The organism is Hymenobacter psychrotolerans DSM 18569, from assembly GCF_900142395.1.
Lineage (GTDB): Bacteria > Bacteroidota > Bacteroidia > Cytophagales > Hymenobacteraceae > Hymenobacter > Hymenobacter psychrotolerans.
In genome coordinates this window covers 57,672-107,958 of sequence record NZ_FRAS01000017.1, presented here as the reverse complement: position 1 = coordinate 107,958, position 50,287 = coordinate 57,672, and the positions used below count along the sequence as shown (strand labels likewise).

At 61.4% G+C, this 50,287-nt stretch carries 40 protein-coding genes, 1 tRNA gene and 1 pseudogene (1 of these 42 running past the window's edge); 28 read left to right on the top strand and 14 right to left on the bottom strand.

Translation table 11 applies throughout. The features are described 5' to 3' along the window. The 8 genes and pseudogenes from BUE15_RS15285 to BUE15_RS15250 form a co-directional block, all read left to right on the top strand. Nucleotides 1-681, top strand: a pseudogene (locus tag BUE15_RS15285) (IS5 family transposase); the annotation flags it as partial. A gap of 65 nt (nt 682-746) precedes the next feature. Next, nucleotides 747-2,177 carry an aldehyde dehydrogenase family protein gene (locus tag BUE15_RS15280; protein WP_073286938.1) on the top strand — a complete coding sequence of 477 codons (1,431 nt, stop codon included), beginning with the start codon at nt 747-749 and terminating at the stop codon, nt 2,175-2,177. A gap of 175 nt (nt 2,178-2,352) precedes the next feature. Continuing rightward, nucleotides 2,353-4,398, top strand: a complete 2,046-nt coding sequence (locus BUE15_RS15275; RefSeq protein ID WP_073286935.1) for an FAD-dependent oxidoreductase — start codon at nt 2,353-2,355, stop codon at nt 4,396-4,398. Nucleotides 4,399-4,468: 70 nt separating this feature from the next. Further along, a complete protein-coding gene (locus tag BUE15_RS15270; RefSeq protein WP_073286932.1) occupies nt 4,469-4,876 on the top strand; it encodes a hypothetical protein in 408 nt (135 codons plus the stop codon). Between the two features lie 177 nt (nt 4,877-5,053). Then, complete coding sequence (locus tag BUE15_RS15265) at nt 5,054-5,548, top strand: hypothetical protein (RefSeq protein ID WP_139252328.1); 495 nt, start codon at nt 5,054-5,056, stop codon at nt 5,546-5,548. Nucleotides 5,549-5,611: 63 nt separating this feature from the next. Further along, entirely contained in the window at nt 5,612-6,718 is a 1,107-nt protein-coding gene (locus BUE15_RS15260; protein WP_073286926.1) for a DUF3616 domain-containing protein, read from the top strand. 103 nt (nt 6,719-6,821) lie between these two features. After that, entirely contained in the window at nt 6,822-7,328 is a 507-nt protein-coding gene (locus tag BUE15_RS15255; RefSeq protein ID WP_073286923.1) for an acyl-CoA thioesterase, read from the top strand. Between the two features lie 132 nt (nt 7,329-7,460). Next, nucleotides 7,461-8,033 (top strand): type 1 glutamine amidotransferase domain-containing protein, encoded by a 573-nt coding sequence (locus BUE15_RS15250; protein WP_073286920.1) that lies wholly within the window; start codon nt 7,461-7,463, stop codon nt 8,031-8,033. A gap of 72 nt (nt 8,034-8,105) precedes the next feature. Here the strand turns inward: BUE15_RS15250 and BUE15_RS15245 are convergent, their stop codons facing one another. Then, nucleotides 8,106-8,627, bottom strand: a complete 522-nt coding sequence (locus BUE15_RS15245; RefSeq protein ID WP_073286917.1) for a DUF6992 family protein — start codon at nt 8,625-8,627, stop codon at nt 8,106-8,108. A 71-nt stretch (nt 8,628-8,698) separates the two neighbouring features. Next, nucleotides 8,699-9,388 carry a porin family protein gene (locus BUE15_RS15240; RefSeq protein ID WP_073286914.1) on the bottom strand — a complete coding sequence of 230 codons (690 nt, stop codon included), beginning with the start codon at nt 9,386-9,388 and terminating at the stop codon, nt 8,699-8,701. Between the two features lie 198 nt (nt 9,389-9,586). Between BUE15_RS15240 and BUE15_RS15235 the strand changes: the two genes are divergently transcribed. Next, nucleotides 9,587-9,661: transfer RNA gene (locus BUE15_RS15235), tRNA-Val, on the top strand. A gap of 77 nt (nt 9,662-9,738) precedes the next feature. Continuing rightward, nucleotides 9,739-10,647, top strand: a complete 909-nt coding sequence (locus BUE15_RS15230) for a histone deacetylase family protein (protein ID WP_073286910.1) — start codon at nt 9,739-9,741, stop codon at nt 10,645-10,647. A 182-nt stretch (nt 10,648-10,829) separates the two neighbouring features. Here the strand turns inward: BUE15_RS15230 and BUE15_RS15225 are convergent, their stop codons facing one another. From BUE15_RS15225 to BUE15_RS15215, 3 genes are all read right to left on the bottom strand, one after another. Beyond that, complete coding sequence (locus tag BUE15_RS15225; protein ID WP_073286907.1) at nt 10,830-11,534, bottom strand: methyltransferase domain-containing protein; 705 nt, start codon at nt 11,532-11,534, stop codon at nt 10,830-10,832. A gap of 158 nt (nt 11,535-11,692) precedes the next feature. After that, nucleotides 11,693-12,808 (bottom strand): type III polyketide synthase, encoded by a 1,116-nt coding sequence (locus tag BUE15_RS15220; protein ID WP_073286904.1) that lies wholly within the window; start codon nt 12,806-12,808, stop codon nt 11,693-11,695. Between the two features lie 114 nt (nt 12,809-12,922). Beyond that, nucleotides 12,923-14,038, bottom strand: coding sequence for an NAD(P)/FAD-dependent oxidoreductase (locus BUE15_RS15215; RefSeq protein WP_073286901.1), 1,116 nt, complete (start codon nt 14,036-14,038; stop codon nt 12,923-12,925). 188 nt (nt 14,039-14,226) lie between these two features. Here BUE15_RS15215 and BUE15_RS15210 point away from each other — a divergent pair, with 188 nt between their 5' ends. Beyond that, on the top strand, nt 14,227-14,604 hold the full coding sequence (locus BUE15_RS15210; protein ID WP_073286898.1) for a T9SS type A sorting domain-containing protein: 378 nt from the start codon (nt 14,227-14,229) through the stop codon (nt 14,602-14,604). Between the two features lie 327 nt (nt 14,605-14,931). Here the strand turns inward: BUE15_RS15210 and BUE15_RS15205 are convergent, their stop codons facing one another. The 3 genes from BUE15_RS15205 to BUE15_RS15195 form a co-directional block, all read right to left on the bottom strand. Further along, the gene (locus BUE15_RS15205) at nt 14,932-15,990 is read right to left on the bottom strand and encodes a flavin-containing monooxygenase (protein ID WP_073286895.1); all 1,059 of its coding nucleotides are present in this window, start codon (nt 15,988-15,990) and stop codon (nt 14,932-14,934) included. Between the two features lie 42 nt (nt 15,991-16,032). After that, a complete protein-coding gene (locus BUE15_RS15200) occupies nt 16,033-19,590 on the bottom strand; it encodes a PAS domain S-box protein (protein ID WP_073286892.1) in 3,558 nt (1,185 codons plus the stop codon). Nucleotides 19,591-19,664: 74 nt separating this feature from the next. Further along, nucleotides 19,665-21,029 (bottom strand): sigma-54-dependent transcriptional regulator, encoded by a 1,365-nt coding sequence (locus tag BUE15_RS15195; RefSeq protein WP_073286889.1) that lies wholly within the window; start codon nt 21,027-21,029, stop codon nt 19,665-19,667. Nucleotides 21,030-21,675: 646 nt separating this feature from the next. On the opposite strand from BUE15_RS15195, the gene BUE15_RS15190 reads away from it, so the two are divergent. Next, nucleotides 21,676-23,505 carry a T9SS type A sorting domain-containing protein gene (locus BUE15_RS15190; protein ID WP_170865277.1) on the top strand — a complete coding sequence of 610 codons (1,830 nt, stop codon included), beginning with the start codon at nt 21,676-21,678 and terminating at the stop codon, nt 23,503-23,505. Nucleotides 23,506-24,123: 618 nt separating this feature from the next. Here BUE15_RS15190 and BUE15_RS15185 read toward each other — a convergent pair. After that, nucleotides 24,124-24,672 (bottom strand): DUF4468 domain-containing protein, encoded by a 549-nt coding sequence (locus tag BUE15_RS15185; RefSeq protein ID WP_073286883.1) that lies wholly within the window; start codon nt 24,670-24,672, stop codon nt 24,124-24,126. Between the two features lie 698 nt (nt 24,673-25,370). On the opposite strand from BUE15_RS15185, the gene BUE15_RS15180 reads away from it, so the two are divergent. The 13 genes from BUE15_RS15180 to BUE15_RS15120 all read left to right on the top strand — a co-directional run bounded on the left by BUE15_RS15180 (nt 25,371) and on the right by BUE15_RS15120 (nt 40,308). Continuing rightward, nucleotides 25,371-26,405 (top strand): amino acid--tRNA ligase-related protein, encoded by a 1,035-nt coding sequence (locus BUE15_RS15180; RefSeq protein ID WP_073286880.1) that lies wholly within the window; start codon nt 25,371-25,373, stop codon nt 26,403-26,405. Nucleotides 26,406-26,694: 289 nt separating this feature from the next. Further along, the gene (locus BUE15_RS15175) at nt 26,695-27,552 is read left to right on the top strand and encodes a dihydroorotate dehydrogenase (RefSeq protein WP_073286877.1); all 858 of its coding nucleotides are present in this window, start codon (nt 26,695-26,697) and stop codon (nt 27,550-27,552) included. A gap of 77 nt (nt 27,553-27,629) precedes the next feature. After that, nucleotides 27,630-28,391, top strand: coding sequence for an orotidine-5'-phosphate decarboxylase (gene pyrF, locus BUE15_RS15170; protein ID WP_073286874.1), 762 nt, complete (start codon nt 27,630-27,632; stop codon nt 28,389-28,391). Between the two features lie 165 nt (nt 28,392-28,556). Continuing rightward, a complete protein-coding gene (pyrE, locus tag BUE15_RS15165; RefSeq protein ID WP_084549092.1) occupies nt 28,557-29,171 on the top strand; it encodes an orotate phosphoribosyltransferase in 615 nt (204 codons plus the stop codon). Nucleotides 29,172-29,299: 128 nt separating this feature from the next. Further along, the gene (locus BUE15_RS15160; protein ID WP_073286872.1) at nt 29,300-32,329 is read left to right on the top strand and encodes a phosphoribosylformylglycinamidine synthase subunit PurL; all 3,030 of its coding nucleotides are present in this window, start codon (nt 29,300-29,302) and stop codon (nt 32,327-32,329) included. A gap of 2 nt (nt 32,330-32,331) precedes the next feature. After that, nucleotides 32,332-33,375 carry a phosphoribosylformylglycinamidine synthase subunit PurQ gene (locus BUE15_RS15155; RefSeq protein WP_084549091.1) on the top strand — a complete coding sequence of 348 codons (1,044 nt, stop codon included), beginning with the start codon at nt 32,332-32,334 and terminating at the stop codon, nt 33,373-33,375. A gap of 45 nt (nt 33,376-33,420) precedes the next feature. Then, nucleotides 33,421-34,821 (top strand): phosphoribosylaminoimidazolesuccinocarboxamide synthase, encoded by a 1,401-nt coding sequence (locus tag BUE15_RS15150; RefSeq protein WP_073286869.1) that lies wholly within the window; start codon nt 33,421-33,423, stop codon nt 34,819-34,821. Nucleotides 34,822-34,832: 11 nt separating this feature from the next. Then, a complete protein-coding gene (locus BUE15_RS15145) occupies nt 34,833-35,219 on the top strand; it encodes a nuclear transport factor 2 family protein (RefSeq protein WP_073286866.1) in 387 nt (128 codons plus the stop codon). 24 nt (nt 35,220-35,243) lie between these two features. Further along, nucleotides 35,244-36,527 (top strand): phosphoribosylamine--glycine ligase, encoded by a 1,284-nt coding sequence (gene purD, locus BUE15_RS15140; protein WP_262987465.1) that lies wholly within the window; start codon nt 35,244-35,246, stop codon nt 36,525-36,527. Beyond that, entirely contained in the window at nt 36,511-37,158 is a 648-nt protein-coding gene (purN, locus tag BUE15_RS15135) for a phosphoribosylglycinamide formyltransferase (RefSeq protein ID WP_244535959.1), read from the top strand. The genes purD and purN overlap by 17 nt, the downstream gene beginning before the upstream one ends. Nucleotides 37,159-37,240: 82 nt before the next feature. Next, complete coding sequence (gene purF / locus BUE15_RS15130) at nt 37,241-38,749, top strand: amidophosphoribosyltransferase (protein ID WP_073286861.1); 1,509 nt, start codon at nt 37,241-37,243, stop codon at nt 38,747-38,749. Between the two features lie 5 nt (nt 38,750-38,754). Then, a complete protein-coding gene (locus BUE15_RS15125; protein WP_073286858.1) occupies nt 38,755-39,117 on the top strand; it encodes a hypothetical protein in 363 nt (120 codons plus the stop codon). An 87-nt stretch (nt 39,118-39,204) separates the two neighbouring features. After that, nucleotides 39,205-40,308: an AIR synthase-related protein gene (locus BUE15_RS15120; protein ID WP_073286856.1), complete on the top strand. Its 1,104-nt coding sequence runs from the start codon at nt 39,205-39,207 to the stop codon at nt 40,306-40,308. Nucleotides 40,309-40,700: 392 nt separating this feature from the next. On the opposite strand, the gene BUE15_RS15115 is transcribed toward BUE15_RS15120, so the two are convergent. Continuing rightward, nucleotides 40,701-40,910, bottom strand: a complete 210-nt coding sequence (locus BUE15_RS15115) for a heavy-metal-associated domain-containing protein (RefSeq protein ID WP_073286853.1) — start codon at nt 40,908-40,910, stop codon at nt 40,701-40,703. Nucleotides 40,911-41,092: 182 nt separating this feature from the next. Between BUE15_RS15115 and BUE15_RS15110 the strand changes: the two genes are divergently transcribed. Beyond that, a complete protein-coding gene (locus tag BUE15_RS15110; RefSeq protein WP_073286849.1) occupies nt 41,093-41,626 on the top strand; it encodes a DUF4240 domain-containing protein in 534 nt (177 codons plus the stop codon). 162 nt (nt 41,627-41,788) lie between these two features. On the opposite strand, the gene BUE15_RS22380 is transcribed toward BUE15_RS15110, so the two are convergent. The 4 genes from BUE15_RS22380 to BUE15_RS15090 form a co-directional block, all read right to left on the bottom strand. Next, nucleotides 41,789-43,948, bottom strand: coding sequence for an ATP-binding protein (locus BUE15_RS22380; RefSeq protein WP_084549089.1), 2,160 nt, complete (start codon nt 43,946-43,948; stop codon nt 41,789-41,791). A 66-nt stretch (nt 43,949-44,014) separates the two neighbouring features. After that, nucleotides 44,015-44,551 carry a hypothetical protein gene (locus BUE15_RS15100; RefSeq protein WP_073286844.1) on the bottom strand — a complete coding sequence of 179 codons (537 nt, stop codon included), beginning with the start codon at nt 44,549-44,551 and terminating at the stop codon, nt 44,015-44,017. A 39-nt stretch (nt 44,552-44,590) separates the two neighbouring features. Beyond that, the gene (locus BUE15_RS15095; RefSeq protein WP_073286841.1) at nt 44,591-45,157 is read right to left on the bottom strand and encodes a hypothetical protein; all 567 of its coding nucleotides are present in this window, start codon (nt 45,155-45,157) and stop codon (nt 44,591-44,593) included. Between the two features lie 57 nt (nt 45,158-45,214). Continuing rightward, complete coding sequence (locus BUE15_RS15090) at nt 45,215-45,775, bottom strand: hypothetical protein (protein WP_073286838.1); 561 nt, start codon at nt 45,773-45,775, stop codon at nt 45,215-45,217. Nucleotides 45,776-46,346: 571 nt separating this feature from the next. Here BUE15_RS15090 and BUE15_RS15085 point away from each other — a divergent pair. Further along, nucleotides 46,347-47,321, top strand: coding sequence for a YitT family protein (locus tag BUE15_RS15085; protein WP_084549088.1), 975 nt, complete (start codon nt 46,347-46,349; stop codon nt 47,319-47,321). Nucleotides 47,322-47,453: 132 nt separating this feature from the next. Further along, nucleotides 47,454-50,287, top strand: partial view of a cyclic nucleotide-binding domain-containing protein gene (locus BUE15_RS15080; RefSeq protein WP_139252326.1) — the 5' portion only. The gene runs 298 nt beyond the window's last position; 2,834 of the gene's 3,132 nt are visible here — the first part of the coding sequence; the start codon lies at nt 47,454-47,456; its stop codon lies beyond the right edge, outside the window.

The window sequence follows — 50,287 nt, the reverse complement described above, 5'->3', positions numbered from 1 at the left end:
TCTGTTCGTGTTGCGCAGCGGTATTCCGTGGGAGATGCTGCCGGCGGAAATGGGCTGTGGCTCGGGCATGACGTGCTGGCGGCGCTTGCGCGACTGGCACGAGGCCGGCGTGTGGCAGCGCCTGCACCAGGTGTTGCTCGACCGGCTGGGCCAAGCCGGGCAACTCGACTGGTCCCGTGCCAGCCTGGACGCGCAGAGCATCCCGGCCGCAAAAGGGGGGCGCAGACCGGTCCTAACCCGACGGATCGGGGCAAACCGGGCACCAAGCGCCACCTGCTGGTAGACCGGCGCGGCACGCCGCTGGCCGTGCAGCTGAGCGGGGCCAACGCGCACGATTCGACCGTGTTTGCCGAATTGCTCGATGCTGTGCCGGCTGTGCGTCAGCCCCGCGGCCGCCCCGGCAAGCGCCCCGGCAAGCTCCACGCCGACAAGGGCTACGACTACCGCAAGTGCCGGGTGGCCCTGCGCAGGCGCGGCATCCAGTGTCGAATCGCCCGCCGCGGCATCGACTCCACCCAGCGGCTGGGGCGCCACCGCTGGGTGGTGGAGCGTACCTTCGCCTGGCTCAACCGCTTCCGCCGCGTGCGCGTGCGTTACGAACGCCGCGACGACATCCACCTGGCCTTCACTTGGTTCGCCTGCGCACTCATCACCTGGAGAGCCGTTAAACGGTTTTGTTAGACAATCTAAAGCGCCCCAACTTACGTACCTGCATCACGCCGCTCCTTCTCCATCCGTTTGTGCCTATGGAAGCCGTTTCCGTTTCTTCTGCTCTTGCGCTGCCCCAGCTGTTTGCCCGGCAGCTAGCCCGTTCCGAAGCGCTGCGCCGCGAAGAGGCTGCCCCCCGGCTGGCCCGGCTGCGCAAGCTGGCCCGCTGGATTGCCGACAACCGCGCCGCCATTCAGCAGGCCCTGTACGCCGATTTTCGCAAGCCCGCCACCGAAACCGACGTCACGGAAATCTGGCCTTCCCAGACGGAAATCAAGCACACCATCCGGCACCTGAAGCAGTGGATGGCGCCGCACCGCGTAGAAACGCCGCTGGCCCTGATGGGGGCCCGCGGCTGGGTGCAGTACGAGCCTAAGGGCGTCTGCCTCATCATTGCGCCCTGGAACTACCCGTTCTACCTGGCCATCGACCCGCTGATTTCGGCGCTGGCGGCCGGCAACTGCGCCATCATCAAGCCCTCGGAGATGACGCCCACCGTGGCCGCGCTGCTTAGCCGCATGGCCCGCGAAATCTTTGACCCCGAAGAAGTAACGGTGGTGGAAGGCGACAAAGACGTGGCCACGGAACTGCTGCAGCTGCCATTTCACCACATCTTCTTCACGGGTAGCCCGCAGGTGGGCAAGGTGGTGATGCGTGCCGCCGCCGAGCACCTGAGCAGCGTGACGCTGGAGCTGGGCGGCAAGAGCCCGGCCATTGTGGACGAAACCGCCAATCTGCGCGACGCGGCCGAGAAAATCGTGTGGGGCAAGGGCATCAATGCCGGCCAGACCTGCGTGGCGCCCGACTACCTGCTGGTGCACGAAGCCGTACAGGGCCCGTTGCTGGAGGAAATCGGGAAGGTGGTGCGCCGCCTCTACGATGCCGAAGGGCAGGGCGTGGGCGCTTCCGAATCGTATGCGCGCATCGTCAATCAGCACCATTTCGAGCGGGTGGCCGGGCTGCTGGAAGACGCGCAGAAGCACGGCGCCAGCGTGGCGCTGGGTGGCCACGTAGATGAGCGGCAGCGCTTCATCGAGCCCACCGTGCTGCTCAATGCACCTCCCGGCAGCCGCGTGATGCAGGAGGAAATATTCGGGCCGCTGCTGCCGGTGCGCACCTTCCGCACGCTCATGGAAGCCACCGACGAGGTGAACTCCCGGCCCCGGCCGCTGGCGCTGTATGTGTTCACGCAGAGCCGCGAAAACCAGCGCTACCTGCTGCGCAACATTCCGGCCGGTGGGGCAGCCGTCAACGAAACCATTCTGCACCTGGCCCATCCCGACCTGCCTTTCGGCGGCGCCGGCAACAGCGGCCTCGGGCGGGCCCACGGCCACGCCGGCTTTCTGGCTTTCAGCAACGAAAAATCGGTGCTGCGCCAACGCGTGGGCCTCACCGGAATCAAGAGCTTTTACCCGCCTTACACGCCCAAAGTGCAGAGAATGGTGAATCTGCTGCTGCGCTGGTTTTAGAGGCAGCTTATCGTTCGTCGGCCCGGCTTACCGCAAAGCCCCGTAGCAGCCGTTGCGGGGCTTTAACGTTAAATTTAAGTATGCAAGCCGAGTAATTCTGCGGGAAAAGTCCGATATTTTCAGAACCCGCCGGCCGGAGGAAGCCGGCTGATTCCCGCCTTGCTTTCTGAATCCGATGACCTTCACCGATGCCCAGCGCGAAACGCTCCGCGCCCTCGCCGATACCTTTATTCCGCCGTTGCATGGTCCGGCCGAGCAGGCCGCTTTCTGGCAGCGCCGCGGTTCCGAGGGCGTGAATCTGGAGCAGCTGGGCGAAGTGCTGGAGGAGCAGCCGGCTGCGGCCCGCGCCGAGTTTGTGCTGCTGCTCCGGCTGCTGAACACGCCAACCCTGGGCCTGACGTGGTTTGGGCCGCTGCGGCCGTTTGCGCGGCTGCAGCCCGCCCAGCGCGAAAAGCTGCTGCAAAGCTGGGCCCAGAGCAACCTGCCGCAGCTGCGCAAAGGGTTTCAGGCGCTGCGCAAGCTGTTCACGTTTCTCTACTACGGCGGCTCCACGGCCGAAACCGGCAACCCGGTCTGGGCCGGCATGGGCTACCCCGGCCCGCAGCCCGATGCCGTGGTAGACACGCCCCGCCCAATCCGGACGCTGCAGCCCACGCAGGACATCACCTACGAGTGCGAGGTGCTGGTGATTGGCAGCGGCGCGGGCGGTGGGGTGGTGGCGGGCGAGCTGGCTGCCGCTGGCCACGACGTGCTGGTGCTGGAAAAAGGCCCCTATTGCCACGGTTGCGACTTCACGCAACGCGAAGTAGACATGATGGGCCGCCTCTACGACGCCAAGGGCACCCTGAGCACCCAGGACGGCGGCATCGGAATCCTGGCCGGCTCCTGCCTGGGCGGCGGCACCACCGTCAACTGGGCCGGCGCGTTCCGCACTCCCGACTATGTGCTGGAAGAATGGGCCCGCGAGCATCAGGCGCCGCATTTCACCTCGCCGGAATTCAAGGCCAGTCTGGAAGCAGTGAGCCGCGCGCTGAGCGTGAACACCGACTACACGCGCCACAACGGCCAGAACCAGGCGCTGTGGGATGGGTCGCGCCGGCTGGGCCAGGAAGTGAAGCTGATTCCGCGCAACGAAAAGGGGCTTGATGACACGGAGGAGCATTTCCGGGGCCTTGGGTTCAGCACCATGGGCGACGCCTATGGCATCAAGCAGGGCACCCTGAACACCTATCTGCTGCAGGCTTTCGAGCACGGGGCCCGCCTGCTCGCCGACACGCGGGTGGAGCGGATTATTATCGAAAACGGCCGCGCCGTTGGGGCCGAAGCCGTGCACACTACCGCCGACGGCCGCTCCGTGCGCGTAACGGTGCGGGCCAGGCGCGTGGTGGTAGCGGGCGGCGCTATTCAGACGCCGGCGCTGCTGCTGCGCAGCGGCCTGAAGCACCCGCACATCGGGCGCCACCTCAACCTGCACCCCACGGTGGTGGTTTCGGGGCTGTATGCGCAGGAAATGCACCCGTGGTATGGGCCCAGCATGTCGGTGGTGAACGACAGTTTCACGCGGATTGGAGGCACCAACTACGGCGCCAAGCTGGAGACACCGCCCGCCCACGCCGGCCTGATGAGCATGGTGCTGCCCTGGCTGTCGGGGGAGCAGCACAAGCGGCTGATGCAGCAGGCGGCGCACCTGGGCTCGTTCATTGTGCTGACCCGCGACCGGGACGGGGGCCGCGTCAGCATCGACCGGCACGGCCAGGCTTTGGTCGACTACACCCTCAGCGACTACGACCGGGCCCACATGCTGGCCGGCGTGCGGGCCGCGGCCGAAATTCATGCTGCCGCCGGCGCCCACACCGTGCTGCTGCCTCACGGCACGCAACCTACGCTGCGCGTGCAGGATGGCCGGATTCAGAACCCTGAGGTGCTGGAGCGGCTGCCGCACCTGGGCTGGAAGGCCAACCAGTTCGGGCTCTACAGCGCCCACCAGATGAGTACCTGCCGTATGGGCGGCAACCCGGCCACGCACCCCACCAGCCTCACCGGCGAGCTGTACGAAGTACACAACCTATTCGTGGCTGATGCCTCGGCGTTTCCGGCGTGCAGCGGCGTGAATCCCATGCTCACGATTATGGCGCTGGCGCACTACACGGCCCAACAGCTGAAAACCAGCCTTTCAGCCAGCCAGAATGTGGCCGCTGCTACTGTAGCCAACACGATATAGCCGCTGCGGAATAGACAACATCCGGCGTTTCTGCGTATGCGAGGCACACGCCTGTTTTCGTTCCTGCCGTATGCATCTCTCCCGTCTCTTCCTCGCCCTGGCACTACTGGCCACACTGGCTGCTGGCTGTGCTCGTCGCAACAAGAATATTCCCGAAGCCAAATCGGTGTCAACGGCGCCTACCGTGACGGCCACGGCCGCCCGCGACCTGACCGATGTGATGACTGACGAACTAAAGCTGCGCCCCGATCAGCAGCAGAAAGTACGCGCCATCCTCACCACCACTGCCGAGCAGGTGAACACGGCCCGGCAACAGAATGCCAACAACCGTCCGGCCCTGATGGCTGAGCTCAAGCGCATCAATATCTCTTCCGATAAACAGATGCAGCAGGTGCTGACTTCTACCCAGTACCAGCAGATGAAAGCCAAGCAGCGCCAAATGCAGGCCGAAATGCAGAACCGTAAAACCGACCAGTAGCCTGCTGGTTAGGCTCAGGCTAAAACGCCCCGGTCCGCCATCTTACTGGCTGGCTGGGGCGTTTGCGTTTGTGTAGTAGCGCAGTATACAGGCAACTGTTGTGAGTGGAGTTGCATCTGCCTCTGCAGCCGGAAGTTCCGGCTCGCACAGCACCACCACGCTTCTCAGCCGGCAGCCATGAAACGACACGTACCACTCCTCGGAATATTGCTCCTATCAGGCAGCGCTGCTACCGCCCAAACTGTTGCGGCAGCCGAAAAACAAGCCCTTGCCAAGCAACTCAATCAGCTGCTGCACGACCCCGCCAAGCCGAAGCAGGAGGTGAAGCTGGCGCTGGATGGCTGCCATGTGCAGCAAATCATCCGCGACAATGACGCTGATGTGCAGATGTCGCAGCCTGTAAACGTGAGCGTAAGCAAAGGCAGCTCCGACTGGGCCGTGAACGTAGGCACTGGCCGGTTTGAGATGAAAATGGGCTTCGACTGGAGCGAGGTAACGGAGCTGAGCTACGAGCCGCAAACCGAAGACGGCCAGCACACCTACGAGCTCAAAGTGAAGCGCCGCAACAAAACCAGCACCGTTTCAACGGAAATGACGCTGTTTACCACCGATGAAGCCGTAGTAAAAGACTTGGTGCGGCGGTTGGAAAGAGTGCGCCAGAGCTGCCGCTAACTGCCCGCAACCTTCCGCGGCTGGTTTCGTTCGCACGGTGCTGTTCCCTTCCACACCCTACGTATGCGCCGCCAGCCTTATCTGCTTCACTTCAACCCGAAACTCAGCCTGACTGCCGATGGCAAGCACGTGCGCGACGGCCTCTCCACGGTATTGCGTACCGGCGACAACATCTGGGTGAGCTGCGACGAGCGCACCAGCATTGAGCGGCTGCGCCTGACTGGTCCGCATGAGTTCGGGCAGCATTGCCGTTATCAGCTGGCCGATCTGCTGGACCTCACCAACGAGGCGGAAGACGTGGAAATAGATATTGAGGGGTTGGGCGAGTGTGGGCACTATTTGTGGATCATCGGCTCGCACAGCCTCAAGCGCAAGCAGCCCAAGCCTCAGGACGAGGACGTAGCCAAGCAGATTGCGAAGCTGGCCAAAGTGGAGGAGGAGCCCAGCCGCTACCTGCTGGCCCGCGTGCCGCTGCTGCGCAACCCCAACACAGGCGACTACGAACTGTTCAAGGAAGCACCGCACCCCACTGACTCCGCACAGACGCTCCGCGCTGCCCAACTCCGGGCCAACCACACCACCAACGACCTGCTCGACCTGCTGGCCAAAGACCCACACTTGAAACCGTTTCTGCAGATTCCCGGCAAGGACAATGGGTTCGATATCGAAGGATTGGCCGCTGCGCCCGATGGCCGGTTGTTTGTAGGCCTGCGTGGGCCAGTGCTGCGCGGCTGGGCCATTGTGCTGGAGCTGTTGCCGCGTGAGGACAAGCACGGCCGCCTGCGCCTTGATGCGGTGCCCGGCGCCACCGAGAAGTACTACAAAAAGCACTTCCTCGACCTGGGTGGAATGGGCGTGCGGGAGCTGCGCCAGCGCGGCCAGGATATGCTGCTGCTGGCCGGCCCGACCATGGACCTCGACGGTACTATTGCGGTATACTGCTGGCCCGGCGCGCTGCAGAAAGCGGAGGACAGCCTGACGCCAGCCGCCAAGCTGCAACGCCTGTTTGATGTGCCACACGGCTCAGGCCCCACCGCCGGCCAGGACAAAGCCGAAGGCATGGCCCTGCTCGACGACGAGCACGTGCTCATCGTGTTTGATAGCCCCACCGATGCCCGCAAACCTCAGCCCCACAGCGTGGTGGCCGACGCCTACCGGGTAGGCAAATAGAAGTGTCGGGCTTCAGTTAAAACAAAACCGGTACTTGCGGCTTGTCAGGCGCAACGTCCGGCGTGCCGCGCCGGGCTTCCATCTTACCCCATATGCCACCCCCATGGTTCGCACTCCCGAAACCACGCACCGCATTCATTTTCAGGATTGCGACATGCTGGGCCACCTCAACAACGCTCGGTTTCTCGACTATTTTCTCAACGCCCGCGAAGAGCACACCATCCAGCATTATTCCCTGAATCTGGGCAAGCTGGCCCGGGAGCAGGACGGAGCCTGGGTTATTACCAAGCACCACATCAGCTACCTGCGCCCCGCCACCCACGGCGAGCTGGTGCGCATCCGGACCCAGCTCATCCACTTCGACAACTCCAGCCTGGTGGTGGAAATGCAGATGCTCAGCGAGGACGGGCAGCGCCTGAAAGCGTTGCTGTGGTCGGAAATGGTGTTTGTGGCCGTGAAGTCGGGGACCCGCTCCGAGCACTCCGATGAGCTGATGGACATGCTGGAAAAGCTCGACGTAGACGATGTCAACTACGACCCCGACGGCTTCGACGAGCGGGTGAAAACCGTACGCAAGCAGTTCAAGCAGCTCCGCCGCGACGACAGCTAGCCAGCCTGCGGCGGCGCTCCACCCCAAATTTTTGCACTAACCTCGGCCGCAAGGCTGCGTTATTACCAGAGCCGGTACGCCTGAGTCGTGCCGGCTTCTGTGTTTTTTCACCACGCTACAACAAGTACTGATATGTCGATTTTTGGAAGTGATAAACTGAAAGGCAAGAAAGTGGCCATCGTGGCTACTGATGGATTTGAGCAGGTAGAACTGACTGAGCCCAAGAAATACCTGGAAGATGAAGGCGCCCAGGTAGATGTGATTTCGCTGAAGAGCGGCTCCATCAAGGGCTGGGACAAAACCGACTGGGGCGACAAAGTGAGCGTCGATAAAGTAATCGGCGACGCGAAAGTGGCCGACTACGACGCTCTGGTGCTGCCCGGCGGCCAGATAAACCCCGATAAGCTGCGCATGGAGCAGTCGGTGGTAGATTTTGTGGGCGAGTTTATGCGCTCCGGCAAGGTGGTAGCTGCCATCTGCCACGGCCCCTGGACGCTGATTGAAACCGGCCTGGTGCGCGGCAAGAAAATGACCAGCTACCCCAGCATCAAAACCGACCTCAAAAACGCCGGCGCACACTGGGAAGACTCAGAAGTGGTAGTAGACAAAGGCCTCATCACCAGCCGCAACCCCGGCGACATTCCGGCTTTCAACAAGAAGATTGTAGAAGAAATGCTGGAAGGTGCGCACGCCCCGCGCAGCTAAGCAGCAACCCGTTTCGTCAAAAAAAGCCCTGCCAATCCGTTGGCGGGGCTTTTTCGTGCCTTTTGGCCCAGGCTATGGCACCAGTTGCAGCAGCAGGCCAGCGTAGCGGTGATATACGAGGTACAAGCCCACATCAAACAAGAGCAAAAAGCTGCCCTGCACCCACAGCGAGCGGCCGAAACCACGCAGGCGTTCCGGCTTGAGGGTGGTGCTGGCCGCCCGCGCCCGCAGCCAGCTGCCGGTGCATACATACGCCACATCCAGCCCCGCGTTCAGGAGCAGGATCTTCTCGAAGTTGAACTGGGCCGTGAGGCTCTCGGTGAGGGTGAGGCCGGCCACCTGATTGGGGTGCGCCTGCAGAAGCCCCCATACCGCTAGCAGCACATTCACCAGGCCCCAGCCTATATTCATCTGGTGGAAGTAGTGCGGTTCCGAGCGGGTGTCGGTGTGCGTGACGTAGTAGCCGCTGACGAGTAGGTTCAGCAAGGCCCATGCGCCGAGCAAACCCATGCCCCGCTCGGCCAGCAGCTCGCGGGCCATATTCAGGGTAGGAAGAGTACCGGGCGCAGAAGCAGTGAGGAAGTCGGTGGGCATAGCGGGCGGAAAAGTCAGGGCACAAAAAAAGGAAGCCGGAGCTTCCTTTTCTGTAAGCGGAAAGGTGCGGATTAGTTTGTGAAGCCTACGCCCACATACACCTGAAACACGCCATTTTTCACATTGTCGTAGGCAGCGGCGCCGGCATCTTTCGGGTCGTTGTAGATATCAGACAGGCCCAGGTCGTAGCGCGCCCCGATGCGGGCCGGGCCCACGCGGCCTTCAATACCACCAACTACGCCATACTCCAGGCTGTTGAGCCCCACGCTGGAAATCTGGCGCTCCTCGCCGGCATACTTGGCATTCACGAGCAGCGAAGCCTGCGGGCCCACGTGCAGGCTCACGTTATCGAACACGTTATACACAAGCAGCAGCGGCACCTGAATGTAGTCGAGGCGGGTTTCGCGCTTTTCGCCGGTCGTCTGGCCGGGCGTCGTCGACTGCACCGTAAATTGCTGCGCATCAAAGCCTTTGCGGGTGAACAGAACTTCGGGCTGGAACGAAAATTTATCGTTGAGGCCGAACTGTGCATAAACGCCGGCGTGGTAGCTCTTGAGGCTTTCGAGGTCCTTATAGGCGTCTTTGTCGCCGCCGCGCAGGTCGGAGAGGTTGAAGCCGGCTTTTATGCCGAACCCGTTGTTGCGCGAGTCGCTGGTGCTGGGGGCGTAGTCGGTAGAAGAGCGGACGCCAACCGGGCCTTCCTGAGCATTGGCAGCAAATGAAGCACCGAACAGGCAGAGAAGAAGGAAGATCTTTTTCATATGGTAAGACAAGTGAACGGGAGAGAAGAAAGGCGGCGCATCAGGGAAGACGCCGATTTTACAGCGCTATACTTGCCCGGCTTCGGAAGTGTTGCACCCTGGCCCGAATCAAGAGCATAATTTTTTGCCGGCCCAATGCTGATGCATCGCCGGCAGCTACTATCTTTGGCGCTTTCCGGCCGCAGCCAGAAGGTTCGCGGGGCGTTAGCTCAGTTGGTTCAGAGCACTACCTCGACAAGGTAGGGGTCACTGGTTCGAGCCCAGTACGCCCCACATATTCCGCTTTTTACGCTTGAAATAACCGCCCTGCCCGGGCGGTTATTTTCGTGTAGTAGCCATCCTGCTCCGCTATGCTTTCTATTGCCTGGGCTCCGCTCTACGCGCATCCGCTGCCTGCCGCCCACCGCTTCCCGATGCTGAAATATGAGCTGCTGCCGGAGCAGCTGCTGCGGGAAGGCGTAGTGCCGGAAAGCGCCTTCTTTACGCCGGTGCCGCCGCCAACTGAGGATATTGTGCGCACCCACTGCCCCGACTACTACCAGCGGCTGTGCGCCGGCCAGCTCACGCGCCACGAAGAGCGCGCCACCGGCTTTCCGTGGAGCCCGGCCCTGATTGAGCGTGAGGTCACGATTCTGGGCGGCACGCTGGAGTGTGCCCGCCGGGCGCTGCAGGGCGGCGTAGCCCTGAACATTGCGGGTGGCACGCACCACGCGTTTCGGGACCGGGGCGAAGGGTTCTGTTTGCTCAACGACCAGGCCGCCGCCGCCGACTACCTGCTGGCTCACCCGGAGCTGGGAGTTCATAAAGTGCTTATCGTGGACTTGGATGTGCACCAGGGCAACGGCACGGCCCGCATTTTCCAGCACGAGCCGCGCGTGTTCACCTTCAGCATGCACGGCGCCCGCAACTACCCCGGCCGCAAAGAGCAGTCGGACCTGGACCTGCCTTTGCCCGATGGCACCGACGATGCCGCGTATTTGGGGCTGCTGCAGGACACGTTGCCGCGCCTGCTGGCAGAGCACCAGCCCGATTTCGTGTTTTACCTCAGCGGCGTTGATGTGCTGGCCACCGACAAGCTGGGCTACCTGGCGCTAAGCCCCGCCGGCTGCCGCCAGCGCGACGAATTTGTGCTCGGCCTCTGCCACCGCCACCGGCTGCCGGTAGTGGTGTGCATGGGCGGCGGCTATTCCCCGCGCATCGCCGACATCGTGGATGCGCACGCCAACACCTTCCGCGTAGCCGCTGACCTGTGGAACTGAACTGGGGCGGTGGATTGGTGGGCTTGCGGAGTGGCGGATGGGTGGATTTTCGTCTGTCATCCTGAGCGGAGCGAAGGACCTGATTAAAGCATAGCGACGCCGGTAGCATTAGTTTGGCTACGCTATCCGCCACCATAACGGACGAAAAATCCACTACTCCACCAACCCACCACCCCGTCACTTCACCGGATGATGACTTGCCAACGAAATGCCCAACGCCAGCGCAGCGTGTACTGCCGGATGCCGGCCTGCTGCAACAGCTGCTGCCAGTTGAGGCGGGTGAAGGCGCGGGCCACTGATAACGGCGCGTCATTCTGAACGAGGTAGGAACCCCGAAAAAGCCGCGTGAGCCAGCGGATGCTGTAGTAGGCCAGCGGGTGCCGGTGCAGGTCGTTGATGATGACGGCCACGCCGGCCTGCTGCTGCCACTTCGGGAGCAGCTCCACCAGGGCCGCATCCGAGAAATGGTGGCAAAACAGGCTGCAGGTCAGAATGTCGAAGGGCTGATCCTGGAACTCAGGGCTGAAAATATCCTGCTGCCGGAAGCTGATTTCGGGGTACTGCCGGACCTTGCTGGCTGCGTACTCCAGCATAAACGGGTTAGCGTCGATGCCGGTCAGCTCTACCGGAATGGCGTGGCGGCGGGCCCAGCGCGCAATCTGGCGCAGGGTGTCGCCGCCGCCGCTGCCCAGGTCGGCGAGGCGTAGCGGGCGGCCCGCCGGAAAATGGGGGCGGAGCCGGTCCAGCGCATCCAGCACCGGCGCGTAGCCTCCCAGCCAGGTGTTGATGGTTTCCAGCTCATCGAGGTTGCGGCGCAACGCGTCGGAAGCCAGCGAGAGGTCGTCCATCAATTCCTCTTCCGTAGCGCGGCGCGACAAGTCAGGCATGGGGCAGTTAATTGCTGATTGTGTAATGGCTGATTGTTAATTGTCGGTGATAAAGCATGGAACAAATCCACCACAGCGCGTAGCTTCACTACTCACTACTCACTACTCACTACTCACTACTCACTACTCACTACTCACTACTCACTACTCACTACTCACTACTCACTACTCACTACGCGCAGCAGCATGGCTTCCAAAGTCAGGCCGGGACCAAAGGCGAAACTGAGCACCGGTGCGCCGCTGTCCGCCGCTCGGAAACCCGCCAGCAGTTCGCGCAGCACATACAGCACCGTCGCCGACGACATATTGCCGTATTCGCGCAGCACGTGGTAGGCCGGCTGGTTGTCCTGCGGGCTGAGGCCCAGCTCCTGCTCAATGGTTTCCAGAATACGCCGCCCGCCCGGATGGATGGCGAAGTGCCGGATGTCGGAGAGCTGCACCGGCAGGTTGCGCAGCAAATCATCCGTGAGGCGCCGGATACCGCGCTGAATCAGCTTCGGCACGTACGACGACAAGGTCATCTCAAACCCAAAATCGTTGACGTGCCAGGCCATATCGGCGTGACCATCGGGCTCCAGGCCGCAGTGGAATGCTTCCAGCGCCAGATGTGGCCGGTTTCCGGAGGGCCGCCCCAGCACCAAGGCCGCCGCCGCCCCGTCGCCGAACAGTGCGTTGGAAATCAGATGGTCTTCTTCGTGGTGCTTCTGGAAGTGAATGGTGCACAGCTCGGTACATACCACCAGCACGCGGGCATCGGCATCGGCCCGGCAGATGGCATCGGCGAGCTTCAGCGCGTTGAAGGCGGCATAGCACCCCATAAAGTTCACGCAGGTACGCTGCACATCGGGCCGCAGCCCCAGCCGGCTCACCAGCTCAATATCAAGGCCCGGCGCATACATACCGGTGCAGCTCACCGAAATCAGGTGCGTGAGCGTGTTAGCCGGCACGTCGGGGGCCTGCTGCAGACAGTTTTCGGCTGCCGCCGCCGCCAGCGGCAGCGCCTCCTGCCGGTACACCCGCATCCGGGCCCCCACCGACGGAAATGGCTCCAGGTCGGGAGTATTCGGAAAGAAGGTGAACTCACCGTTGGGCCGGCCGTAGTCGGGCAGCACGGTGTAGCGGTGCCCGATGCCCGACATGCGGTAGAGGGCCCGCAGCTTGCGCGTCTGGTCGGTATCGAACTGCAGAGCGTGGGCCATAAAATCCCCGATCTGGGCTTGTGGAAGACGGTGGGGCGGGTTGGCAGTGCCAATGGCACTCAGATAGCTAATCATTCGGTGCAGTATACGCAATTAGGCGTCGGCCAGAACAGGAGGATAAGGAGAATGCCAAAAACTATACGCCGCTGCCGGCTGGCCTCCACTTGCCGGCTGGGATGCAGTACGGCTTCAGAAAGTAGCTCCGCGCGTGCGGCGCATCAGGGCGCGCACGCCGCCGGGCCAGTAGCGGAGCCCTGCCACCACGGCCTCGCTCAGCAGCGGGCGCCCAAACAGGCCCTGCACCAGCCGGCCCACCCGCAGCCGCTGCCCAAACTGCGCGTGCCAGCTGTGGCGGTAGCGCGCCTCCAGCGTTGCGCGCGTGGTGCGGCCCTGCAGAAAGTCGTGGAGGTGGGTGCTGGCCAGGTGCGCTCCGTGAATGGCCATGGCCATGCCGTTGCCGCAGAGTGGCGTAATCAGGCCGGCCGCGTCGCCGCACATCAGCATGTGGTCTTCGATGCAGGACTTGGGCGCGAACGAAATTTCGTTGATGACTTCCGGCTGCGGATACAGAAACTCGGCGGTTTCCAGAATGCGGCGCAGCTGCGGATTGCGGGCCAGCACGTTCTGCTCCAGCCCTGCAATGGTGCCGTGCTGCTTTAGGTTGTGGCGCGTGGTGAGGTAGCAGAAGCAGTAACGCCCGTCTTCCACCGCCGAAATGCCGGCGTAGCCATCCTCGAAATTGTGCAGCGCAATCAGGTCGGTGGGGTAGTCGAGGCGCAGGTGGTGCTTGACGCCGAGGTAGGGGGAGCGTTGCTGAAAAAACGGCCGCTGCAGCTGCCGGTCCAGGGCGCTGCGCTTGCCAAAGGCCCCCAGCACCGCCCGCGCCGCCAGCTGCTGCCCATCGGCCAGCAGAACGGTGTGGCTGTCGGTGCCTGGCTGATAAGTTACGGCCGCCACGGTAGCGCCCTGCAGCACCGTAATGCCGCGGGCTTCGGCCAGCTGGGCCAGGTGCTGGTCGAGGGTGAAGCGGCTGATACCGAAGCCACCCATGTCCAGCGGCACCGAGAGCAGGCGCCCACCCGGCGACGAAAGCTGAAACCGGCTCAGCAGGGCCGGGCGCAGCACCGCCGGGTCGGCACCGAGCCGCCGCAGATACGGCAGCACTTCATTGGAAATATACTCGCCGCATACCCGATGAAACGGATACCGCTGGCGCTCCACCAGCGTCACGGTGTAGCCGTGGCTGCGCAGGTCAAGAGCCGCCGTCAGGCCGCCTAAGCCGCCACCGATAATGAGAACGTCCAACTTGTTTCGTCTGGTAAGAGGTTGGGTCAGAAGATGAAATCAGGCAACTGGTCGAAGATGAGTTATATTTTGCTTATCTAATGAAGAATACCGGGTATCTTTGCAAACCTAAACGGCTGCCTGACGTTTTATCAGGTATCCTATCCGCCGCGCCTTTTTTACGCTCACCCCCACGCTTACGGCCCGCTATGATGCAACGCCTACTCTACTTCTTCTTTCTGGTGCTTCTCGCCATCGGTCCGGTGCGCAGCAGCATGTCTACCGCCACGGCCAAGCCGGTTGGCGTCGCCAAACGTCCTGCCCGCCCCGCTGATGAGCGCACGATTCTCGTGTACCCCAACCCCAGCACCGGCATTGTACACGTTGCCATCAACGGCTTCGAAGGCCGCAAGCTCGAACTGCGGGTGCTCAACGTCATCGGTTCGGTTATCTACCGCGAAACCATCACGGAGCTCAACGACCGGTACACCAAAACTCTTGATCTGAGCAAGTTTGCCAGTGGCCTCTACTACGTGAAGCTCGAAGGCGACAACGCCAGCGAGATGCGCAAGCTCGTCATCCGCTAGTTTCGCGCACTGCTTTCCAGAAATTGCTATTCAACAAAAAGCCCCGTCTGCTACAGACGGGGCTTTTTGTTGATCGAACCAGTGGACTAGCGGCGGTTTTTGGCGCGCACCGGTACTGGTTTCAGAGAGGCTTTTACCTGGCTGATGGTATTGAGCGCAAAGAAAGTGGTGGCCAGGGCCACGCCTACAAAAATCAGAAAAGACATGTTCGGGAAGGTTAGAAGAGCGAAAGAAATGCATCAACGGTAGCATCCGAAAGGATAGTATGCCCGGCTGAGTGCGTATATGGTCTACAACCGCAAAAGGGCCTGAGTAGTTGCAGCATAATTATGGGATGGCCGTAAGTTGCTCTACCACGCGGCGGGCGTCGGGGCCGGCCCCGCCCATCAGGGCCGAGCTACGGCTGTTCAGCCACGGCAACCCGAGAAAGGCAATGCCGAGCGCCTCCGTCAGGCCGTTGTGGTGGCGGGGCGTACCATCGGCCTCGAATACAGGCAGCTGTATCCAGCGAAAATCGGGACCGAAACCGGTGGCCCAGACCACGGCTTGCAAGGGCGGCGTGGTACTGCGCCGGCCTTGCAAGCCACCCGCCGCAGTGCCGCCGGTAGCCCGCCCGATAAACTGCACGTTGGAGAAACTACGCAGCCGCTGCAGGTCGGCGCGTACCACTGGTTCGGGCTGCTGCATGGCGTAGCGGCCCAGCGGGTTGTGGCGCGACACCTGCAGCAGCCCCGTGCCTTTCAGGAGCAGCCAGGTAGCCTGGTTGTTGGGGAAGGCCGGGGTTTTGTCGTCAAAGGCCGCGTAAACCGGCCGGCCGGTGGTGGCCAGGTCGGCGGCAATCTGCAGGGCCGAATTGCCGCTGCCCACTATGGCTACGGCTCCTGTGCCCGCAATTTGGGCCGGGCGCCGGTAGTTGCTGCTGTGCATCTGTTGCACCTCAGCCGGCAACTGCGCCCCAAAACCCGGAATCCGGGGAGCGGAATAAGCGCCGGTGCACACCAGCACGCGGCGGGCACGATACGTGCGGCCAGCAGCTGTGTGCACTACGTAGCCTGCGCCTGCCGCATCAGCCGCCAGCGAAACAGCCCGTTGGCCCAGGTGCACCGGAAACCGGAAGTGGGCGGCATAGTCCTGCAGGTAGGCGGCGGCTTCGTCTTTGGTAGGGTAGTTCAGGGCACTGCCGGGCCAGGGCCGCCCGGGGAGTCCGCTGGCCCAGCGGGGCGAAAACAGGCGCAGCGCATCAAAGCGCGTAGCCCAGACTTCGCCTACTGCCGCGCGCTCATCCAGCAGCGCGAAGGGCAGCCCGCGCCGCTGCACGTAGTACGCGGCCGCCAGCCCGGCCTGCCCGGCGCCAATGATGAGAGTGTCGAAAACAAATTCAGTCATGCAGGGCTAAAAGTACGGAGCCCGGGCCGACTACTCTGCGCCTTACAAACCCGGAAAATCCTGCCGGAGTCCGGCCATTACTTGTGTTGTCACGTTGCGTACCAGGTCCACCAGCTGCTGGGCCTCCTGTGGGGAAGCGGGAGTATCGCGGCAGGCTTCCAGGCGCCGGATAGGAGCGTGCAGCTGCCGGATGTGGAGCCCGTCCAGGGAGCTTTTGAGGTGATGGGCAGCCGCTGCCAGTTTCTCGCAGTTGCCGGCCGCGGCGTGGAGTTCCAGTTCCCGCACGGCGGGCGGCGTAGTCTGAATAAACAAGTGGGCCAGGCGCCGCACAAACTCTTCGTTGCCGTGTGCCAGGCGCCGGATGCCGCTCAGGCTGTAGAGTGGTGAGCTGGGGGCTTCCTCCCGGAAATGGGGCTCGGTCGGGGCGGCTATGGCCGGGCGCTGCCCCAGGGCCGAAGCAATGGTGCGGAACAGCTCTTCCTCGCGAAAAGGCTTGGACAGGTACCCCGAGAAGCCCGCTGCCGCGTAGCGTTCCGCCTCGCCGCGCAGGGCGTGCGCCGTGAGGGCAAGCACCGGCGTAGCGGCGCGCCGGGGCTCGGGATGCTGGCGCAGGCACTTCGTGGCGGTCACGCCATCCATGCCCGGCATCTGAATGTCCATCAACACGATGTCGTAGCTGTGCTGGTCGAAGAGGGCCAGCGCGTCGGTGCCGGTGCCGGCAGTGTCCACGGTCCAGCCCCAGCCCCGCAGCAACGACTCCACCAGGAACTGATTAATGGCATTGTCTTCGGCGAGCAGCACGCGGCGGGCGCCCAGGCTCCGGTAGTTGATGGAGGCCCGGGCCGGTGCCTGCACGGACGTAGGATCGGCGGAGCGGAAGGCGAGCGAGAAGCCGAACGTGCTGCCTTCGTGCAGGCGGCTTTCGGCCGTAAGCGTGCCACCCATCAGGTCTACCAGACCGCGCGAAATACTCAGGCCCAGGCCGGAACCGCCGTATTCGCGTGCCGTGCTGGCCGACGCCTGCGTAAACGGCTCGAACATTTCCTGCAGCTGGTGCGCCGGAATGCCGGGGCCGGTATCCAGCACCTGAAACTGAAACTGCGGCTCCTCGCCGGGCTGGCTGAGGCGGCGGCACGTGAGCAGTACTTGGCCGCGCTCCGTAAATTTTACGGCATTGCTGAGCAGGTTCAGCAGCACTTGGCGCAGGCGGTATGGGTCGCCGAGCACGGTGGTGGGTACGCTGGCCGGCGGCAGCTCCAGCTCCAGCACGATGCCTTTTTCCTGCGCCCGCGGCAACAACGACTCCTGGCTGGTGCGCAACACTTCCCGCAAGTCAAACGGAATGGTTTCGGGGCGGATTTTGCCGGCCCCGAGCTGCGCCATAGCCAGCACGTCGTTGATGACAACCAGCAGGTGGTCGGCGGAGTGGCGAATGTGGCCCAGAAACTGGCTTTGCTGATCGTCGAGCGGGGTTTTGGCCAGCAGCCCGGCCATGCCCAGGATACCGTTCAGCGGCGTCCGGATTTCGTGGCTCATGTTGGCCAGAAAGTTCTGCTTGGCCTGCGCGTTCTGCTCGGCGGCTTCTTTGGCCGCGCGCAAATCCAGCTGGGTGCGTTTCAGCTCCGTGATATTGATGTCTACGCCCAGCACCTGGCGGCTGCCGTCAGTCAGGGCGAACGGGCGCTTGATGCTGTAGAACCACAGCGTTTCGCCGTCGGGTTTGGTAAACGTTTCTTCCTGAATGACTTCCTGATTGGTGCGTAGCACCTGCTCGTCCTGCTGCTGGTAGCGGCGGCTGTCGGCCAGAGCCGCCGGCAGCTGCTCGGGGCGGGCGCCCACAATCTGCTCGGGCGTCATACCATACAGCTCGGCGGTAGCCTGGTTGGCCAGCAGATAGTTGCCCAGGCTGTCTTTGAGGTAGATGAGGTGTGGGGTGGTATCAATCACCTGCCGGAACAAGCGGTTCTGCTCGGCCAGGCGCCGGTTGGCTGTGCGGCGCTGCTCATCGGCCACTTTCCAGTCCGTTATATCTTCTCCCACTCCCACAATCTGCAGCACGTTGCCGTGCGCGTCCCGTTCGAAAGGCGTGTGCGTAGAGCGGAGCCAGCGCGCGGCTCCGTTGCGGTGGTAGAGGCAGTATTCCAGCGACAGGGAGTCGCCATCGGCCAGCCGGCTGACGTTCTGAAAGTGCTCCAGCAGCCGCTGCACCTCGGTCGGCTTCATAAGCTGCGTAAGCATATCGCCCCCCATTGCCCGCAGCTCCGCCTCCGAAAATCCCAGCATCGATTCGATGTGCCGGTTGCAGTAGACGTTGCGGCTGTTGGTCAGGTCGTAGATATAAATAAGGTTGGGAGCTGTGTAGGTCACCCGCTCTACCAGCAGCTGGCTCTGGCGCAACGCCTCTTCCGTGGCTTTGCGGTGCGTTATGTCTTCGGCGCTGCACAGCACCTGCCGTACCTGACCGGTTTTCTCGTCGTGCGTGAAGGGCGTGCTCCGGATCAGGAGCACGCGCCAGTTTCCATCCTGATGCTTTACGCGGTATTCGCCGGTGCTGTGTTCTCCTTCGGGCAGGGCCTGCAGATAATCGGTCTTGTTTAACAGCAGCTGCAGATCATCGGGATGAACAATGTGGGTCAGAAGCTTCCGTTGGTTCTGAATGGACTGCTCTTTGTAGCCCAGCACCCGCTCTACCTGCCGGTTGATGTAGGTGAAGTGATGGTCGTGCAGGTCGTAGAGGAAAACAATGGCCGGAATGGTGTCATTGATGCGCTCCATGAGCCGCTGGCTGTGGCGTAGCTGGGTTTCGGCCTGGCGGCGGGCCGTAATATCCGTCAGGTACACATTGGCAGCCGCTTCGTGCGGCAGCGGCACAATGGTCCAGTGGTAGAAGCCGCCATCCAGCTGGCGCTCCACAACGCGGCTGCGGTTTTCGTGCAGGGCCGCCGCTACCTGCTGCTGCAGAAACTCCAGATCTGCCCGGCCCTCGGGCCGGGCCAGCTCCCGCAGCACCCACTCGGCGGCCGGGTTGGTGTAGCGCGCCTGCCCGTTTTGCCCGAAGCAGATGATAGGGGAGGGGCTTTGCTCGGCCAGCTGGCTGAGCTCGTGCACGCGGGCCTGCACCTGCTGCTGGCGCGTTACGTCTTCGTAGCTCCACAGATGCAGCACCGTGCGTCCGTCCTGCACCACCGGCAGATACTCGCGCTGCAGAATCCGGCCGTTGTTCAGGTGCAGTAGCTCGGCCTGGCGCAGCTGGGCCTGCATGGCGGCTTCGGCCTGCTGAAGCACCTCATCGGGCTGGCGAAACGCCCGCGACTCGCGCAACACCAGGTGGCAGTCTTTCCCGGCATACGCTGCCGGAGGCTCGGGCAGATTCAGCAGCTCGCAGAGCCGCTGGTTGATGAGCGTGATGCGGCAGTGCTCATCCTGCGCCAGCAGCCCGGTGTTTATGGTTTGCAGCAGGGCCGTTAGCTGTGCGGCAGCCACCTCACTCTGCTGCTGCAGCTGCTGCCGTAGCTGTTGCAGCTCTTGCCGGGCGGCCAGGTTGGATTGCTGAGCCTGCTGCAGGCGGCGCTGCAGCTGGCGTTGTATAATAGAGCTCATCGCACACATACATATAGGCAAAGACAGCGGAACGACTCCAGCAAACCGCTACAGCCGCCCAACAAGAGGCCACGCTAGCGCAGCCGCACCTCGTTGTTCTGAGCCATACGATAAATAGTGGACTTCCCGATTTGCAGCTTGGCCGCTACCTGCAGAATATTTCCCTGATAAGCATCCAGATAGCGCTGCACAATGGCGGCTACCTGCGCCCGCAACGACTCCTGTCCCGGCAGCGGCTCGGTGCTATTGCCGTTCTGCATCCGCAACGACAAATCCTGGGGCTTGATGGTGTCGTGCTCGGCCAGCACGGCGGCCAGCTCTACCACGGCCTTCAGCTCGCGCACGTTTCCCGGAAACGGGTAGCGCAACAGCATGCTGCGGGCCTCATCGGAAAAGCGGCAGGGCGTCGTCTTGTTCTGCGCGCAGAAGTCGCTCAGGAACGACTCCGCGAGCAGCAGCACATCCTGGCCCCGCTCCCGCAGCGGCGGCAGCAGAATAGGCAGGCCCAGTAAACGGTAATACAGGTCTTCGCGGAAGCGGCCTTGCTTTACCTCTTCTGCCAGGTCGCGGTGCGTGGCCACCATCAGGCGGGAGTCGAACGGGATGGGCTGGCCGCCTCCCACGCGGGCTACTTCGCGCTCCTGCAGCACCCGTAGCAGCTTGGCCTGCAGATCCAGCGGCAACTCCGCAATTTCATCGAGAAACAAAGTGCCCCGGTGCGCCTCCTCAAACCGACCGATCCGGCGGCTGATGGCTCCCGTGAAAGCGCCCTTTTCGTGCCCAAATAGCTCACTTTCCAGCAGCTCGCGCGGAATGGCGGCTACGTTCACGGCCACAAACGCCTGGTCGCGGCGCGGCGACAGGTAGTGGATGGCCTTGGCCACCAACTCCTTGCCGGTGCCGGTTTCGCCACTCAATGATACCGTGATGTTGGTGCGGGCAGCCTTCTCAATCAGACTGCTGAGCTGCTGCATCTGTGGGCTGCTGCCCAGAATAGCGCGGCCCGGCTCGTATTTCATCCCTATCTGCTCGCGCAGACGCTCGTTTTCGCGGCGCAGCTGCAGCTGCTTCCGAACGTTGTTGGCTGCGTTCCAGAGTCGGTCGGCGGTTTCCTCATCCTTTACCAGGTAGTCGTAGGCACCCTGGCGGAGCAGGCCGATAGCCGTGCGCACATCTTCCTGCCCCGATATAATAATAACCGCTACTTCGGGCAGGCGCTCCTTGATGCGCTGCAAGACTTGGTCGCCCTTGCCGTCCGGCAGGGAATAGTCGAGCGTAATCAGGTCGGGCTTTTCGCCGAGATGATCGAGGCAGGCCTGCGCAGTAGTGAAGCGCTGAATATGATAGTCGGGGTTCTGGGTAAGCTTGTATTCGAGCAGTTCACCGTACCAGGCGTTGTCCTCGACGATGAATATATGCACAGGGGCAGAAACAGACATAAGTTAAGAAGGTGTTAGCCAGCCATGGCGTCTGCACCCGCAACCCGCAACACCAGACGAAGGCATCGACGAATCGGCTTGGTTCTGGGTTTGGGCCATGTGCGCAGTTTTCAATAGCTCAGAAAGGGGGTTGGGTAGAGGCGGAGTGCGAGTATAGCGGTAAAAACGGGGTTTACCATGTTTTCTTTATTTGGGATGGCAAGTCCAATACCAGGATTATATATTATTTTATTAATAATTGTAACTGCTTGATTTACAAGCGTCATAATGATAAAATATAAAATGGCAGTCGGATTGTACAAGTGAAAATAGCCCTGCACGGACGCGCCGTGGGGAGTATTCCCGCTTCGATATGAGACACACATCCTACTTCCGACTTCCCCTGCTAGCGGCTATATGGCTGCTAGCCACCTCCTTCAGTATGGGCGCCCGGCAACCCATTTACGGCACTGGCACTGCCGAAAGCATCACTGACTGCAATCTGGTCTTATTATGCACTTCTGTTTTCAGGGCAGATAGAGCTTCTAATCAGAATCTGGATGACTTTGCCACGCTTACACTTCCTTTGTTGTCGGTTGGGTATCTGCCGGCAGGGGTAAAGGTGCAGATGGCACAACGAGTACCGAAAAACTCCCGCGCAGGTTTCGTGGTCGGGTCCAGTAGCGTTCTGTCGGCAGTAGGTACTGTTACCATCACCACGTTTGATGGAGCCACGCCCAAGGAAACGCTCAATGTAACTAATCTGGCTACTACCGTTTTAGGGTCGGGTGCACCCGGCCGGTTGGAGTTCGTGGCCAAGCAGGAGTTTACGCATATCCAGATAGTGGCTACCTCCCTGCTGAATGTCGGCTACAGCATTCGGGTGTACTACGCTTATGGCATAGACGCCAACGTGGTGGAAACGGCCAAAGGCGTGGTGTCGCGCTTCGGGACGCCGGTAGAAGGCCAGAACTACAGCACAGAGGTTGTGGATAACGGCGTAAGCGTCTGCGTCAACTCCGGAGTGCAGAACCCGGCCAACGCAGTCAGCTCCAGTCTGAATGACTACGCTACCTTCAACTCCGTAGTGGGAGTGAGCTGCCCCAACTCGCTGAAAGTGAAGCTGGAAGGTGCCGTCCCCGGGGGGTATTATGCTGGCTTCGTGGTCGGCAAGCAAGGCTTGGCCGATATTTCCTTGCTCGGAGGGCTGCGCATTACCACGTATCTGAACGGGGAGCCGCGGGAAAGTGTCACCAGCATCGACGCCCTGAATGTGACGCTGTTGCCCAACGGCCAGTATCAGATCAGCTTCCCGACGGAGCGGGCTTTTGATGAAGTGCAGATCACGCGCAGCGGCCTGCTGAGCGCGCTCGACGGGCTGGAGATATACTACGGGTTTGGCCTGGAGCCCAGCGCGTTCGAAGACCAAACGCCGATCCGCTCAGATTTCAGCAGCGGTGCCGGCCAGGTTACTACTTCCGGCAACGGCACGGTACTGAACCCGCAGAACGCGGCCAACTCCAACCTGACTGACTACGCTGAAATCCGCACGGCGGCTGTGGGCGTCCTGACGACCACGGCAGTAAACATCAACCTGAACGGCAGCGGGCAGGCCGGCGACGCTGCCGGGGTGGTGCTGAATGCCAATGCAGGGTTGCTCAACACGCAGCTGCTCAATGCTATTGCTATCCGTACCTACGACAGCAACAACAATCTGCTAGAAACTGCCAGTGGTGGGTCTTTGCTCTCGCAGGGCTTACTGGGTAACGGCAGTACGGAGGTGTATTTCAACACCACGCGGGATTTCCAGCGGGTAGAAGTAGAAATCAGCTCCACTCTTTCCCTCTTCGACCGAACCCAGATTTTGTATGCATTTGCCGAAACACGTCCTACGGGCTTCCCGCTAACTATTACTAATCCAGGGCCTCTGCCAGTAGAACTGGCCGCATTCGGGGCCAAGGCGGCCGGACAGGCTGTAGAAGTGGCGTGGCGCACGGCATCTGAAACCAACAACAGCCACTTTATTGTGGAGCGCGCTACTCAGGTGAAAAGCGAATTCAAAGCGGTAGGGCGCGTGGAAGGCAGTGGTAACAGCCAGGGACGCAGCTATACCTTCCGCGACGAAACGGCAGCCTCAACCGGAGTAGCAACGCTTTACTATCGTCTGCAGCAGGTGGATACGAACGGGAAAACGTCGTATTCGCCCATTGCTGTAGTTACTCTGAACCCAATGAAAGCGGAGGTGCTGGCCGTGTACCCCAATCCTGCAGCTAGCTCTACCAGCATCACCGTAGAGTTGGCGCCGATAATGGACAGCGCTGCCGGGGTGCTCCGCATTTATGATGTTCAAGGCATGCTGCTACGCCAGCTGCCTGTTACTCAGCCAACAATGCGTCTGCAGGGTGAGCCGCTGCCAGCCGGCCTCTACAACGTGATACTGACCGGCAAACAAGGGCAAAAGCTAGGTAGCCAGCGCCTCGTCGTAACCGGCCGCTAGCCCGACCCGGTAGTCAGCGGAAAAAAGCCCGATACGATAAAAGTATCGGGCTTTTTACCATAATGGGATAGATGATAACAGCGAGAAACAAGCTTTGGGGTAATAGTTGCCGCGGATAGGGAGACAGAGGTCAGGCGGCATGGGATGCTTCTGATACTCGTCTTGGGAAAGCCTAGTAGCCGCTGGCTGCGGCTCCTTAAGGGCGTTTTCTCGGAGGAGTATCGGAGGCGGGAAGTGCAGTTCTGGAACTGCATACAGCCGGGCAGCACCTTTCGGATTTGCACCCGCTGGGCCTAACATGCAGCGGGTTGTCGAGTGAGTCTTGTTCTGGTGCTCACAATGTTAGATAATATATTAACTTTTCGTTATTCTGTCGGAAGTATAAACTTCGCCCGTTTACATCCCGTACCTTTGTAGTGAGTGAAGTAGATGGGAAATGTGAAGAGGATGGAGAGCCGCGCTGCAACGCGGCTCTCTGCATTTTCACTGAGCTGGCCATCCGCTTTCCAGGCATCAGGCTACTTGTCTGGTGCTGGTTTGTACCATCTTAAAGACCAGAAAAAGCCCCTGGCCGCTACAACTCTGTAGCAGCCAGGGGCTTTTTATTAGGCCAAACTTCTACTCGATGGCCCCAGCGGCGGGCCGGCTGTTCATATACGAGCGGAAGGATATCGAGATTTCGCTGACCAGCGACGTGGCCTGTGCCGTTATGCGCCGGTCGTTGCGCGTGCGGGTATTGGTGCGGTCGGCGGCAAGCTGGGCTACGTAGGCATCAAAGGGTACGCTTTCTTCGGGCTTTTTCCCATCGGGTACTACCCGCAATTGCCCAACGCTATAGTCGTAGCCCGAGGCCAGCGTATGGAATATAAACTCAAAGCGAACCGGCTGCTCCTGTTGCTTGCCGGAGGTGCTGGTGAGCTTCACCTGCACGGTTCCTTCGGCCCGCAGCTCGCCTTTGGCGGCATCAGAGCTTATCACTTTTTTGGGAGCGTAGGTGAAGTGGTTTTCCACCCAGTCGGCGGCGCGCCGGAACAGAACTTCCTGCTCAGAATCTTCTTCGGGCACCCGTTCGGTGTAGCTCACAGGGGTGCCCGTATCCTGCGCCTGCGCAGGAATTGCCACGCTCAGGCCAGCGCCAATCAAAAAACCGAGTACTACTTTTTTCATGAGACGACGATAGGTGGTGGCAGAAGGCCAGCGGGCACTTTGCCAGTTGAAGGGAAGCTTGAGCCGCGTAAAGAAAGATAGTATTTTGTTGGGAAAACGAATTTGGAGCCGCCAAGTTATGAGGGAAAGGAAATTGTACTCCGTCTCGGCACCACAGGAGCGCTCTGTATATAGTGAAGGCCATACCAATGAATAGGATTATTCCATCTAGCTGGATGCCGCTCGGGTACGGGCCTTGCGCAGACTTGCCTGCTGCGCCCACAAAGGTAAGCAGGAATAACGGCATACAAACTCACAAACCGATGCAATAAATAGTGTTGATTTACAACTTGATAGCATGCTATATTATAATAAGTAAGCGAAAGGCAAGCAGAGGGGAAAAGTGGGGTGGCGGAAAATTTTCTTGATAAAAAATTCGGCTATGCATTTGGAGGCAATGCAACCGAGTAGTACTTTTGGGTCGTGCTTCAACTGAATCAACACCACTTGATGAAGCGCGGGACCGAGCGAAACGCCGTCCTGCGAGATGACCGGAAGGTCGTTTCCCCCGTTGATTCTTTCGTTTTTCTGGTTTTTGCTTTTTTCACCGCTTCGGTTTTCGAAGCGGTTTTTTTGTGTCCTGTCGGTCCGGCCGGCCCAGCGCAAACCAGTTCTCCACCCCGCCTTTTCTAACCCTTCAACCCATACTGGTACCCCCCATGAACGACAACACCACCCTCGCCCAGCAGATGGTAGCCGCCGCTCCTGCCGCCACCCGCAACGTGAACCTGAGCACGGACCCCAAGCGGATGGCCATCATCAAAGTATGGGACGCCATGTTCCGCGGTGCCCGCAAATACGTGGAGTCGGAGGGCTTCGTAGCCATCCACAACATGCCGCACATTGTGGGTGTAACCGGCGCCTGCGAAAACACCGACACGCTGTTCACCGTGGATTGGTACGACGGCAAGAAGATGTTCCTGCCTCAGTCCAACCAGCTTTACATCGAAATGCTGACCCAGGCCATCGAAGGTGGCCGCGTGTACGGCGAAATCCAGAGCTTCCGCAAGGAAATGAAGGCTGATGGCCGCCGTCTGGCGCAGTTCAGCCTGTTCGAAATCGAGCACATCGGCGACCTGGACGAGCTGCTGGGCCACCTCTCGGGCATCGTGGCCTCGGCTTCGCGCCAGGTTGCGCAGGACTGCGCCAAGGAGCTGGAGCTGTTCGGCCGCAACGCCGCCGACCTGACCAACGTGACCTTCAAGCGCATGACCTACGCCGACGCCGTAGACCTGCTGAAAACCGAAGGCTTCCCCGAGCTGCAGTTCGGCGACGACCTGGTGGCCGAGCATGAAGGCCGCCTGACCGAGCTGATGGGCCCGATGTTCGTGACGCACTACCCCGAGGAAATCAAGTTCTTCAACATGAAGAACAACGACGAAGACTCCCGCGTGGTAAACTCTTCCGACCTGCTGCTGCCGCTGGCCGGCGAGTCGGCTGGTTCGGCAGAGCGTGAGTTCGACGCCGACAAGCTGCGCGAGAAACTGATGAAGTCGTCGATGCTGGAAGGCCTGCTGCGCCAGGGCATGAAGCTGGAAGACTTCAACTGGTACCTCGACTTCCACAAAGAGCACGACGTGAAGCTGCACTCGGGTGCCGGCGTAGGCATGGCCCGCGTCGCCCAGTTCATCCTCGGCCAGAAAGACATCCGCGACTGTGTGCCTTTCCTCATCAACCGCGACAACGTAATCTAGTCGCCTTCAACCAAAGCGCCCGGCCAACACCGGGCGCTTTGCTTTTGGGGCAGTAGCAACCGGCAAAGAGCCGGGAATGCTGCCCAAGGCAAACCCGGTAAAACCTGGCTCCGGAGGCTGGGGAGGGGTGGCCCGACCAACGGAGTGGCGGAAGATCAGAGGGGATTCTGGCGTTAGCCAGTCCGTGGTTGGCCACCCCGTTTCGGGTTGTGTGTTTTGTTTGACTGTAGTCCTGACGAGCAGCAGGGAGCTTCCCTCGCCAACCGACGGATTTTTCCATTTCTGACCTATGCAACTCGGCAAACTCACGCTTCAGAACCCCGTGTGCCTCGCGGCCGCACCCTGGCAGCTAGATGGAACGGGCTACGAGCGGCTGGGCGCGATTTTCACCCGCACCGTAACGATGGAGCCCAAGCCCGGGCTCTACGAGGAAGGCATTTGGCAGGTCGCCGACCAGACCTTGCTCAACGCCACCAACATGCGCACGGAAAGCGCCGAAATCCTGGTGCAGGAACACTTGCCCAACCTGCGCCGCTACGGCGTGCCCGTGTTTGTCAGCATTACAGCTCCCGGCATTCCTGGTTTCCGCAAGATTGCGCGCTTCCTGGCCCGCGAAGCCGGCGACCTGATTGCGGGCGTGGAAGTCTACATTGCCCAGCCCGATACGGGAAAGGGCGAAGAGTTGAGCGCTAAGTTTGTGCGCGAAGCTACCCAGGCCGTACGCAATGAGCTGGGGCCCGAGGCCTCCGTAATTGTGAAGCTGCCGCCGTGGCCGGAGCACATCCGGGGCCTGGCCCTCGGGGCGCAAGCTGGCGGAGCCGATGCGCTGGCCGCCACCAACCTGCTCAAAGCCTTGCACCTCCCCGATGATGCTACGGCTGAGCCCGTGGCCGGCGGGTTATCGGGTGAGGCCTTGCGGCCGGTGGCGCTGCGCTGCGTGTGGGAACTGGCACACGATGAAAACATCACGCTGCCCATTTTCGGGACGGGCGGCGTGTTTACGGCCAGCCATGTCACGGATTACCTGCGGTGCGGGGCCAGCGCCGTGCAGGTGGCGAGCGGCGAGTGGCTGGAACCTGGCCTGGCCGCCCGCCTGTCGGCTGAGTGCGAGCACCTGGTTCCCGAGCCCTCACAAGCCCGATCGTAAGCCAGACGAGGCTTAACGCTACCTAAGAACCCTTTTCTCCAACCGTGAGCCGCGAGGTTTGCGCTACTTCCCACCCCATGGAAAAGCTACTTCAACGCGTTCAGTACGCCAACACCTTGCTCTGCGTGGGCCTGGATCCTGTAGGCGATGATGCGCAGGTGGCGCGCCGCCTGGCCGAGGTCATCGACCAAACCAGTGAGTACGCCGCTGCCTTCAAGCCTAATCTAGCGTTTTTCCTAAGCCGGGAAGATGGCGTGAAACTGCTGCGCGAGACGGTGCAGCGCATTCCCGAAAGCATTCCGGTTATTCTGGATGGTAAGTTCGGTGACATTGCCAACACCGCTGACCACTACGCCAAGTTTGCCTACGACGTAATTGGTGCTGATGGCGTGACGGTAAACCCGTATATGGGCGACGACGCCATTGTGCCCTTCGCCCGCCCCGGCAAGCTCGTCTTCGTGCTGGCTAAAACCAGCAATAAGCCCACTCATTCCTTACAAGATGTAGCCCTCACCCGCGGCGGTTCCCTCTCAGATTGCGCCGCCAGCGTGGCCCGCAAGCTCGATGAGCAGCACGGCGGCATAGGCCTGGTAGTAGGCGCCACCAACGCCGAAGCCGTAGCCCGCATGCGCAGCCTCACGCCCCAGCAGTGGTTCCTGGTACCCGGCGTAGGCGCCCAGGGCGGCGACCTGCAAGCGACCTTGAAAGCTGGCCTCCGTCCAGACGGCTCCGGCCTCCTTATTAATACCTCGCGGGCTTTGTGGCAGGCAGCTGATGCTGGCCTAGCCGCGCGGGAGCTGGTAGAGCAGATCAACCAGTTTCGGCCGGTAGCGGTGTAGAGACCTACGCGCAACAACTAGCACGTCATTCCGAGCGCAGCCGAGGAATCTCGCGTGCTGATGTTGTGATAGTAGTACAACGATTCGAGCGAGATTCCTCGGCTGCGCTCGGAATGACGTTTCAAGTGAGCCGCATTTCCACCCCTTATATAATAGAGTACACTCTTGGCTTCCACCCCAACCACCCTCACCTCCGAAACCCTGGAGCAGCAATTGCTGCAAGAAGACGCATTGTTGCGCGGGCACTTCCGCCTGTCGTCGGGCCTGCACTCTGACACCTATGTGCAGTGCGCCCGGTTCCTGCGCCGGCCCGACCTGGCGGCACCAGCTGCGGCAGAGCTGGCGCGGCAGATTCAGGAAGCGGGTTTGCAGCCTGATGTGGTGGTGGGCCCGGCTATGGGCGGCGTGGTGATTGGGTATGAGCTGGCCCGGCAACTGGGCGTGCCGGGCATCTTTACTGAGCGGGATGATTCGGGGAAGATGACCCTGCGGCGGGGCTTTACCATCGAGCCAGGCCAAAAAGTTGTTATTGCCGAAGACGTAGTAACTACCGGCAAGAGCACCAATGAGGTAGCGCGGCTGTTAGAGGGGCTGGGCGCAAAAGTTTTGGCTGTAGCGAGCTTAATTGACCGCACGGGTGGGAAAGCTGAGCTAAGTTTTCCGAACTTTGCCCTGCTGCCGGTAACGGCGGCCACCTACGCACCCGATGATTGCCCGCTTTGCCGGGCAGGTATTCCGGTGGTGAAACCCGGCAGTCGGCCGGAAAAAGCGTTTTCTTAAACCTACTCAGTCAGCAAACGGCTGCTGGGCAAGGCATTTTCGGCGTACCTCCGCGTGGGGTGTGCTTCCTCACGGCGGTGCTTCAGCATCGGGCGTGGGAAACCGAAAAATAGATAACCACCCTCCTTTTGGACTCTACCCAAAGAACCATACAGCTTCTGCTCAAGCCCGGCCAACATGATGGCGAGGGCCAACGTGTAGCCGAAGCTGCCCAACGCCACCTAGGCCTCTCTACCGGCCGGGTGCAAAGCGCCGCCCTCTACACGGTGCGCTACCCCCTCTCGGGCGAGCAACTGCGCGACTTCGCTACCCACTGCCTCCAGGACCCGGTGCTGCACGACGTGGCCCTCGACGAGTTCCGCCACGGCTCCGACTACAAAAGCTACATCCTGGTGGCCAAGCTGCCCGGCGTAACCGACGACGAAGGCATATCGGCGCAGAACGCCCTCGGCGACTTCCTGAACCAGCCGCTGGATACCCATACCCAGCATATCTTCAGTAAACGGCTCTACTTCCTGGAGCACGAGCTGCCGGAGAGTAGTCTGCGCCGCCTGGCCGAAGACCTGCTCGGCAACAAAATGATCAACCGCTTCGAGGTCGGCCCCATAGCCCAGATTCGCGACTACACGCCGCGGCCGGGCGGTGGGGCCGAATCTATTACGAACACGGTGCCGCTGGTTGGCCTTTCTGACGAGGAATTAGTAAAGCTGTCGAAAGACAACCTCTACGCCCTGAACTTGGAAGAAATGCGCGCCGTGCGCGACCATTACGTCAGCATTCAGGCCGAGCGCCAGGCTGTCGGCTTGCCCCAGGACCCCACCGACTGCGAGCTGGAAATCATAGCCCAGACTTGGTCGGAGCACTGCAAGCACAAGGAGTTTTCGGCCGTTATTAAGTACCGGGACGCCGACACGGGCGAGGAGTTCGAAGTAGATTCCTTGTTTAAAACCTACATCAAAAATGCCACGTCGGAAGTGGACCGCCAGCTCCGCGCCAACGGCAACGACTGGCTGATTAAGGTGTTCTCCGACAACGCCGGGGCCGTGCGCATCAATCCGGAGTCGTTGTTCGTGTGGAAGGTGGAAACTCACAACTCGCCCTCGGCCATCGACCCCTACGGCGGAGCTATTACCGGCATCCTGGGCAACAACCGCGACCCGCTGGCTACTGGCATTGGGGGTGCGCGGCTGCTGTTCAACACCAACGTGCTCTGCTTCGGCAACCCCGAGTTTTCAGGCACTCTGCTGAGCAACCAGCTGCATCCCCGCCGCATTTTCGAGGGCGTGCGCAAGGGCATTGAGGATGGCGGCAACAAGTCGGGCGTACCGACGGTGAACGGAGCCATTGTGTTCGATGACCGGTACGCAGGTAAGCCGCTGGTGTACTGCGGCACCGGAGCCGTAATGCCTATGCAGTTGGCCGGCCTCGATTCGTGGGAGAAGAACATCGACGCCCAGGACCGCATCATCATGGCCGGTGGTCGGGTGGGCAAAGACGGTATCCACGGCGCTACGTTCTCCAGCATTGAGCTCGACGAAACCTCGCCGGCCACGGCTGTGCAAATCGGCTCGCCCATTACGCAGAAGCTGGCCATGGACTTCCTGATCCTGGCGACCCGCCGCGGCCTCATCAAGTGCAGCACCGACAACGGTGCGGGTGGCTTGTCTTCAAGTATTGGTGAGCTGGCTACCATCAGCGGCGGTGCCGTGGTGGAGTTGGAAAAAGTGCCCCTGAAGTACCCCGGCCTGCGCCCCTGGGAAATCTTCGTGTCGGAGTCGCAGGAGCGGTTCTCGCTGGCCGTGGAGCCGAGCAAGATGGCCGAGCTAATGGCCTTAGGCCAGGAAATGGAAGTGGAACTGACCGATATTGGCTACTTCACTTCCGATGGCAGCCTCGACGTGCGCTTCGATGGTAAGTCGGTGGCGCGCATCGAGATGGAGTTCCTGCACAATGGCGTGCCGCGCAAAGTGCTGGAAGCCGAGTGGACCAGGTCTACCGCTCAGGAACCGGCCCTACTTGCCAACCTCGACTATACCGACGTGCTGAGCCGCTTGGTGGGCTCACTCAACATCTGTTCCCGCGAATCGGTAATCCGGCAGTACGACCACGAGGTGAAGGGCCGCACGATTATCAAGCCCCTGATGGGCGCTACTGGTCAGGCTCCGCAGGATGCGGCCGTGGTGCGCTTCAACTTTGAGAGCTGGGAAGGCGTGGCCGTGAGCAACGGTATTCTGCCCCGCTTCGGTGATTTGGACGCCTACCACATGTCGGCCGGCGCGTTTGACGAGGCCGTGCGCCAGATTGTAGCGGTAGGAGGAAAGCTGCCCAACCTCACGTATGGCGACGGGAACTTCTGGTCCGTCAACGACAACTTCTGCGTGCCCGACTCGGTGTACGACCCTGCCACCAACCCCGACGGAAAGCTCAAACTGGCTAAGTTGGTGCGCATGTGCCAAGCCCTGCGCGATGCCACGGCGGCCTACTGCATCCCGCTCACCTCGGGCAAGGACTCGATGAAGAACGACTTCAAGGCCGACGGCGTGAAAATTTCCGTTCCGCCTACGGTCCTGTACTCGATGACCGCCAAAATCCAGGATGTCCGCCGCACCATTACCTCCGACTTTAAGCAGGCCGACGATGTGGTGTACCTGCTGGGCGAAACCTACGACGAGCTAGGCGGCTCGGAGTTCTACCAGCTCTTCGGCGAGCTGGGCGCCAACGTGCCCAAGGTTCGGTTCGAAGAAGCTAAGGCCCTCTACACACTGATGGGCCAAGCCAACGACAACGGCCTCATTCAGTCCTGCCACGACCTGTCGGATGGTGGCCTAGCGGTTGCCTTGGCGGAAGCCACGTTCGGTCATGGCTTTGGCGCCGATGTAGAGCTGCCCGCTACTGGCCTAGGCCTGTCGGCGCAGCTGTTCTCGGAGTCGCACTCCCGCTTCGTCGCCACGGTAGCCCCGGAAGATGTGGTGGCTTTTGAGCAGCACTTCGGTGCCCGTGCTACCTGCCTCGGTGTAGTGACGCAGGACGGCCAGCTCACGGTGCGCCACAATGGGCAGACGGTCATTTCGGCCAGCACGGCGGCTCTGCGCCACGAGTGGACGAATGGCCCAGTAAACAGAATTATTGGCTTCGGCCAGCACGAAGCGGCGCAGTAATCATGGAACAGAACCCTCAACTGCCGGACCAGCACACGCCCCCGCGCCCCCAGCACGACGACCCCGGCCACGAAGTGGTAGACCGGGAAGGCAACATCAAGCTGCCTGGCTTCAAAAGTGTGGACCTCGGCCACGAAAGTACCGAGCCCCTAGGCCACTCCGCCGAGGCAACCGCTGTCAAGCAGCCGGTGCGTACCCTCATCCTGACAGGCTTCGGTATTAACTGCGAGGAGGAGTTTGCTGCTGCCTACCAGCTAGCCGGTGCCGAGCCAACCATCGTGCACCTGAATCAGGTGCTGCACGGCCACGTCAGCATCCACGACTACGATATCCTGAACTTCCCCGGCGGCTTTAGCTTTGGCGACGACCTAGGCTCGGGCGTGGTGCTGGCTAACAAGCTGCGCTACCGCAAAAACGCCGAGGGCCGCACCCTGCTCGACGATATCAAGCAGTTCATTGCCAACGGCAAGTTCGTGATGGGCATCTGCAACGGCTTCCAGGTACTGGTGAAGCTGGGCCTTCTCCCCAACCTAAGCGGCAACGTAACCCCCGAAGTAACCCTGACGCACAACGCCTCGGGCCGTTACGAAGACCGGTGGGTACGCCTGAAAGTCAACCCCAAGTCGAACTCGCCCTTCCTGAAAGGCATCGACTCCATGGAAGTGCCCGTGCGCCACGGCGAAGGCCGCTTGATCATCAAGGGCGAAGAAACTCTGGCTGAAATTGAAGCCCGCGCCCTGAACTGCCTGGCCTACACCGATTTCGACGGCTCGCCGACGGACGTGTATCCGCATAACCCCAATGGTGCCGACCTGAACTGTGCCGGCCTGACCGACACTACCGGCCAGGTATTTGGCCTGATGCCGCACCCCGAGGCATTCCTTTCGCTCTACAACCACCCCGACTGGGCCCGGCGCAAGCGCCAGAACCCCGGCCTGAGCGAGGAAGGGGATGGCCTACGCCTGTTCCGCAACATTGTGGAGCACGTGCAGAGCCAGCGCTCAGCTACCACATCCCATCAGGAAGCTCATCAGTTTTCATCCTAGACACCTCCGCAATCTGCCGGCCGTGCCGGTTGACTACTCCACTATATGAACACCCTCAACCACTTCGCTACCCCCCAGCTCGAACTCCTGCACCGCGGCAAAGTTCGCGACTCGTACCGCGCCCCTTCCGGCGAACGGCTCATCGTGGTAACCGACCGCCTGTCGGCGTTTGATTCGGTGCTGGAAACGCCCGTGGCCCACAAAGGCGCGGTGCTGAACGGCCTGGCCGCTTTCTGGTTCGACAAAACCCAGCACATCATCCCGAACCACGTCATCAGCCTGCTCGACCCGAACGTGACGCTGGCTAAAGAGGCCGAGCCGATTCGGGTGGAAATGATTGTGCGGAACTACATCACGGGCTCCATGCTGCGCGGCTACCAGAAAGGCCAGCGCACGTTCTCGGGCGTAACCGTGACGGACGGTTTGGTGAAGCACCAGCAGTTCCCCGAGCCCATCGTGACGCCGACCACCAAAGAAGAGTCGGACCGCGAGATTACGCCGGAGAACCTCGTGTCGGAAGGCTGGGTGTCGGCGGAGCTGTACGAGAAGATGCGGGTGAAGTCGTTGGAGCTGTTCAACTTCGCTTCGGCGTGGATGGCCGAGCGCGGCATTATCCTGGTTGATACCAAGTATGAGTTTGGCTTGCTGGACGGGGAGCTGATTCTGATTGACGAAATCCACACGCCCGATTCGTCGCGGTTCTGGAGCGCCGAGGACTACGCCAAGAACCCCGAGGCCGTGGAGCAGATGGATAAGGAGTACGTGCGCCAGTGGCTGATCCAGAACAAGCAGGACGGCCAGTACCCCCGCGCCCTCACGCCCGAAGTATCCGCCGAAGCCAGCCGCCGCTACCTCGATATCTACGAGCGTATCACGGGCAGCCCGCTGCCTACCGGCAACGAAATTACCACCGGCGGCGACGTCCGGACCCGTATTGTGGGTAACCTCGTGCGCGCCGGTATCATGAAAGATGCTTGGGTGAACATCGTGATGGGCTCACCGGCTGACAAGGAGCATTGCCAGAAAATCCGCTCGTTTTTTGAAGGTTACAACATCTTCACCCAGCTGCGCGTGACGTCGGCCCACAAAAACGGGGAGGCTATTACGGGCATGGCTGAGGTGTGGAACAACTCGGTAGAGCCGGGCGTGATTATCGCCGTAGCGGGCCTATCCAACGGCCTCGGCGGTGCCCTGGCCGCCAACGTGAACGTGCCCGTTATCAGCTGCCCGCCGTGGAAGGATTTCGCGGAGTTGACCGCCAACCTGAACTCGTCGGTGATTATGCCCTCGGCTACGCCCAACCTTACGGTGGTGCGCCCCGACAACGCGGCCCAGGCGGCCGTGCGGGCCCTGAACCTGCCCCGCCTGCGCGAGCAGCTCAGCCGCGAAATCCAGCAGACCAAAGCCAAGCTGCGCGCCGCCGACGCCGAGCTACGGACCCTGTAAGCACCAAGCCCATGGACGCTACGGAACAGAAGCAACTGGTGCATGCCGGCTACATCGAAGCGTACAACCGCTTCGATGTAGCCGGCATGCTCCGGCCCCTGCACGAAAACGTAGTGTTTCGCAACATCACCAACGGTGAAACGGACTTGACTTTGACGGACAAGGAAAGCTTCCGGCAGCAGGCCGAGCAGGCCTTGCAGTACTTCTCCCGGCGGGAGCAGCGCGTCACGGAGTGGCAGGTAGCCGATAGCCGGGTGGAAGTCCTGCTGGACTATGCCGCCGTTGCCGCCCTCGACTTTCCGAATGGTCTGAAAGCCGGCGACACCCTCCAGCTGCAAGGGAAGTCTGTATTCCAGTTCGCCGACGGGCTGATCAGTTCCATCGACGACATCAGCTAGCCGCACGCCTAACTACCTATTCCTTTGAGCAACAGCAATAAACCCATTGCACTACTCGGCGGCGGGGCCCGTGAACACGCTATGGCGTGGAAACTGACCCGCGACGGCGCTACCGTGCACGTGCTGCCCGGCAACGCCGGCATCCCGAACAGCCACCCCGAAATCAGCGCCACCGACTTTCCGGCCATCCAGAGCTTCTGCGAAGCCAACGGGGTGAAGCTTATTGTGGTGGGGCCGGAGGCTCCGCTGGCAGCCGGCGTAACCGACTATTTCGCTGGGTCTGATATCCGCGTGTTTGGTCCGAGCCGGGCCGGGGCGGTGCTGGAAAGCTCCAAGGTGTGGTCGAAGGAGTTTATGCGCCGCCATGGGGTAGCAACCGCCATGTCGTGGCAGTACCGCAGCGACAAGCTGGACGAAGCCCGCGCCAAAGCCACCGAGCTGGATGGGCAGGTAGTGGTGAAGTACGATGGCCTGGCCGCTGGTAAAGGCGTGTATGTCTGCTCGTCCGTAGAAGAAGCCCAGGCTGCGCTGGACGACCTGCAGCAGCAGCACACCGGCTGGTTTAGCTTCCTGCTGGAAGAAAAGCTGACCGGCCCCGAAATCAGCATTATCGGTGTGACGGATGGCAACCGCGTGCGGCTGCTGGCCCCGTCCCAGGACCACAAGCAGCTGCTGGCCGGCGACCAGGGCCCCAACACCGGTGGCATGGGCGCCTACTGCCCCGTGCCCTTCGCCGACGACAACGTGCTGGCCGCTATCCGCACCAGCATCGTGGACCCCACATTGCTGGGCCTGCAAAACGAGCAGTTCGACTTCAAGGGCTTCCTGTACTTCGGCATCATGCTCACGCCCCAGGGCCCCAAGCTGCTGGAATACAACGTGCGCCTCGGGGACCCCGAAGCCGAGGTATTGCTCCCTGCCATGGAAAGCAGCCTGCTGGAGCTGATTGAAGCTACTTTGGACGGTACGTTGCAGCAGACGGTGGTGCGCCAGCGGCGCGGCTACTACGTGGGGGTGGTGCTGGCTTCGGGCGGCTATCCGGCGGCGCAGTTCCCGACCGGCTTCCCCATCACTGGCCTGGACCAGCTGCACCCCAGCATTCTGGCCTTCCACGGCGCTACCAGGCAGCAAAACGGCGAACTAGTGACCAGTGGCGGCCGGGTGATGGTGCTGGTCGGGCACGGCGAGGAGTTGGAAGATGCTGTGAACTACGTGTATCGGGAAGCAGAAAGAGTTAAATTCAAGGATGTCTACATCCGCACCGATATCGGCCAGCGGCCGGAACCGACCCTTGCAGGAAACTGGTAAGCATAGCATCCGCAAGCAGCGCCTGGCTATTCTGCTGTCGGGCCGGGGCTCCAACATGGTGGCTCTGGTGAAGGCCGTGCAGCACGGGATACTGCAGGGCGTGGCCGAAGTGGCCGTGGTGTTCAGCAACAAGCCTGATGCGCCCGGTTTGGAAACCGCTGCCGCTATGGGGTGCCCCACCGCCAGCCTCAGCAGCGAGGGCCGAAAGCGGGCCGAGTTCGACGCTGAGGTAGTAGAAGTGCTGCGGCAATACCAGCCTGATTACGTGGTGCTGGCCGGGTACATGCGCATTTTGTCGCCCACGTTTGTGCGGGCGTTTGCGGGGCGTATTCTCAACATTCACCCCGCCGATACGCGTCAGCACCAGGGCCTGCATGCCTACGAGTGGGCCTTTGAAAATCAGCTGCCGGAAACCAAAATCACAGTGCATCTGGTTGATGAGGGCCTGGATACGGGGCCCATTTTAGCGCAGCACCCCGTGGATTTGCACGGGGCCGATACCCTGGAGGAAGTAGAGCGGCGGGGCTTGGCCGTGGAGCACCGCGTGTACGCCGAAACGCTGGCTGAACTCATTAAGAAAGACCGTCATGCTGAGCTGGTCGAAGCATCTCGCGTGGCATCGTCTGAATAATAACCCAACGTCAGCACGCGAGATGCTTCGGCTACGCTCAGCATGACGGTCTTGAATCTTACCTTGTAACCACCCGATTGCCATGTGCGGAATTGTAGGTTTTTACGGCCCCGATGACGTCGCCCACGACATCGTATTTGGTCTGACGGCGCTTCAGCACCGCGGCCAGGACGCGGCCGGCATAGCCACCTTCGACGACAACTTTCACCTTTGCAAAGGCAACGGGCTGATTTCGGATGTGTTCAAGCCCAAGCAGCTCAGGAAGTTGAAGGGCAACATCGGTATCGGTCATGCGCGCTACACCACCCAGGGTTCCGGCGATGCGGAGCTGGCGCAGCCGTTTACCACCAGCTACCCCTTTGGGCTGGCCATGGTGCACAACGGCAACGTCATCAACTTCCGCTCGGCTGCCAAGCGCCTGCACGAGAAGTACCACGTGCTGCCCAAAACCAGCAACGACCTGGAGCTGATCATGTACACCTTCGCCTCGGAGCTGCGCCTGAAAAACCTCGATAACCTTTCGGTTATCGACATCTTCGATGCTGTAGAAACGACGCAGGAGCTGGTGAAAGGTGCCTACGCCACCATCACCGTCATTGCCGGCCATGGCCTGCTGGCCTTCAACGACCCGCTGGGTATCCGGCCGCTGGTGCTGGGCCGCCGCGACACGGAGAAAGGGCCGATTTACGCTTTTGCCTCGGAAAGCACTTGCTTTGATTATCTGGGGTTTGAGTTCATCAAGAACGTAGGGCCCGGCCAGGCCGTGTTTATTGACAAGGACTTCAAGGTTCACTACAAGAACCCCTACGCGCAGCCTAAGGCGTTTTGCGTGTTCGAGCACATCTACTTTGCCCGCGAAGACTCTACCATCCACGGCCGCCTGGTGGCTCGGGAGCGGGTACGGCTGGGCAAGATGCTGGCCAGGAAAGTCATTGAGTCGGGGATTCAGCCGGATATGGTGATTGACGTGCCGTCGTCAGGGTACTTCTCGGCTTCGGGCCTCGCGGAGGCCATTGGCGTGCCTTACCGCCGGGCGCTGGTCAAGAACAACCACATGGGCCGCTCCTTCATTGTGAGCAGCCAGGCCGGCCGCGAGGATATCGTGAAGAAGAAGCTGAACCCCATCCGGGAGTTTGTGGAGGGCAAGAAGATTGCGGTGGTCGATGACAGCATCGTGCGCGGCACCACGTCGCGGCGTATCGTGCGGATTCTGCGCGAGGCCGGCGCCGCCGAGGTGTACTTCATCAGCAGCGCCCCGCCCATCATTGCGCCCTGCATCTACGGCATCGATATGGCCATGAGCACCGAGCTGATTGCGGCCAACTACACCGAGGAGGAAATCTGCCGCTACATTGAGGCCGACAAGGTCATCTACCAGTCGATAGAAGACCTACAGGAACTGTTTTCGGAAGACAAAGGCCACGGTGGCAGCTGCTTCGCCTGCTTCACCGGCCAGTATCCCACCGGCGACGTGACCAAGTACCTGCGCCACATTCAGGAGGAGCGCCAAAGCCACCGCGGCGACAAGAAAGGCGACTCTGCTGCCCTTCCTTCCGTCAGCGCCAAGGCCCCCGCCCCGACTGAGCACTAACGCGCATGAAACAGAAGAATCTTTTGTTGCTGCTTGTGGCTTTGAGTTTATCGTTTGTTGCAGCCGCGCAAACCTCGAAACTTGCCAGCAAGTCAGCGTCTGTTAAGATGCAGCCTACTGTGGAAGAAGCCCTTAATGGTATGGTTAATCCGCGTTATATGGTGCTGAAGGATGTAACAGCAGTTTACCATCAGCCTGCCGATACGTTGGACAGCCGCCAGGCAATCAAGCTTTTTCCTGGTACGAGAATCTACTTGCGGCGCCCAATGCCCAACGGGATGAGAGTTGACCTGGGGCTGGTTGCCGGTGAGCAATACTATGTGCCTGCCAAGTCGCTGAAAGGCCTCCAAACCATCGTCGAAATCTAGAAATTTACACCGCTTTTTAGCCCAGCTACACCTTCGTCTGGTCCCCCCTCCCCACCGGGGAGGGGGCCGGGGGGTGGGGTCCACCACATGAACGAACCCAACATTAAAGCCACCGCCGGCTATTCCATCGAAGAAGGGAATGCCGCTTCCAAAAACGCTTACCACTGGGCCCAGAAAACCTTCTCGACCCGGGCTGGCAAGCCCGGCGAGCCGGCGCAGGACCTGGCCGGGGGCTTTTCCAACGAAATCCGGTTTGGCAATGAGCGGCTGGGTATCGGCTCCGATGGTATCGGGACGAAGATTGAGGTGGCCGAGCGCACGGACCGTTACGACACGCTGGGCTACGACCTGATTGCCATGGTGGCCGACGACCTGGTGGTGGCCGGCTTCATCCCGACTAATCTGTCGAACATCATCGACGTGAACACGCTCAACTATGAGGTGGTGGATGAGCTGATGCGCGGCCTGCACGACGCGGCGCAGTTCAGCCAGATAGCCGTAACGGGCGGCGAAATTGCCGAGTTGGGCAACCGCATCGGCGGCTACCCCGGCGCCCGCATGAACTTCAACTGGTGCTCCACGGCCGTGGGCGTGCTGCACCCCGGCCTGGAGCGGCCCCTCAGCGGCGCCAACGTGCGCGCCGGGCAGGCCGTGGTGGCGCTTCGGTCGCCTTCGTTTCGCTCTAATGGCTATTCGCTGGCCCGCCGGGCCCTCACCAAAACTTTCGGCGAGAAGTGGCACGAAGCGCCCTACACTGGGCCTGATGCCGCCGAAATGGGCCAGACCTGGGGTGAGGTGATGCTGGCGCCTTCGCTCATCTTCTCGCCGGGCGTGGCGGCGGTGCTGGATGCGGGGCTGCCTTTGCACGCTGCCGCGCACATCACCGGCGGCGGCATTGCCGATAACTTCAGGCGCGTCCTCAAAAACGGGGTAGGCGCCGAGCTGACCAACCTTTTCGAGCCGCTGCCGGCCATGCAGCAGCTGGCCGAGCTGGCCGGCATCACGCCCACCGAAGCCTACCTCTACTGGAACATGGGCAACGGTATGCTTCTGGTGACGGACGAAGCCCAGGCCGAAGCCGTGGCCGAAACCCTGCGTGCCCGTGGCTACCAGGCCCAGGTAGCGGGCCGCATTACTTCGGAAACCGAGGTGGTGTTGCGCGTAGGCGCGGGTGAGCTGCGCTATGCGTAGTGCTTAACTACAGAAGTGGCCTGCTTTCGGCCAGGCGGCATACGCAGAACGCCCCTCTGGTTTTCCGGAGGGGCGTTCTGCTGTAGAATAAACTGTGTTATATAGTGTGGCAGCGGGTACCTGACTGACGGTTTTTGCTATCTGACTGACGGTTTATGCTTGCTGACTGATGGTTTATGCTATCTGACCAACGGTTTTTATCGTCTGACCGATGGTTTTTGCTGTCTGACCGACGGTTTATGGTTGCTGACCGATGGTTTTTATTGTCTGACTGGCGGTTTATGGTTGCTGACTGACGGTTTATGATGCCTGACTGATGGTTTATGGTGTCTGGGGTGCGGGGGGCGCGGGCGGCGACCGGTCGGACGCCTGCGGCTTCGGACCGGGGCAGTTTAGGCGGGCTCGATATCGAAGCCGGCCTGGGCAACGGCTTTCATCACGAGTTCCGGAATGGGGTTTTCGCCTTCTACCGTCAGGGTTTTCTCGGGGTTGTTGGTGTCCACGCTCCACTTCTCCACGCTGGCTTCGGCATCGAGGAAGGGCGTGACGGCGCGCACGCAATTGGCGCAGTTGATGCTGGTTTTGAATTTCAGGGTTGACATAGCGGGTTGGGTATGGGCCGCGACCGGGGGTAGGGAAACCGGCAGCGGCGGGTGAGTTGCTAGTGTAACAACGAAGCTTCGGCAAAAGTAGCTGCCGGAAAGTGGCCGGGAAGTACAGGCTTTGGCGGGCGGTGTGTAGAGTTTTGCCGTATTTCGGGGCTTGTGCTATACACTCAGCAAAGATGGAAAAGACAACGTTCTGGCAGATACTGGAATCGGCAAAGCAGGCGGCCCAGGGTGACCAGCAGCTTCAGGAACAGGTGTTGATCAGCAGCCTGGAAAAGCTGGAACCGGAGCAGATAATCGGGTTTGAGTGCATACTGCGTGAGTACCTGATCGAAGCCGACCATTATAACATTCAAGCGGCCCAGAAAATCATCGACGGCTACGTATCCGACGACCCGTATCTGTATTTCCGGTGCTGGCTGATCGGGCAGGGCGAGGCGGTAGTTGCCCAGGCGTTAGCAAACCCTGACAGTCTGGCCAACATCGTTGAAGACCCTTATCAGGATTTTGAGGAGCTGCTGTACGTAGCTACCAAAGCTTTCGAAAAGCATGCCGGCCGGGAGGAAGACGATGAAACCTTCCCACGAGCAGTAGCACTTGAACGTGGCCTCGATTACAATACCGGGTCCGAAACCAAAGGCGAAGACTGGACCGAAAACCAGCTGCCGAAGATGCTGCCGAAGCTCTGGAAGAAGTTTGGCCCGATTTAAACCCAGTACGCCTGACCGCGCAAGCAGCCAGGCGTTCCTGTTGCTGGAAGGGTCGTTGCTTTATCGGTCCCGCTTGCGGGCAGGCCGCGCCGGCCAACGGGGCAGCTGCGGCTGGGTGAAGGTTTGGGGAGGATAGGGGCGGAAACCGCGCCTGCCGGGCGCTTACCGGGGCAGGCAAATCGTGACTTCCGTGCCCTGGCCTTCCTGGCTCGTGACGGTGAAGGTGCCGTTGTGGCCTTTCACGATGATGTCGTAGCTGAGGGAGAGGCCCAGGCCGGTGCCTTCGCCGGGGGGCTTGGTGGTGAAGAAGGGCTGGAAGATTTTCTGCTGCACTTCCTCGCTCATGCCGATGCCGTTGTCCTGCACCCGAATCCGGACCTCGTGGCTCAGCAGCTTTGTATGGATGCGCAGCTCCGGGATGTAGCCGGGCTGGCCCAGCGCCTGGCGCTGCTGCTGCGCGTAAAAAGAGTTGGTGCACAGGTTGAGCACAACCCGGCCGATATCCTGCGGCACGACGGCTACTTTGGGCAGCAGGGCATCCAGATCAGAAACCATCAGGGCGCTGAACGACTTGTGCCGGGCCCGGAAACTCTGGTAGGCCATCGACAAGTGCTCGGCCACCAGCACGTTGAGGTCGGTTGGCTCGCGGTGGCCGGCGCTGGCGTGGGAGTGCTGCAGCATGCCCTTCACGATGCTGTCGGCGCGCTGGCCGTGCTGGGTTATCTTTTGCAGGTTCTGCGTCAGGGTATCAAGCAGCTCGGTGGCGTAGGCTTTTTCGGCTTCGGGAAGCTGCTGCCACGGCCCGTCCATGAACTCCTCCACGAGCTCCGTGCTGACTTCGGAGAAGTTGTTGACGAAGTTGAGCGGGTTCTGGATTTCGTGGGCAATACCGGCGGTCAGCTCGCCCAGGCTGGCCATTTTTTCGCGCTGAATGAGTTGGTTCTGGGTGGCTTTCAGCTCGGCTAAGGTGCGCGTCAGGTCGTCGCGCTGGCGGGCAATCTGGGCGTTTTTCTCGTTGAGGTGGCGGTTAGCGCGCTGCTTGATATAGGCGTTGCGCCACAGCAGGCCGGCCAGCAGCACGGCCCCGGCCAGGCCGGCCCACAGGGCGTATACCTGCTGGCGCTGCCGGGCACTTTTCTGGGCCTGCAGCTGGCGGTTTTTATTCAGGAGCTCGATTTCGCTCTGCTTCCGGTCCAGCTCGTAGCCGTAGCGCAGGGCGCTGGTTTTGCGCTGGGTGGCCTGGCCGGCCAAGGTGTCCTGGTAGGCGGCAAACAGCCGCTGGTAGCGGTAGGCCTCGGGGTAGTTGCCGGCGGCAGCGTAGGCCTGGGCCAGAATTTCGGTGGCGTCGTTGAGGTTGCCGTTGCTGCGGGTTTGCTGGCTGAGCTGCATGCCGTGCCGGGCCAGGGCAATGGCGCTGTCGGGCTGGCGCAGCAGCAGGTGGGCGCGGGCCAGCAGTATCTCTACCGTGGGCAGGTTGAATCCGTCCTGGGTTTCTCTGACCAGCTTCCGGGCCCGCTGGCCGTGGCGCAGGGCCCGGGCGGCATTGCCCTGCTGGCTGTACACCTCGGCCATCCCGATTTCATTCACCAGCTGGTTTTGCGTATCGCCCATGCGCCGACTGGCGGCCACAGCGCGCCGGAAGTAGTACAGTGCCTGCGGCCAGTTCTGCTGCTGCTGGTAGGTGCTGCCCAGGCTATTGAGCACGGCAGCTACCACCTGCTGGTCGCCGAGCCGGCGGCCATCTTCGAGGGCTTTGGTGAGCACCAGCCGGGCCCCTTCGTAGTCGCCGATTTTCCAGTAGATGCTGCCCAGCGTAGCGCGCAGCTGGGTCTGGGTGGGCAGGTCGGCGCTTTTCTCCGCCAATGGCAGGCCGCGCAGTGCCCAGGCCAAAGCGGCCGTGAGGTTGCTCTGCTGCAGGTCGATGAGGCTGAGCTCCAGGCAGGCGCGGGCTTCGCGGCGGTGGTCGTGGCTGCGCTCAAACAGTTCGCGCGCCTGCTTGGTATAGAGCCGCGCCGAATCGTAGGCGGCGAGCCGCCGGTGCAGAATGCTAAGCCATAGCAGGCTGCGCCCGATACCGGCCGTGTCGGGGAGCTGCTGCGACAGGCCCAGCGCCTGCCGGCTCAGGCGGATGGCCTGGGGCGCATTGGTAGCGGCCAGCTGCAGCACCAGCGCGTGCAGGCGGCGCACCCGCGTAGTGTCGGGGCGAGGGTGGGCGCGCAGGAGCTGCTGCAGGCTATCGGCGGCGCGGTTCTGGGCCGGGGCGGGCCCGCAACAGAGGATTCCCAGTGCCAGCAGCAACCATATGGACCGGGAGTGTCTCATCGAAAAAGCGCGGTTGCTACCTGACGTTTGCCGGGGTGGGTCGGGCAGAAGCCGGCCCGGTGGGGTCTACTTGTTGCCCGGTACCAGCCGCGGCACATAAATCGGGTTGTTCACCACGCCCACCTTGTTGCCGGAGGGGTCGAGCACGATGTATTTGTGCACAAGCGAGTCGGCGGCTTCCGGGGTAGTGCTGGGGCTGTTACTGATGTCAATTGGTCCCTGCTCGTAGCCCGCATCCGGCTGGGTTTCCTCAATGCCTCTTACTCGCTCGAAATCTTCTGTTATGCTCTGCCTGCGGGGTAGCTGCCAGAGGTAAATCGGCTCTTTCGTTTGGGCGTAGTTCGGGTCAGTCGTGACGATAACGACGGTGTGGTCGATGGTATACGAAGCGTAATTCTCCTCCCGGCGCGCTTCTATGCCAAAAAAAGCATTGTACCAATTCGTCATTTTATCGAGGCTGGAAGCGGCTGACACCGGATACACCACGGTGTCCTGCGGTAGATACCTCGGGCCGGCAACGGTGCTCTGCGGCACCTGGTTTTTCTGGTCACACGCGGAGCAGACTGCCAGCAGGAGGAGCAGGAAGGCGTACAGGATTTTCATAGGGCAGGCGGGGTATCGGGTCGGAAATCAGGCGGCGTTCTATCTTGTTGGCACATAAATAGGGTTGTTAATCACGCCTATTTCATTGCCCAGCGGGTCTTTCACGATGAATTCTTTCACTTCCTGCACGGCTTGCTGGCTTCTGGCAGCTTGTGAGTCGTTGTCTTTGCGCTGCGCCACTTTGCGGAGCTTGACTATGAAGCCGACAAAACGGCTGTCGGCTCTTTTCAGGGCTTCGAACTTGTCTTCTACCGCCGCGGCAGTGGGCAGCATCCAGTAGAAGGCCGTGCGCTCCAGCCCCAACGACGTGTCGGGGTGGTCGGGGTCCACACCCACGCATACTCTGATGCCGTCGATGTCGTAGATGAGGTATGGCTGCTGGCCTGCCAGCTGGCTGGAGGTGGGCGGGCGGCCAAAGAAACCGGAGTACCAGCTTACAACCTCCGCATCCAGCGCTCGGCCGTTTCTGGAAGGATACAAAACCGTTTTCTGCGTGGCTAAGCCCAGGGCGCTGCTGCCACCAGTGGCGGCTGGCGTAGTCTGTGCCCAGGCGGGAGCCTGCAAAGCCAGGGCCGCTACCAAGGCAGCCGGAAAGCAGATTTTCATGGGAGCAAACGGCAGAGAGTGAACTAGAATGTCTGCAAGCGGAGTGCGGCAAGGGCGTTACTGCTCGTCTATTTTCGGCGGGTAAACCGGGTTGTTTATCACCCCGACCTGGTTGCCTTCGGGGTCTATGGCAATAAAGCCGCTTACCTGGTTCACGGCGCCGGGGGCTGCCCGGGACAGGGTTTTGTCGGTGGGGCTGTCCTCTATCCTGCGCACTTTCCGAAACAGCCCTCCCTCAAAGCGGTTGGCCGGGTCGGTGTGGAGGGCATTAAACTTACTTTCGACATCCTTCGGGGTAGGCAGCATCCAGTAGAAAACGGGCTCCTTGAGCTGCAAAAAGCGTGGGTCGGTTTCCAGTCGCACTTCCACGCCGTCAATCTGATACACCGCCCTCGGATAGGGAAGCGCCTGCTCTACGCGTGCGGGCTGCTTGCCGAAAAACGCAGTATACCAGGCAATAGCCACCGGCAGCCGGGCGGGGTCACGCACCGGGTAAACTACCGTTTTCTGCACCGAAAACGAAGCCGCTGCCTTGGGCACGGGCGTGCTCTGCGCACGGAGCAGCGAGCAGCAGGCCGGGCAAAGCAGAAGCAGAAATACCGAAAGCGCGCTTTTCATGGTGCTGCGAAGAAGAGGTGGCAGACCCTTACCTGCCGCAAAAGCCGCTGGCATACGGCAGGCAAGGGCCTGCACCCTGGGCACGACAACGCCGCTAGCCTTCCCTGAGTCTGTCTGATAAAGCTAATATAATAAATAATATAAGTTATATACAATGTTTGCGTGCTCAGGCCGGTTTAGTGCATGGCCCAGCTCGGTACTCCTGCCCTTGCTAAGCGGGTGCCCGGCTCGTCTGTTGCGTGGTACCTCGGGGTATGTTTTGAGAAATTATAGGAGTATGTAAATTATTTATTATCATATTTGTAGGTGTTGGATGAATAGCCGCCTCCGGTGCCGGGTGACCTGCCTGGGAAAGGCAGTAAGCCGAATGAGTTGGCAAAGAGCAGGATAACTGACGCGGGAGCCGGAGCAAAAAGCAGTGGTGGCGGCGCGGCAGTGGGGCTCAGGCCCTGGTAGTATAGGCTCCGGCTGCGGCCGGGGTGCTCTGGTGGTGGCCTGCGGGCCGGTGCGCAAGTCGTGCTGGCCTGCCGGGTGTAGAATGGTCTGGATCTGGTGAGCTGGTACCCGCGCTATGCTGTTTGAAGAACCTGTTTCCCCTGCTTCGCGGGCTCGCCGGCTGGCGCATCAGCTGCAGCTGCCGGTTTCGGCTACGACGCCCCCGCCCGGTGGCCTGGCGGGCCTTTCCGCGTCGCGGCTGGGGCAGGGGCTACTGCAGATGGTGCTGCTGCTGGCCGGCGTATTTTCGGCGGCGCTGGGCCTCAAGGGCTTTCTGCTGCCCAACGAGTTTATTGATGGCGGTGTAACGGGCATTTCAATGCTGGTCAGCCACGTCAGCGGGGTTTCGCTCTCGGTGCTGATTCTGGTCATCAACATTCCCTTCATCATTCTGGGCTATTACCAGCTGGGGCCCCGGTTTGCCACCAAAACGCTGCTGACCATTATGGCGCTTTCCGGCGCGCTGCTGGTAGTGTCGTTTCCGGTGCTCACGCAGGACAAGCTGCTGATTGCGGTGTTTGGCGGGTTCTTTCTGGGCGCGGGCATCGGGCTGGCCATGCGCGGCGGGGGCGTGCTCGATGGCACTGAAATTCTGGCCGTGTATATCAGCCGCAAGCTGCCCGGCTCTATCGGCGACATTATCATGATTATCAACATCATGATTTTTGGTGTGGCGGCCTGGGTGCTTTCCGTCGAAACGGCCCTCTACTCCATCCTGGCGTATCTGTCGGCGGCCAAAACCGTGGATTTCATTCTGGTCGGCATCGAGGAATACACCAGCCTGACCATCATTTCCTTCCACAGCACCGAAATCCGGCAGCTGATAACCGACAAGCTGCACCGGGGCGCTACCGTGTACGAGTGCACGCAGGGGTTCGGCTCGCACGGGCATCAGCGGCTCAAGGTGGAGGCCATCTTCACGGTCGTGACGCGGCTGGAAGTTATCAGCCTGACAAAGGAGATACACGCCATTGATCCGCAGGCTTTCGTCGTGATGCAGAGCGTCAGCGACACCCGCGGCGGGCTGATCAAGAAGCGCGCTTTGCACTAAGCGGCTGCGAAAGGCCGCCCGCACCAGCAGGCCGTCCCGACGAGCCATGAGAGGAAACGCAGGATGAATACGAACACGTGGTACCGTTTTCTGGGCGTACGGCCGGGCGAAACCAAAATAGTCGGGCTCTTTTTGCTGCACAATGTTCTGCTGGGCATTGGGACTATTCTGGTGTACGTGGCGGCCAACGTATTGCTGCTCGAAAATCAGCCGGAGCGCAATCTGCCGCTGGCCTACTGCGTGAGTGCGGTAGCCATGCTGGCAGTGGGGCGGCTCTATGCCTACGGTGAGCACCGCTGGCCGCTGCGCCGGCTGGCCGCGCGGGCCCTGCTGGCGTCGCTGGTCCTGACGCTGGTGCTGAGCGTGGTGTTTCTGGCCGGCGCGCCGGTAGCAGCGGCGGTAGCCATCATGGTCGGCTACCGGCTTATCTACCTGCTCACCAGCCTGGAGTTCTGGGGCATGTCGGCGGTGGTGTTCAATGTGCGGCAAAGCCGGCGGCTGTTCAGCATCATCAGTGCCGGCGACATGCCCGCCAAGGCGCTGGGGGCGCTCCTGGCCGTGTTCGTGCACCTGCACTACGACCTGTATTTTCTGCTGCTGTCGGCGTTTGGGCTGTATGTGCTGGCGCTGTCCGTGCAGCGCTCGGCTTTTGGGGCCAAGGCACTGGAGGCGCGGCCCCTGCCCCCCGGCCGGGCCGGCCACCCGCCGCAGGGCCATCGGCTGGTGCTTCTCATGGGCCTCAGCCTGACGGCCATAGCGGTAGTAGGGGCGGGGGTGGAATACCTGTTTTTTGTGAACGTGAAGCAGAAGCTGCAGACCCAGGGCAGCATGCTCTATTACGTAGGCAGCGTGCTGGCCCTGACCTATATGCTGGCTACCGTGTTCAAGCTGCTGGTGGCCCGGCACGGCCTCGACCGGCTGGGCCTGCGCTGGGCGCTGGCGGTTCTGCCACTGGCCGCGCTGGCAGGCATTGGGCTGTATGGGGTGCTGTCGACGGCCGGGGTGGGGCCAATGGGGCAGATGGCTTACTTCTGCGGCCTGTACCTGGGGCTGGAAGTGCTGCGCCGGGCCGTGTTCGAGCCGGTGTTTCTGGTGTTGTTTCAGCCGCTGCCCCGCGCGGGCCGGCTGCGGGGCCATACCTGGGTGAAGAGTTTCTACGAGCCGCTGGGCCTGGGCCTGGCCGGGCTGCTGCTGCTGGGGCTGTACAGCTATCCGGATGCCGGGTTTCCGGGCTGGGCCCCGTTAGGCTGGGTAGCCATTTTCCTGCTGGCAGTGCTGGTGCTGCTGCAGGGGGCTTACCGCCAGTATCTTGTCGAGCTGAAAAACACGCTGGGGCTGCGCTTCACTGTTGCTTCGGCTGAGCAGGCCAGCCAGCCGGCAGCACCGGCTGCCGCAGAGCCGGTGCTGCCGGCCGCAGAAGTCCTGACCGCGCTGCGGCACCTGCATCGAATTGATGCGCCGCTGCTGCAGCGGTATGCCCGGACGCTGCTGCGCCACCCTAAAGGCCCGGTGCGCCGTCAGATACTGGCCCTGGTTGGTGAGCATTCGGAGCCAGCGCTGCTCCGCTACCTCATCCTGCACGACCCCGATGCCGGGGTTCGGGAACTGGCCAGCCACCTGGCCAGCCGGCACCCCGGCACAACAGATTTGCTGCTGCACCCGGACATGGCTGTGCGAAAAGGGGCTATCCAAAGCCGCCTGGAAGCTGCCCCTGCCGATGCCGAGGCGCGCGCCAGCCTGGCCGGCCTCGTGGCTATGGACTGCTACCAGGCTACAGCACTGGCGCTGGTGCGGTTTCTGCCCACTGAGCAGCAGGTGAGGCTGATCATCACCGGCTTGTGCCACCCCGAAGAAACCACCGTGCAGGCCGCCACCAGGGCTGCCGCCGCAGTAGCGCCCGAGGTGCTGACCGACCATGTAGTAGGGCTGCTGCACCACAAAGCGGCCCGCAAAGCCGCGGCCGAGTGTCTGGTGAAGGTGGGAGAACCGATTCTGCCGTTTCTGCAGCAAGTGCTGGCGCGCGAAACCGATGGCCGGCTCCTGCGCGAGCTAAGCCAGGTGTGCCGCCGCATCGGTACGCCGGCCAGCCGGCAGGTTCTGGTGGGCATGGCCCAGGACAGCAACCTGCACGGCCGCGCTGCCGCGTTGCGGGCGCTGAGCAGCCTGCCCAGAGTAGCTGCCGATGCGCCGCTTTTTCAGCGGCTGGTAGAAGAGGAGATGCGCCTCGCGCAGTATATGCTCCACAGCATGACCAGCGCTACTGCCGAACTGCGAACCACGCTGCGCTACGAGTTGCGCCAATGCCAGCAGCGGCTGCTGGGCCTGCTGATGCAGCTCTACGAACAGGCCCCGCTGCTGACTGCCCAGCGGGGGCTCGCGCACGCCGGTGAGCGGCAGGCCAATGCTCTGGAAATCCTCGACAACCTGATTCCGCGGCCGCTGTACCTGGGCCTGCAGGCGTTGCTCGATGTAGGGCGGCTCAGTGAGAAAGTCCAGACGTTTGAGAGCCTGCTGGGGCCGGCCGTAGCAGCCGAGCCTATCCAGACGGCCATTGTGCGTCGCGGCACAGCGGCCTTTTCTGCCTGGACCGTAGGCGTAGCGCTGCGCCAGTGGCACCCCGCCCCCAATACCGTGGGGTACCTGTATCCGCACCTGCAAACCTCCGACCTGCTGGTGCAGCAGAGTGCCGAGGCCGTGCTGTGCCGGCTGCCGGTGCAGCGCCCGGCCTCCTACGACCAGTTACTGTTCCTGTACCCAACCCTCGCCATGCATCCCGCCCTAACTGACCCCGGTTCTGATTCTGCTGTTTCCTTTCTGGAGCGCGTCCGAATGCTGAAAAGCACGGCCCTGTTTGCCCAGACTCCCGAAAACGTGCTGGGCACCATTGTGCCCATCATGCACGAGGTAGTTTACGGGCAGGATGAGGAAATCTTCGCCAAAGGCACGCTGGGCACCTCGCTGTTCAT

Bases quoted from the DNA above. Each gene is read 5' to 3' on its own strand.
- BUE15_RS15280 (WP_073286938.1), top strand. From the start codon at position 747: ATGGAAGCCGTTTCCGTTTCTTCTGCTCTTGCGCTGCCCCAGCTGTTT.
- BUE15_RS15275 (WP_073286935.1), top strand. From the start codon at position 2,353: ATGACCTTCACCGATGCCCAGCGCGAAACGCTCCGCGCCCTCGCCGAT.
- BUE15_RS15270 (WP_073286932.1), top strand. From the start codon at position 4,469: ATGCATCTCTCCCGTCTCTTCCTCGCCCTGGCACTACTGGCCACACTG.
- BUE15_RS15265 (WP_139252328.1), top strand. From the start codon at position 5,054: ATGAAACGACACGTACCACTCCTCGGAATATTGCTCCTATCAGGCAGC.
- BUE15_RS15260 (WP_073286926.1), top strand. From the start codon at position 5,612: ATGCGCCGCCAGCCTTATCTGCTTCACTTCAACCCGAAACTCAGCCTG.
- BUE15_RS15255 (WP_073286923.1), top strand. From the start codon at position 6,822: ATGGTTCGCACTCCCGAAACCACGCACCGCATTCATTTTCAGGATTGC.
- BUE15_RS15250 (WP_073286920.1), top strand. From the start codon at position 7,461: ATGTCGATTTTTGGAAGTGATAAACTGAAAGGCAAGAAAGTGGCCATC.
- BUE15_RS15245 (WP_073286917.1), bottom strand. From the start codon at position 8,627: ATGCCCACCGACTTCCTCACTGCTTCTGCGCCCGGTACTCTTCCTACC.
- BUE15_RS15240 (WP_073286914.1), bottom strand. From the start codon at position 9,388: ATGAAAAAGATCTTCCTTCTTCTCTGCCTGTTCGGTGCTTCATTTGCT.
- BUE15_RS15230 (WP_073286910.1), top strand. From the start codon at position 9,739: ATGCTTTCTATTGCCTGGGCTCCGCTCTACGCGCATCCGCTGCCTGCC.
- BUE15_RS15225 (WP_073286907.1), bottom strand. From the start codon at position 11,534: ATGCCTGACTTGTCGCGCCGCGCTACGGAAGAGGAATTGATGGACGAC.
- BUE15_RS15220 (WP_073286904.1), bottom strand. From the start codon at position 12,808: ATGATTAGCTATCTGAGTGCCATTGGCACTGCCAACCCGCCCCACCGT.
- BUE15_RS15210 (WP_073286898.1), top strand. From the start codon at position 14,227: ATGATGCAACGCCTACTCTACTTCTTCTTTCTGGTGCTTCTCGCCATC.
- BUE15_RS15205 (WP_073286895.1), bottom strand. From the start codon at position 15,990: ATGACTGAATTTGTTTTCGACACTCTCATCATTGGCGCCGGGCAGGCC.
- BUE15_RS15200 (WP_073286892.1), bottom strand. From the start codon at position 19,590: ATGAGCTCTATTATACAACGCCAGCTGCAGCGCCGCCTGCAGCAGGCT.
- BUE15_RS15195 (WP_073286889.1), bottom strand. From the start codon at position 21,029: ATGTCTGTTTCTGCCCCTGTGCATATATTCATCGTCGAGGACAACGCC.
- BUE15_RS15185 (WP_073286883.1), bottom strand. From the start codon at position 24,672: ATGAAAAAAGTAGTACTCGGTTTTTTGATTGGCGCTGGCCTGAGCGTG.
- BUE15_RS15180 (WP_073286880.1), top strand. From the start codon at position 25,371: ATGAACGACAACACCACCCTCGCCCAGCAGATGGTAGCCGCCGCTCCT.
- BUE15_RS15175 (WP_073286877.1), top strand. From the start codon at position 26,695: ATGCAACTCGGCAAACTCACGCTTCAGAACCCCGTGTGCCTCGCGGCC.
- pyrF (WP_073286874.1), top strand. From the start codon at position 27,630: ATGGAAAAGCTACTTCAACGCGTTCAGTACGCCAACACCTTGCTCTGC.
- BUE15_RS15155 (WP_084549091.1), top strand. From the start codon at position 32,332: ATGGAACAGAACCCTCAACTGCCGGACCAGCACACGCCCCCGCGCCCC.
- BUE15_RS15150 (WP_073286869.1), top strand. From the start codon at position 33,421: ATGAACACCCTCAACCACTTCGCTACCCCCCAGCTCGAACTCCTGCAC.
- BUE15_RS15145 (WP_073286866.1), top strand. From the start codon at position 34,833: ATGGACGCTACGGAACAGAAGCAACTGGTGCATGCCGGCTACATCGAA.
- purF (WP_073286861.1), top strand. From the start codon at position 37,241: ATGTGCGGAATTGTAGGTTTTTACGGCCCCGATGACGTCGCCCACGAC.
- BUE15_RS15125 (WP_073286858.1), top strand. From the start codon at position 38,755: ATGAAACAGAAGAATCTTTTGTTGCTGCTTGTGGCTTTGAGTTTATCG.
- BUE15_RS15120 (WP_073286856.1), top strand. From the start codon at position 39,205: ATGAACGAACCCAACATTAAAGCCACCGCCGGCTATTCCATCGAAGAA.
- BUE15_RS15115 (WP_073286853.1), bottom strand. From the start codon at position 40,910: ATGTCAACCCTGAAATTCAAAACCAGCATCAACTGCGCCAATTGCGTG.
- BUE15_RS15110 (WP_073286849.1), top strand. From the start codon at position 41,093: ATGGAAAAGACAACGTTCTGGCAGATACTGGAATCGGCAAAGCAGGCG.
- BUE15_RS22380 (WP_084549089.1), bottom strand. From the start codon at position 43,948: ATGAGACACTCCCGGTCCATATGGTTGCTGCTGGCACTGGGAATCCTC.
- BUE15_RS15100 (WP_073286844.1), bottom strand. From the start codon at position 44,551: ATGAAAATCCTGTACGCCTTCCTGCTCCTCCTGCTGGCAGTCTGCTCC.
- BUE15_RS15095 (WP_073286841.1), bottom strand. From the start codon at position 45,157: ATGAAAATCTGCTTTCCGGCTGCCTTGGTAGCGGCCCTGGCTTTGCAG.
- BUE15_RS15090 (WP_073286838.1), bottom strand. From the start codon at position 45,775: ATGAAAAGCGCGCTTTCGGTATTTCTGCTTCTGCTTTGCCCGGCCTGC.
- BUE15_RS15085 (WP_084549088.1), top strand. From the start codon at position 46,347: ATGCTGTTTGAAGAACCTGTTTCCCCTGCTTCGCGGGCTCGCCGGCTG.